Origin of the sequence: Blautia massiliensis (ex Liu et al. 2021), assembly GCF_052064225.1 — a bacterium.
GTDB classification, from domain to species: Bacteria; Bacillota; Clostridia; order Lachnospirales; family Lachnospiraceae; genus Blautia_A; species Blautia_A fusiformis.
In genome coordinates this window covers 1-57,671 of record NZ_JBQHWA010000016.1, presented here as the reverse complement: position 1 = coordinate 57,671, position 57,671 = coordinate 1, and the positions used below count along the sequence as shown (strand labels likewise).

At 43.6% G+C, this 57,671-nt stretch carries 47 protein-coding genes and 1 riboswitch; of the genes, 9 read left to right on the top strand and 38 right to left on the bottom strand.

Annotated features, from left to right (window positions below; all coding sequences use genetic code 11):
- Positions 1-343: 343 nt before the first annotated feature.
- The 6 genes from rsmI to ACTNDQ_RS08275 all read right to left on the bottom strand — a co-directional run bounded on the left by rsmI (position 344) and on the right by ACTNDQ_RS08275 (position 6,754).
- Positions 344-1,207, bottom strand: coding sequence for a 16S rRNA (cytidine(1402)-2'-O)-methyltransferase (rsmI, locus tag ACTNDQ_RS08300; RefSeq protein WP_441064382.1), 864 nt, complete (start codon positions 1,205-1,207; stop codon positions 344-346).
- A gap of 791 nt (positions 1,208-1,998) precedes the next feature.
- Positions 1,999-2,739: a tRNA1(Val) (adenine(37)-N6)-methyltransferase gene (locus ACTNDQ_RS08295; RefSeq protein WP_059086497.1), complete on the bottom strand. Its 741-nt coding sequence runs from the start codon at positions 2,737-2,739 to the stop codon at positions 1,999-2,001.
- Positions 2,729-3,622 carry a PSP1 domain-containing protein gene (locus ACTNDQ_RS08290; protein WP_021651243.1) on the bottom strand — a complete coding sequence of 298 codons (894 nt, stop codon included), beginning with the start codon at positions 3,620-3,622 and terminating at the stop codon, positions 2,729-2,731. Before ACTNDQ_RS08290 ends, ACTNDQ_RS08295 begins: the two co-directional genes overlap by 11 nt.
- Before the next feature lies 1 nt (position 3,623).
- Positions 3,624-4,613, bottom strand: coding sequence for a DNA polymerase III subunit delta' (gene holB / locus ACTNDQ_RS08285; RefSeq protein WP_015526578.1), 990 nt, complete (start codon positions 4,611-4,613; stop codon positions 3,624-3,626).
- A 101-nt stretch (positions 4,614-4,714) separates the two neighbouring features.
- Positions 4,715-5,302, bottom strand: a complete 588-nt coding sequence (locus tag ACTNDQ_RS08280; protein WP_021651241.1) for a hypothetical protein — start codon at positions 5,300-5,302, stop codon at positions 4,715-4,717.
- 12 nt (positions 5,303-5,314) lie between these two features.
- Complete coding sequence (locus ACTNDQ_RS08275) at positions 5,315-6,754, bottom strand: aminotransferase class I/II-fold pyridoxal phosphate-dependent enzyme (protein ID WP_441064381.1); 1,440 nt, start codon at positions 6,752-6,754, stop codon at positions 5,315-5,317.
- A gap of 224 nt (positions 6,755-6,978) precedes the next feature.
- On the opposite strand from ACTNDQ_RS08275, the gene ACTNDQ_RS08270 reads away from it, so the two are divergent.
- Positions 6,979-7,959 (top strand): Abi family protein, encoded by a 981-nt coding sequence (locus ACTNDQ_RS08270; RefSeq protein ID WP_441064380.1) that lies wholly within the window; start codon positions 6,979-6,981, stop codon positions 7,957-7,959.
- A gap of 190 nt (positions 7,960-8,149) precedes the next feature.
- Here ACTNDQ_RS08270 and ACTNDQ_RS08265 read toward each other — a convergent pair whose 3' ends face one another.
- The 9 genes from ACTNDQ_RS08265 to ACTNDQ_RS08225 all read right to left on the bottom strand — a co-directional run bounded on the left by ACTNDQ_RS08265 (position 8,150) and on the right by ACTNDQ_RS08225 (position 20,299).
- Positions 8,150-8,686 (bottom strand): Uma2 family endonuclease, encoded by a 537-nt coding sequence (locus ACTNDQ_RS08265; protein WP_129975837.1) that lies wholly within the window; start codon positions 8,684-8,686, stop codon positions 8,150-8,152.
- Between the two features lie 100 nt (positions 8,687-8,786).
- Entirely contained in the window at positions 8,787-9,476 is a 690-nt protein-coding gene (locus ACTNDQ_RS08260) for a response regulator transcription factor (RefSeq protein ID WP_015526575.1), read from the bottom strand.
- Positions 9,469-10,626: a sensor histidine kinase gene (locus tag ACTNDQ_RS08255; RefSeq protein ID WP_441064379.1), complete on the bottom strand. Its 1,158-nt coding sequence runs from the start codon at positions 10,624-10,626 to the stop codon at positions 9,469-9,471. Before ACTNDQ_RS08255 ends, ACTNDQ_RS08260 begins: the two co-directional genes overlap by 8 nt.
- A 163-nt stretch (positions 10,627-10,789) precedes the next feature.
- Positions 10,790-11,992: a methionine adenosyltransferase gene (metK, locus tag ACTNDQ_RS08250; RefSeq protein WP_441064378.1), complete on the bottom strand. Its 1,203-nt coding sequence runs from the start codon at positions 11,990-11,992 to the stop codon at positions 10,790-10,792.
- An 86-nt stretch (positions 11,993-12,078) separates the two neighbouring features.
- A riboswitch (SAM riboswitch) is annotated at positions 12,079-12,180 on the bottom strand.
- Positions 12,181-12,370: 190 nt separating this feature from the next.
- A complete protein-coding gene (locus ACTNDQ_RS08245) occupies positions 12,371-13,933 on the bottom strand; it encodes a pilin N-terminal domain-containing protein (RefSeq protein WP_441064377.1) in 1,563 nt (520 codons plus the stop codon).
- Positions 13,917-14,825, bottom strand: a complete 909-nt coding sequence (locus ACTNDQ_RS08240) for a class C sortase (protein ID WP_441064376.1) — start codon at positions 14,823-14,825, stop codon at positions 13,917-13,919. Before ACTNDQ_RS08240 ends, ACTNDQ_RS08245 begins: the two co-directional genes overlap by 17 nt.
- Before the next feature lie 3 nt (positions 14,826-14,828).
- Positions 14,829-15,689 carry a class C sortase gene (locus tag ACTNDQ_RS08235; protein WP_432364125.1) on the bottom strand — a complete coding sequence of 287 codons (861 nt, stop codon included), beginning with the start codon at positions 15,687-15,689 and terminating at the stop codon, positions 14,829-14,831.
- A gap of 103 nt (positions 15,690-15,792) precedes the next feature.
- Positions 15,793-17,391: an isopeptide-forming domain-containing fimbrial protein gene (locus tag ACTNDQ_RS08230; RefSeq protein ID WP_441064375.1), complete on the bottom strand. Its 1,599-nt coding sequence runs from the start codon at positions 17,389-17,391 to the stop codon at positions 15,793-15,795.
- A gap of 67 nt (positions 17,392-17,458) precedes the next feature.
- Positions 17,459-20,299, bottom strand: coding sequence for a SpaA isopeptide-forming pilin-related protein (locus tag ACTNDQ_RS08225; RefSeq protein WP_441064374.1), 2,841 nt, complete (start codon positions 20,297-20,299; stop codon positions 17,459-17,461).
- Between the two features lie 173 nt (positions 20,300-20,472).
- Between ACTNDQ_RS08225 and ACTNDQ_RS08220 the strand changes: the two genes are divergently transcribed.
- Entirely contained in the window at positions 20,473-21,066 is a 594-nt protein-coding gene (locus ACTNDQ_RS08220) for a hypothetical protein (RefSeq protein WP_441064373.1), read from the top strand.
- Positions 21,067-21,275: 209 nt separating this feature from the next.
- Here ACTNDQ_RS08220 and ACTNDQ_RS08215 read toward each other — a convergent pair whose 3' ends face one another.
- The 23 genes from ACTNDQ_RS08215 to dnaA form a co-directional block, all read right to left on the bottom strand.
- Positions 21,276-22,013 carry an Rpn family recombination-promoting nuclease/putative transposase gene (locus tag ACTNDQ_RS08215; protein WP_441064390.1) on the bottom strand — a complete coding sequence of 246 codons (738 nt, stop codon included), beginning with the start codon at positions 22,011-22,013 and terminating at the stop codon, positions 21,276-21,278.
- A 36-nt stretch (positions 22,014-22,049) separates the two neighbouring features.
- The gene (locus ACTNDQ_RS08210) at positions 22,050-22,298 is read right to left on the bottom strand and encodes a hypothetical protein (RefSeq protein ID WP_441064372.1); all 249 of its coding nucleotides are present in this window, start codon (positions 22,296-22,298) and stop codon (positions 22,050-22,052) included.
- Between the two features lie 433 nt (positions 22,299-22,731).
- On the bottom strand, positions 22,732-23,556 hold the full coding sequence (locus ACTNDQ_RS08205) for a class C sortase (protein ID WP_441064371.1): 825 nt from the start codon (positions 23,554-23,556) through the stop codon (positions 22,732-22,734).
- A gap of 273 nt (positions 23,557-23,829) precedes the next feature.
- Positions 23,830-24,420, bottom strand: coding sequence for a SpaA isopeptide-forming pilin-related protein (locus ACTNDQ_RS08200; RefSeq protein WP_441064370.1), 591 nt, complete (start codon positions 24,418-24,420; stop codon positions 23,830-23,832).
- 256 nt (positions 24,421-24,676) lie between these two features.
- Positions 24,677-26,050: a SpaA isopeptide-forming pilin-related protein gene (locus ACTNDQ_RS08195; protein ID WP_441064369.1), complete on the bottom strand. Its 1,374-nt coding sequence runs from the start codon at positions 26,048-26,050 to the stop codon at positions 24,677-24,679.
- A 235-nt stretch (positions 26,051-26,285) separates the two neighbouring features.
- Positions 26,286-31,964, bottom strand: a complete 5,679-nt coding sequence (locus ACTNDQ_RS08190) for a VWA domain-containing protein (protein WP_441064368.1) — start codon at positions 31,962-31,964, stop codon at positions 26,286-26,288.
- A gap of 26 nt (positions 31,965-31,990) precedes the next feature.
- The gene (lepB, locus tag ACTNDQ_RS08185; protein WP_441064367.1) at positions 31,991-32,575 is read right to left on the bottom strand and encodes a signal peptidase I; all 585 of its coding nucleotides are present in this window, start codon (positions 32,573-32,575) and stop codon (positions 31,991-31,993) included.
- Positions 32,572-32,841 (bottom strand): DNA repair protein, encoded by a 270-nt coding sequence (locus ACTNDQ_RS08180; protein WP_441064366.1) that lies wholly within the window; start codon positions 32,839-32,841, stop codon positions 32,572-32,574. The genes lepB and ACTNDQ_RS08180 overlap by 4 nt, the downstream gene beginning before the upstream one ends.
- On the bottom strand, positions 32,834-34,276 hold the full coding sequence (locus tag ACTNDQ_RS08175) for a hypothetical protein (protein WP_441064365.1): 1,443 nt from the start codon (positions 34,274-34,276) through the stop codon (positions 32,834-32,836). The genes ACTNDQ_RS08180 and ACTNDQ_RS08175 overlap by 8 nt, the downstream gene beginning before the upstream one ends.
- A 61-nt stretch (positions 34,277-34,337) precedes the next feature.
- Positions 34,338-34,688, bottom strand: a complete 351-nt coding sequence (locus ACTNDQ_RS08170; RefSeq protein ID WP_441064364.1) for a hypothetical protein — start codon at positions 34,686-34,688, stop codon at positions 34,338-34,340.
- 308 nt (positions 34,689-34,996) lie between these two features.
- Complete coding sequence (locus ACTNDQ_RS08165) at positions 34,997-35,998, bottom strand: response regulator transcription factor (RefSeq protein ID WP_441064363.1); 1,002 nt, start codon at positions 35,996-35,998, stop codon at positions 34,997-34,999.
- 769 nt (positions 35,999-36,767) lie between these two features.
- Positions 36,768-38,060: a UDP-N-acetylglucosamine 1-carboxyvinyltransferase gene (locus ACTNDQ_RS08160; RefSeq protein ID WP_441064362.1), complete on the bottom strand. Its 1,293-nt coding sequence runs from the start codon at positions 38,058-38,060 to the stop codon at positions 36,768-36,770.
- A gap of 129 nt (positions 38,061-38,189) precedes the next feature.
- The gene (locus ACTNDQ_RS08155; protein ID WP_148445726.1) at positions 38,190-38,696 is read right to left on the bottom strand and encodes a shikimate kinase; all 507 of its coding nucleotides are present in this window, start codon (positions 38,694-38,696) and stop codon (positions 38,190-38,192) included.
- Between the two features lie 67 nt (positions 38,697-38,763).
- Positions 38,764-39,345, bottom strand: a complete 582-nt coding sequence (locus tag ACTNDQ_RS08150) for a flavin reductase family protein (RefSeq protein ID WP_215707832.1) — start codon at positions 39,343-39,345, stop codon at positions 38,764-38,766.
- Positions 39,346-39,358: 13 nt separating this feature from the next.
- Complete coding sequence (locus ACTNDQ_RS08145; protein WP_441064361.1) at positions 39,359-41,029, bottom strand: putative manganese-dependent inorganic diphosphatase; 1,671 nt, start codon at positions 41,027-41,029, stop codon at positions 39,359-39,361.
- A gap of 35 nt (positions 41,030-41,064) precedes the next feature.
- On the bottom strand, positions 41,065-41,970 hold the full coding sequence (locus tag ACTNDQ_RS08140; protein ID WP_021975982.1) for a 30S ribosomal protein S1: 906 nt from the start codon (positions 41,968-41,970) through the stop codon (positions 41,065-41,067).
- Between the two features lie 534 nt (positions 41,971-42,504).
- Positions 42,505-42,972 (bottom strand): DUF1002 domain-containing protein, encoded by a 468-nt coding sequence (locus tag ACTNDQ_RS08135; protein WP_441064360.1) that lies wholly within the window; start codon positions 42,970-42,972, stop codon positions 42,505-42,507.
- Between the two features lie 401 nt (positions 42,973-43,373).
- Positions 43,374-44,255, bottom strand: a complete 882-nt coding sequence (rsmA, locus tag ACTNDQ_RS08130) for a 16S rRNA (adenine(1518)-N(6)/adenine(1519)-N(6))-dimethyltransferase RsmA (protein WP_148445722.1) — start codon at positions 44,253-44,255, stop codon at positions 43,374-43,376.
- A 29-nt stretch (positions 44,256-44,284) separates the two neighbouring features.
- On the bottom strand, positions 44,285-47,152 hold the full coding sequence (locus ACTNDQ_RS08125) for a tetratricopeptide repeat protein (RefSeq protein WP_441064359.1): 2,868 nt from the start codon (positions 47,150-47,152) through the stop codon (positions 44,285-44,287).
- A 55-nt stretch (positions 47,153-47,207) separates the two neighbouring features.
- Positions 47,208-48,299, bottom strand: a complete 1,092-nt coding sequence (recF, locus tag ACTNDQ_RS08120; RefSeq protein WP_173754312.1) for a DNA replication/repair protein RecF — start codon at positions 48,297-48,299, stop codon at positions 47,208-47,210.
- A 4-nt stretch (positions 48,300-48,303) separates the two neighbouring features.
- Positions 48,304-48,510, bottom strand: a complete 207-nt coding sequence (locus ACTNDQ_RS08115) for an RNA-binding S4 domain-containing protein (RefSeq protein ID WP_021650164.1) — start codon at positions 48,508-48,510, stop codon at positions 48,304-48,306.
- Positions 48,511-48,720: 210 nt separating this feature from the next.
- On the bottom strand, positions 48,721-49,836 hold the full coding sequence (dnaN, locus tag ACTNDQ_RS08110; protein WP_015526556.1) for a DNA polymerase III subunit beta: 1,116 nt from the start codon (positions 49,834-49,836) through the stop codon (positions 48,721-48,723).
- 278 nt (positions 49,837-50,114) lie between these two features.
- A complete protein-coding gene (gene dnaA / locus ACTNDQ_RS08105; protein WP_015526555.1) occupies positions 50,115-51,482 on the bottom strand; it encodes a chromosomal replication initiator protein DnaA in 1,368 nt (455 codons plus the stop codon).
- Positions 51,483-51,603: 121 nt separating this feature from the next.
- Between dnaA and ACTNDQ_RS08100 the strand changes: the two genes are divergently transcribed.
- The 7 genes from ACTNDQ_RS08100 (at position 51,604) to mnmE (ending at position 57,078) form a co-directional block, all read left to right on the top strand.
- Positions 51,604-51,849, top strand: a complete 246-nt coding sequence (locus tag ACTNDQ_RS08100; protein ID WP_129975748.1) for a hypothetical protein — start codon at positions 51,604-51,606, stop codon at positions 51,847-51,849.
- A gap of 205 nt (positions 51,850-52,054) precedes the next feature.
- Entirely contained in the window at positions 52,055-52,189 is a 135-nt protein-coding gene (rpmH, locus tag ACTNDQ_RS08095) for a 50S ribosomal protein L34 (RefSeq protein ID WP_005423866.1), read from the top strand.
- An 82-nt stretch (positions 52,190-52,271) separates the two neighbouring features.
- A complete protein-coding gene (rnpA, locus tag ACTNDQ_RS08090) occupies positions 52,272-52,634 on the top strand; it encodes a ribonuclease P protein component (RefSeq protein ID WP_021650160.1) in 363 nt (120 codons plus the stop codon).
- Positions 52,612-52,824 carry a membrane protein insertion efficiency factor YidD gene (gene yidD / locus ACTNDQ_RS08085; RefSeq protein WP_092072376.1) on the top strand — a complete coding sequence of 71 codons (213 nt, stop codon included), beginning with the start codon at positions 52,612-52,614 and terminating at the stop codon, positions 52,822-52,824. Before rnpA ends, yidD begins: the two co-directional genes overlap by 23 nt.
- A 134-nt stretch (positions 52,825-52,958) precedes the next feature.
- Positions 52,959-54,281 carry a membrane protein insertase YidC gene (gene yidC, locus ACTNDQ_RS08080; RefSeq protein ID WP_279201360.1) on the top strand — a complete coding sequence of 441 codons (1,323 nt, stop codon included), beginning with the start codon at positions 52,959-52,961 and terminating at the stop codon, positions 54,279-54,281.
- A gap of 21 nt (positions 54,282-54,302) precedes the next feature.
- Entirely contained in the window at positions 54,303-55,310 is a 1,008-nt protein-coding gene (gene jag / locus ACTNDQ_RS08075) for an RNA-binding cell elongation regulator Jag/EloR (protein WP_279201358.1), read from the top strand.
- Positions 55,311-55,701: 391 nt separating this feature from the next.
- On the top strand, positions 55,702-57,078 hold the full coding sequence (gene mnmE, locus ACTNDQ_RS08070; RefSeq protein WP_441064358.1) for a tRNA uridine-5-carboxymethylaminomethyl(34) synthesis GTPase MnmE: 1,377 nt from the start codon (positions 55,702-55,704) through the stop codon (positions 57,076-57,078).
- Positions 57,079-57,671: the final 593 nt, after the last annotated feature.

Genomic DNA, 57,671 nt, shown 5'->3' with positions numbered 1-57,671 from the left:
GAAAGCAATTCTCAAACCCGCTCCGGAAGTGTCATTTATACCTGTAAAATAAATATTTTTTACATACGAATACAGAGTTTATTATAGCACAAAAAAGCCTGTATTTCCACGCAAAATCATAGGAAATACAGGCAAAAAAGTATCTTATTAAATGCAATCCCAAAACACAGCACAATATGGTCTATACTGCAAGCAAATCATTTCGACAAAATCCGCACAGTACTTTTTATTACCACAATAAAAAAAGCCACATACGCTCCCAAAAATCCCTGGTCACAGTATGCAGCTTATTCAATCATCCACGATCACGTTACCTACGATCCGTACCACAATTTACACCTGATCATTCAGCAGAATCTTCTCCATCCAGAAGCGCCTTATAAATATCCCGCTTGGAAACACCACGATCCCTGGCAGCAAGCTTCATGGCATCCTTCCTGGGATTCCCCTGCTGCTCATACATCGCCACATGCTCCGCAATGGAAATCTCCTCCCAGGAAGCACGCTTCTCCGCCTCCATCTCACTGCGGCTCCTACCCTCGATCACAAGAACACACTCACCCAGCGGCTTCTCATCTTTATAAAAATCCATCAGATCATCGATCGTAGTCCGGAATGCCGTCTCATGCTTCTTGGTCAGCTCTCTGCAAAGAGTCATCCGGCGGTTGCCAAGCGCCTCTCTGAGCTCACCAAGAGTCCGTACAAGCCTGTGAGGTGCCTCATACAGGATAATAGTCCTGGTTTCACAGGAAAGCTCCTCCAGGATCGTTTTTCGTTCTTTCTTATCCGCCGGAAGAAAAGCCTCGAAAGCAAAACGCCTGGTATGCAGGCCTGACAAAGTCAGAGCAGTGATACAGGCAGCAGGACCCGGAAGTGAAGTCACTTCAATTCCGGCTTCATAACACATGGCGGCAAGCTCCTCCCCGGGGTCTGAGATACCCGGAGTACCTGCATCTGTGATCAACGCAATGTTTGTACCTGCCAGCAGTTTTTCCACGAGGACATGGCCCTTATCGATCTTATTGTATTCGTGGTAGCTGGTCATGGGGGTTTTTATATCAAAATGATTCAGAAGTTTTATGCTGTTGCGGGTATCCTCCGCAGCGATTAAGTCCACTTCCCGAAGGGTTCTTAGTACTCGAAGGGTGATGTCTTCGAGGTTTCCTATGGGGGTGGCGCATAAGTATAGTTTTCCGTTTTGTTTCATATTTTCCTCTTTTCTCGCTTGACCGCGGGGAGTTTTTTCCACTTGGCCGTGGGGGAGTTGTTTTGCTTGACCGCGGGGGATATTCCGCTTGACCGCGGGGGTTTGTTTAAGTTTGGGAACTTTGAAAACCGCAAAGGGGCCGCAAAGCCGCGCCCCCTCTGCACACCCCTTGGGCTTTTTTTAAGTAGTGCAAGGGATTCGCTGTTCTTATTTGTTGACTTGTGTCTGTATGCTTCGGTATTCAGCGCGCTACTCTGTGCCGATGTTGTTTTATTTCTTCACTTTCTCTGTGGTTCACTTCTGGCAAAGTGCCTGTATTCTTCAATACTCAGCGCGCCATGCTGTGCCGATATTATTTCATTTCTTCACTTTCTCAGTGATTCACTTCTGGCAAGGTGTCTGTATTCTTCGATACTCAATGCGCTACGCGTTGCGATCTCTCGCTTTGAATCTCAGGCGAGGGGAGACAGGCTGCTGGTGGTGACGTTAGCGGAGTCCCCGTCAGCGAGGTGAGGATAGCTGCTGCCACCGAGCGCACTGTTTGAGCGAAGCGAGTTTGCGCGAATGGCAGCAAACCGGCGCCGCAGCCGAGCAGAGGGCGCAGCGTGTCACCACCAGCAGCCTGCCTCCCCTCGCCGTCCCTTCACCAACCGAAGTACCACAGCCACCACTACCTCCCAGCCATCCAGCGCAGCGCCGATGGCCCAAAACCTCCCGAGCAGCCACCCAATCTCTCACAACCAACCAAACAACCAACCAGGCAGCCACCCTAAGCCACAACATCACAACATTCACACCATCCGATACAACTCCAAAACATCCTCCGTATAAACCCCAGGCCGCTCATAAACCACCAGCGGCCGCTCAACCCGGATTCTGGAATTCCCGCCCTTACAAGCCTCGATCAACACCATATTCGGCTCCTTATCAATAAAAGGATACACCAGCTGCATCCTCTTAGGCTCCAGCTTATACTTCGTCAAAGTCGCCATCAGCTCCACCAGCCGAAACGGCCTGTGCACCAGAAAAAACCGCCCCCGGTCCTTCAGGACCCGTGCAGCCTGACAAGCCACATCATCAAACGAACACAAAATCTCATGCCTCGCGATCGCCTTCGGAAGATGCGGATTCGTCAACCCATGCTGCCCGATCATATACGGCGGATTACACGTCACCACATCAAAAGAAGCCGCCCCAAAAATCCCGGCAGCCTCCCTGATATCACCCTCAACGATCCGAACCCTGTCCTCAAGACCATTATACCTCACACTACGGTCAGCCATCTCCGCACACTCATGCTGGATCTCCAGCCCCGTGAAATGCTCCCCATCCGTACGATCAGAAAGCAAGATCGGAATGATCCCCGTACCGGTCCCCATATCCAGCGCAACCTCACCCCTCTTCACCCGGGCAAAACCAGACAACAGAACCGCATCCATCCCAAAGCAAAACTTCTTCGGATCCTGGATCACAAACAACCCATTCTGAAGATCATCCACACGCTCACCGCAATAAACCAGATCACTTCTCATTCGGCTTCGAATCTCCCTTTTTAACCTCTTTCTCCTCGTGGTCAGCAGAACCACCCTTACCTTTTTTTCTCTTAGGGCGGAACCTCAGATCACGGACCGGAAACTCCTGGATCTCCTTCTCATCATTCACCTCAACCACGATCTTAACCATCTGCCGGAGAACATTCACACTCTGGACCGTACCCGAAACACCCTGCGGCGTCGTTACCATATCACCGATACCCGGAAGATTCCGGTTCAGCTCCTCATAAGTCTCCTGCTCATTCTTCAGACAGCACATCAGACGACCACAGACACCGGAAATCTTCGTCTGGTTCAGAGAAAGATTCTGCTCCTTCGCCATCTTGATGGAAACCGGCGCAAACTCCGAAAGATACGTATGACAGCAAAGCGTCCTTCCACAGATACCAATACCGCCAAGGATCTTCGTCTCATCACGGACACCGATCTGACGAAGCTCGATCCTGGTCTTAAACACAGACGCCAGATCCTTAACCAGCTGCCGGAAATCAATACGGCCATCCGCTGTAAAATAAAACAGCACCTTGTTATTATCAAAGGTATACTCCGCATCAATCAGCTTCATATCAAGCCCATGCTCACGGATCTTCTTCTTGCAGATCTTAAAAGCCTCTTTCTCCTTCTGGCGGTTCTCAGCCTCATGATCCTCGTCCTCCTTCGTTGCAACACGGAGAACCTCCTTCAGCGGATGGACCACCTCGTCCTCCTTCACGCTGCGCGGCTCCAGGACAACACGGCCATACTCCACACCACGGGCAGTCTCCACGATCACATGATCGCCGACCTTCACCTTATAATTCTTAGGATTAAAATAATAAATCTTACCAACGTTACGAAATCTGACTCCAACTACCTTTTCCATTCTATTTCTCCCTAATTGTCAGGAACAGGAGCTCCAGGGCAAGTTCGAGATTAACATTGGCACGGAGACGCACCTTCGTCTTCTCCAGTGCCTCAAGGATTTTTTCGATATTCTCATAAGAACGCTCGCTGGCCTGCTCTCTGATAAAATTAATCTCCTGTTTAAAAACCAGGTTGTCAATTTCCCTTGTTGCCTTAAACATCAGAACATCGCGGAACCAGAACTGGAAAATATCCAGATAATCATTGATATTATTCTTATCAGCAGTCAAAGTCTTGATCGCCTCTGTCAGCTCATAAACCTCCATGGAATTGGCATATTTCAAAATCTTCAGGGCATTGGCAGTCATATCCGCAAACTCCTGAGAAGTCGCAGCCTCCTTCGCCTTGCCGATACTGCCCTGCGCATAAGACGCATCGATCTCAGCCTGATAATCCGGCACCTGAAGATGCTCCATCAGATATTCCTTCACAAGACTGTCATCCACCACCTTCAGATCCAGACGCACACATCTGGAACGGATCGTAGGAAGAAGACTGTCGATATTGCTTGTCAGCAGCATGATCACCGCATATTCCGGCGGTTCCTCGATAGTTTTCAAAATGGCATTCTGCGCCTGCACCGTCATCATCTCCGCATCCGGAATGATATAGATTTTATACGGACTGCAGTACGGCTTGATATCCACATCACGCACAACCTGGTCACGCACCTCGTCAATGCTGATGCTTCCAGGTTTCTCATGAGTTACTGTAATGATATCCGGATGATTCTTGCCGATCACCTTCTTACAGGAATCACAAGTCATACACGGTTCAGACTCTCCCGATTCACACTGCAGCGCTGCCGCAAAAGTCCCCGCAAGAAGCTTCTTGCCGGATCCCGGTTCCCCTGTAAAAATATAAGAGTGGGATACCTTCCCTGTCTCTATCGCATTCTTCAAATGCCTGATTATATCGTCATGCCCGATGATGTCATGAAATCCTGCCATAAGAATCACCTCTTTCTGCCTTTTGTGCCCTCCGTTATACCCGGCGGACATCTTTCAACTAATTATAACATAATCTTCTGTATAAAAAAAACTATTTTTCCTTATTGTACAGATTTTATATAATTTACGATCTCCTTCACACATTCATCCAGATTATGATTCTCAAAACGCTTCCATATACCTGCTTTAAGAATATTTTCCTCGGAAAAATCATTCTGGTCTGCAAGAAAACGCCTGCACATCTCCTCGTACTTCGGCACCTCCTGGGTCTTCTCCCTGGCAAGCGCACGCTCCAGACGCTCTCCGTCTTCCACCTCTATATAAATAGGCCACATCACTTCATTGCCGTAATACTCCCGGAGCCTCACAAAAGACTCCAGTGTACCGATCCCCAGATAACTGTCATTACCCACAGACACCTGCCCGTCATCCGCAGTAAAATATGTCCACGGCCCGTAAACCGTCTGATAAGTACGCGCCTCGATCAGCTTCCCGTTTCTTCGGAACTCCTTCAGTTTATTCTCATCTGCAAAAAAATATTCTCTTCCGTTCTCCTCTCCATCCCGGATCGGACGGGTAGTATAGATCACAAGCCGCTTAAGCCCCAGCTCCTGATTCCCCTCCAGCTGTCTGTAAATACTGTCCTTACCGGAAGAGCTTTTTCCCATAATGTAAAAAATCTTTCCCATATGTCTCCTCTGTTACATCTCATTTCTCACAACACACACCGTCTCACTGGTCTGGTCGCTCAGGCCCTGGACCTCAAAGCCCTGTTCCAGGTATCTTCTCACATTTTTTACGAAATGTCCAGAAATCTGTTCCCCCGGAACGATCAGCGGGATCCCCGGCGGATAAAGATACGCAAACTCCCCGGACGTACGTCCGATACACTCGTCCAGCGGACACCGCTCACTCTCCGCATCCATAGCCTGGGAGATCCGCATGATCTGCTTCATTTTTCCGTTTTTCAAAGGCTCCTTCTCCACAGCCTCTTCTCTGTATTTTAACGATTCACGGCGGTCGATCTCTTCAATAGCATCACAAAGCCGCTCAAAACCCTCCGCCGTATCACCCACAGCCGCCAGCGCCAGCACATAATTCTCCGCCTCCATCTCCATTTCCAGATGAAACTCCCTCCGGAGGATCTGATGCAGCTCCCGGCCGTTCAGCGAACTGTTCACAGTAGAAAGCAATATCTTGGATCTGTCAAAATCAAAAACCCTCTGGCACTCACATGCCTGCGGCGTTACCAGCCGGATATACTTACACTCGGAAAGACGCCTGCGTGCTTTTTCCAGATTCTCCGTAAACACACGGAACATCTCATCCCCCTCACGCTCCAGCTTATCCATGCACGCATCAATGCTGCTCATAAGAATATAAGAAGGACTGCTGCTCTGATAGATTCCCAGAAAGCGCTTCAGTTTTTCCCGGCTTACACGATCACTGCACAGGTGGATCACCCCCGTCTGGGTCAGACAGGGCAGCGTCTTATGCACACTGTTGATCACCACATCCGCGCCAAGCTGCGCCGCAGACACCGGAAAATAATCCGAAAACCGAAAATGCGCCCCGTGAGCCTCATCCACGATCAGCGGCACACCATAGCGATGCGCGATCTCCGCGATCCTAGCCACATCCGACACGATGCCGTCATAAGTCGGTGAAGTGATCAGCACCACCTGGATCTCCGGATTTTCCGCCAGATACATTTCCACACGGCCGGGTGAAATCCCTCCGTTTATCCCCAATTTCGGATCCTCATGTGGATAAATATACGTGGCACTCAGCTCCCGCAGATAAATCGCATGGTAAACCGCCTTATGGCAGTTCCTTGCCACCAGGATCTGTCCCCCCTTATCCACAGCCGCAGACACCGCCGCCAGGATCGCCCCGGAGCTTCCATTAATACTGTAAAAACTCTCCGGCACACCATAAAGCCGTGCGACATCCTCCTGGGCCCTTTTCAAAATATCCTCAGCATGATGCAGGTTATCAAACCCGTCAATCTCCGTAATATCCCTCTCCACCGGAAAATCCTCCTCCACAGCCAGCGGATTCCTCTTATGCCCCGGCATATGAAACGGATAAAAATCACTCTTACCGTACGCTTCCAGTTTCTTGTATAATCTGTCTTCCATAGTTCGTCCTTTCAAAAAATCCACCTCTGTTACTTTCCTCATATCAATATCACAGTTAGTTTCATTATACCTGAAACGAATTTTTCTGTCACTGACGATTATCCATATTTCAGATTTTTGCATCTAAGTCAGATGTATACCGTGGTAAATCTTAAATATTCATGTTATAATCCACATTAATACTTTCACTCTATGAATTCCAGATCAGCAGAAAGAAGATTTTTATGAATAACAAAAATATAAAACCAAAGCAAACTGCACATCAATTAATCCAAAAAATGAATTCTGAAAAAGGAATCAGTTTTAAATATACTTCCAAATCCCAGGCTGAAACTTATCTTACAGATGTTAATAACTACCTTAGAACCGCTGCATATCGTAAAAATTACCAAAAACATACGAAGGGCATTAATACTGGAAAATATATTAATTTGGATTTCGCATATTTACAAGAATTATCAACTATAGATATGCATTTCCGTTTTATTATTTCCAAAATGTGTCTGGATATAGAACATGCTCTAAAAGTCCAAATACTTAAAGATATAGAAAATAATCCTAATACTGATGGTTATGATATAGTAACAGATTTTTTATCGCAAAACACTTATATCATTGGAAAGCTTGAAGCTAACAGTGCTTCACCTTTTACATATGATTTAATCCATAAATATTTTTCTATTCAAAAAACTTATAATCCAGTAAAAAAGAAAAAAGAAAACAAAATTACTCAATATAATGATTGCCCTGTATGGGTCTTACTAGAAATGCTTACTTTTGGTGATTTTATATCATTTTATAAATTCTATTATTCATCTGAGAATTTCTCTAAATTGTCAGTTTCTGTTATAAATCTAGTCAAAAGTCTCAGAAATGGTGCCGCACATAACAATTGTATTTTAGCTGACTTGGCACACGGAACTTCATATGCCCCAAAGGAAATAAGCCAGGCAGTTTCTTTGATTACTTCCATAAATTCCAATCAAAGAAGAAAAAAACTTTCATGTCGTCCTATGCTTGAATTTACAGCTTTACTTTATGCATACAAATCAGTTGTTTCTGATAAAGTTAAATATCATAGAATAAAAGAACTCAAGGATTTATTTTTTAATCGTATGCTTGTTAAAAAAGGTTTCTTCAAGAATAATGACTTAATAAAAAGTAATTATGACTTTGCCTGCAAAATTATAATGGCATTTTTCTAATACTCATTACATAATTTGTCGACAAATTTTCGCAGTAAACAGGTTGACAAAATATCATCTCGCACATATAATAATTTCAGAATCAAAAAACACTTTGTGTTTTTGTAAGGACGGCGTTGCGACGGCGTTCTATTTTTTTGCCAAAAAACAAGGAGGGGCTATCACCAGACGATATTCCCCTCCATTTTTATCACATCTCAGCAAAATCGATCCTCAGATCCTCATAGATCCCCACTTTGATCGAATCCTGAAATGTATACTGCTCCGTATCCTCATTTTCAAAATCATACACCATTACCAGCTTCTTCACAGGATCCACGATCCAGTACTCTCTCACACCGGCAGTCCTGTATTTGAACAGCTTGGTATAATAATCCATACGCCTGCTCGCCGGAGAAACGATCTCGATGATCCAGTCCGGAGCCCCCTTACATCCCCTGTCATCCAGCTTATCCGGATCACAGATAACAGAAACATCCGGTTCCACATAAGTATTCGTCTTCTCATCCAGATACACCGCAAACGGTGCGGCAAACACCTCACATTTCCCCTTGTTAGAATCTATATAGTTACCTATCTTTCTGGACAAGATACTTGAGATCCTCTGATGCATCGTATTCGGCGGCGCCATATAATAAATATGTCCATCGATCAGTTCCGCTCTTTCACCCTCCGGCAAAGCATAAATATCCTCTATCGTATAAATTCTTTCCCTCAACAGCGGCATATCTCCACTCCTCTCAAAAGCACCCGACAGATCATACACCATCATTCCGATCTGCACTCATACCCCTGCAGCAGCTCCATCCGAAGCCTTCCCCGCAGGCTCACACCTTAAACCGGTACCCCACACCCCAGATCGTCTCAATATACTGAGGCTTGGCCGTATTAAACTCGATCTTTTCACGGATCTTCTTGATATGCACCGTAACCGTAGCGATATCACCCACAGACTCCATATCCCAGATCTCCCGGAAAAGCTCCTCCTTTGTAAAAACCCTGTTCGGATTCTCAGCCAGAAAAGTCAGAAGATCAAACTCCTTGGTAGTAAACGTCGTCTCCTCACCATTGACCCACACACGCCTGGCCGTCTTATCGATCTTAATACCACGGATCTCGATCACATCATTCTTATGCACATTGGAACCAACCAGCCGGTTATAACGCTCCATATGCGCCTTCACACGTGCAACCAGCTCACTTGGGCTGAACGGCTTGGTCATATAATCATCCGCGCCAAGACCCAGTCCGCGGATCTTATCGATATCATCCTTCTTGGCCGAAACCATAATGATCGGCGTATTCTTCTCCTCACGGACCTGCCGGCAGATATCAAAGCCATCCACCTCCGGAAGCATCAGATCCAGGATGATCAGATCAAACTCCTCCTTCATGGCACGTACAAGCCCCGTATCACCACGGTTCTCGATCTCCACCTCAAAACCCGAAAGCTCCAGATAATCCTTCTCCAGATCCGCGATCGCTTCCTCATCCTCTATGATCAAAATCCTACTCATTCATCGGTACCTCCTGATATTTTCTGAGAACAAAATACATGATCGTTCCGATCCCCAGCCGGCTTGTAGCCCAGACCTTTCCACCATGATCCTCCATGATCTTCTTTACGATGGAAAGTCCGATACCGCTTCCTCCCTTGGAAGAATTTCTGGAAACATCGGTACGGTAAAAACGGTCAAAAATATACGGCAGATCCTTGGCGGCAATCCCCTTGCCGTTATCCTCGATCTCCACCTGGATAAAATCACCCACATCCTTCACCCGAAGCTGGATGATTCCCCTTGGCTTCTCCATATACTTAATGGCATTACTCACGATATTATGGATCACACGGCGGATCTGCTCACCATCCGCAATAACCTGCACACCCTTCTCCACATAATTGGCATACACAAGCTCGATCCCCCTGGTCTCCATCTCAAGCCCAAGCTCCTCCGCACAATCCGAAAAATAATCCTCCACATTCAGCTTGCTGAACGTATACGGAATACGGTTGGTATCGATCTTGGAATAAAAGGTCAGCTCATTGATCAGATGATCCATCTCATTGGTCTTATTATAAATGGTACGCACATACCGGTCCATCTTCTCCGGCGTATCCGCCACACCATCCATGATTCCCTCCACATAACCCTTCACCGCAGTGATCGGCGTCTTCAGATCATGGGAAATATTGCTGATCAGCTCCTTATTCTCCTTATCCATCAGGATCTTCTCTTCCGTGGACTCCTTCAGACGCTTACGCATCTCCTCAAAATCCTGGCAAAGCTGGGAAAATTCATCATTCCCCTCAACCTCCAGCACAAAATCCAGATTCCCCTCCTTGATGTTCTTGGTAGCCTTCTTAAGCTTCACCAGCGGAACCGCAATACTCCGATAGATCCACAGCCCTACGGACAACGCGGTAAAAACAAGGATGATCGTTGCGGTCAGGATCATATCCTTGGCCATCAGCCTCACCTGGCTGCTGGAAGACTGCGCCAGCGAAATATCATAGACCATCTGGCTGGAATCCGAAGCCTGGCTGCTGCTCTCCTGCACATGCTTCGCCTGCGTCTGGCTGAACCCGTACAGACTTGCGGAAAAAAGAAGCAGCGGCAGCAGGATGATCACAACGAAGCCCACAATAATACGTGTTTTTAACTTCATCTGTATCTCCGTCCTTTATAAATTCACACATTCACATACACGTATTATAACATAAACTATATTCCCTATCTCTAAATTTTCTATAAAAAACCCCATCTCACCATGCAAGAAGCCCCCGGTACTGGCACTACCGGGGGCTTCACTCTTTATTCTTCTGAAACGATTATTCGTAGCTGTTGCAAAGATACTTCTTCAGAGTCTCAACCTTGTCCAGATGCTCCCATGGAAGATCAACATCTGTACGGCCGAAATGACCATAAGCAGCAGTCTGCTTGTAGATCGGACGACGAAGGTCAAGCATCTTGATGATACCAGCCGGACGAAGATCAAAATTCTCATGAACGATCTCAACAAGCTTGGTCTCAGAAAGCTTACCGGTTCCGAAAGTATTCACACTGACAGATGTCGGATGAGCAACACCGATCGCATAGGAAAGCTGGATCTCGCACTTGTCAGCAAGACCTGCTGCAACGATATTCTTTGCAACATAACGGGCAGCATAAGCAGCAGAACGGTCAACCTTTGTGCAGTCCTTACCGGAGAAAGCACCGCCGCCATGACGGCCTGTTCCACCGTAGGTATCAACGATGATCTTACGTCCTGTCAGACCACTGTCACCGTGAGGTCCGCCGATTACGAAACGGCCTGTCGGGTTGATGAAATATTTGGTATCAGCGTCAACCATATCAGCCGGAATGATGGCATCAAAAACATATTTCTTAATGTCCTCATGGATCTGCTCCTGAGTAACATCCGGGTCATGCTGTGTAGAGCATACAACAGCATCGATTCTCTTCGGTTTGCCAGCCTCATCATACTCAACGGTAACCTGAGTTTTTCCATCTGGTCTTAAATATTTCAGAGTACCATCTTTACGAACCTTTGTCAGCTGCTGAGCCAGCTTATGTGCCATGTTGATGGCATATGGCATATACTCCTCAGTCTCATTGGTAGCATAACCGAACTGAAGACCCTGGTCACCGGCACCGATGGAATCCAGCTCGTCCTCGTTCATATCATCTTCTTTCTGCTCAAGAGCTTTGTCAACACCCATAGCGATATCTGTGGACTGTTTGTCAAGAGCTGTGATAACTGCACAGGTATCTGCATCAAAACCATAATCAGCATTGTCATATCCGATCTCACGGATCGTATCACGAACAATCTTCTGGATATCAACATTAGCCTTGGTTGTAATCTCACCCATAACAAGTACAAGACCTGTTGTAGTAGCAGTCTCGCATGCAACACGGCTCATCGGATCCTGCTCCATCATAGCGTCAAGGATGGCATCAGAAATAGAGTCGCAGACTTTGTCAGGATGTCCTTCAGTTACAGATTCAGATGTAAATAAAATTTTTTCCATGTTCTTCTCCTTTTGTAATAAAACAACGGTTATAGACATAAAAAACAGCCCGTACAATCCGGACTGTTTAAGTTCTGTAAACAATCCTCTTATTGTTCGATTGCTCGCTCAGGTTGGCACCTTCCAGATCATTCCGGGGTTGCCGTGGCTTCACAGATCCTTTGTATCTCCACCACTCTGAATAAAAGGCTATCTTTTATAAAATTACTGCAACACATACAATATACTTCTCATCCCTAAATGTCAAGAAATTTTTTCTGCAAAATTCTCTTTTGATAAAAAAAAGACAATATCATGAAAACCTGTTGTTTATTCCACAAAGAAAGACCAGACATTTCTGCCTGGCCTTTCCTCATGAGCATCCTCTATGAGGAGCTCTTATTTTTTCTTTTTTCTCTTTACCGCAATTCCTGCTGCACCACCAATTACCACTGCTGCTGCAAGAATTCCAACCCATACGCCAATCGGTGTATCATCTCCGGTCTTTACAGAAGTACGTCCTGTCGTTCCTCCGTTATCAGATGTACCACCGCCTGGTGTATTGTTATCCTGAGAAGGTGTCACAGAAGGCTGTGTTCCCGGTGTCGGTGTCGGAGTCGCTGTCGGATCAGGTTCTGTCTCCTGGCTGTTTGTAATCTCAATGCTGTTGATATAGCTTTCGCTCTTATTCAGAACTACATCGCCTTCACCACTTACGTCAAACAGGAATGTGTCCTTATCAATCGGATTTCCTTCTTCATCTGTCTCCATTACTGTATAAGTAACAGAATCCGGTTCCTCATTTGCCTCGAAAGAAACCTCGGCCCTTACTGAACCATTCTGTTCAAGTTCTACATTATTGATCAGTGTAAGTGTTCCATCAGACTCTTCTCTGAAAATACCGGCATAGAAAGTATCCGCTACTGTATCTTCGTTTCCGTCGACAAGGACTTTCTTGGTAATATCAATATATCCTCTTAAGGAGAATCCATCCGGAATAAAGTAATAGTAGTTATTTACATAGGACACGGATTCCGCGGTACCACTCCTGCTGACTGTAGCTTCATTGGACTCATTCTCATCAGGATCTGTAACATTGTAATAAAATGTATTTCCGTCCTCCACTTCGATCACATCATTGATCGTCATCGGATCTCCGTTTTCATCCAGCTCAAATATATAATAGGTTCCATCCGGCACATTGGACCAGGTCGCTGTTCCACTGTGTGCATTGACAAGATGAATATCCTTCATATAATCACTGCGAAATGGAATGGTTCCATCTTTATCCAGAAACAGGCCAACCTTATAAACCGCATCATCTGCTTCCATGTCAAGAACATCAAAATTCTTGTCAATATAAAACAGCTGCTTGGTAACCTGAATTTTCGTTTCTTTTCCACTGTCATTTGTTACAGCTTTCGGATATGCCTGAACATCATAGGTCCATCCGGTTCCCTCTTCTGCAAAAGGAACCGAAAGAAGCATTGGGGAAACAGACACCTTACCATCTCGGTTATCCTGTACAATCAGATACATGCCTTCCTGCTGATTGCTGTACACGATTTTTCCCTGTGCGTCTGACTGTTTTTCAATTCCGGTAAGCCCGATTTTTTTTACTGCGGCAGAAAGAGTCTCTGCGGCAGAATACCAGTCTTCCGCTGTTTTCAGATTTTCAAAATCGACTCCCGTAAACTGAAGCGCACTGTCTGCCACAAAATGCACATTTCCATCATAGGATACACTTCCTACTTTATAGAGTGTCAGCTTTACATTTGGAATCGGTTTCTGGGTTCCGTCATCTCCGGTTTCCTGAACGGTCAGGCTGATATTTCCTGTTTTTCCAGCTTCATAATTGCCGGCCAGAACAATCTGTGACAGACTGCCGATCAGCATTATGCCCATCACCAGAAATGCCAGAAAACTGCTAAAAAAATTTTTCCGCTTAGTTCTCTTTTCCACTTTTTTCTGCCTCCTCTTTTTCTCCCGATACCCGCCTCTTTTCACCGCGACGGACAATCAGATAAACCAGCAGTATCAGGATAACAAGCACTGCACTTCCCGCAGCCAGAACCTTCCTTGGATCTGTCTTTGCAAGCATCTGCGGAATTGTCTCATTACTTTCCTCTTCTTCCACATATTCTGTACGGATTCCCCGCACCAGAAGTCTGTGTGTATTTACACCATATGGGGTACAGGTGACAAGGGTTACAAGATCTTTTCCTTCTACAATATCCAGTTCACTGGTTTCGTCCGGAAGAACTGTCTTGATCTGGTCTACTTTATAAGCCAGGTTTTTTCCAAGAATATGCAGAATAAAAATATCTCCCACTTCCATCTGATCCAGGTCTGTAAAAAGTTTCGCATTGGGAAGCCCTCTGTGCGCCGCAAGTACCGCATGTCTGCTGGCACCTCCAATTGGAAGGCTGGTTCCTTCTACATGACCTACACCTTTTTCCAGGACATTTTTGCTGAGGCCATGATAGATTGCAAGTTTTGCCTGAATTTTGGGGATTTCGATACTTCCCATCAGACCGTCCCCGTTTGGATCAAGAGCCTCATCATAAGGATGTGTCGGTTCATAATCCTCTTCCTCATCAAAAGCATCCACAATGGAATTCACCGGATGTTCCGCATTATATTCTTCTGCCTCTTTCCAGAGCTTTTCATAATTCTCTTCCGAAAGATTGGAAGTCGACTGTTCATATTTGCTGATCAGTTTTGCATTTCTGTACTGATTCCACATATCACTGACTGTAGGATAAAGAAAAATTCCTGCCCCTGCCAGAAAGACTATGGCTATAAAAATATTCAGGACAACATTTCCTTTTTTCTTTTTTTTCTTTTTAGTCATATATTATTTCCTGCGTCGTTTTTTGTTCTGAACAGAATTGAACACTGTTACGAGAACAACTGCAATTACAATTCCGATCACAACACAGAGAATAAGCATTGGAAGTGACGGATTGGTAACCCCGCTGACTTTCTTCTCTGATTTCTGAGCTTCTTTTGCAGCTTCTACTGTTGTTCTGTGTCCCCTCACAAGAAGTCTGTGTGTATTTACCGCATACGGAGTACAGGTAACAAGAGTCACATAATCTTTTCCTTCTTCAATTGCCAGGGACTCTGTCTGATCCGGCAGAACCGTCTGAATCTGATCTACTTCATAGGCAAGTGTCTGATTCAGAATATGCAGATAAAAAATATCTCCTTCTTCCACAAGGTTCAGATCTGTAAAAAGCTTTGCACTGGGAAGTCCACGATGTGCGGAAAGAATTGCATGGGTGCTTTCTCCGCCAACCGGAAGACTGCTGCCAAACAGATGTCCGGCACCTTTCTCCAGCGATTCATCGGTTGTGTAATGATAAATCGGGACTTTTACATTAATTACCGGAATCTCCACATATCCCATCATACCATCACCATTCAGGTTGAGAAGAGATTCGTATGTACTGTCTTTCTCTCCATCTCTTACAGAAAAAGCATCCGGTACACTTTCCTGTTTAATCTGTTCATTATATTTCTCTGCTGCCTTCCACATGCTGTCAATCTTCTCCGAATTCTCGTCCGAAGAAACACTGCTGCTATATTTGCTGATCAGTATATTGTCCCTGTGTTTGTTCCAGGCATTGCTGATCATCGGATACAGCAGTATGGACAATCCTATCAGAAACAGCAACCCAAGTCCAATATAATTTTTCTTTTTATTCTTTCTCATAGGTTTCTCCATACTGTTGTATTACCGTTTCCGGCCTCCGAAGAGGCCGGGCGGTAACTGATTTACTTTAAATATTTCTGATTTTGAAAATGATCCGTAAGGATTACTCCTCAGATCCTCTTCTGCGGCTGATGAAGAAAGCACCAGCTGCAACAGCCATAACTACAACACCGATAATAGTGAAGAGGTATGTTCCCATTCCACCTGTGGATGGAAGAGTACCCATCTTGGTATTCTTGATCTTTGTTACGTGGCTTTCGCCAATAATTTCTTCGATAACACCATTATCATATGTTGCTTCATAAGTAGATGTTGTCTTTCCATCAATTGTAATGGAGTAAGAAGCCAGAGTACCATCAGCATTATATTTTGGGGTAATCACTACTGTATGTTCCTGTGTATCAAGAGTAAATCCTTCCGGAGCTACAGTCTCGACAAGTTTGTAAGTACCTGCATCAAGACCTTTGAATGTCATATAACCATTCTCGTCAGTTGTAGCTGTATAAACCTTGTTGGGATCAGTTGTGCTTGTAAGAGTAAAGGTTGCACCTGCTCCTACATGTATTTCTTTGGAAGAATCAATCTGAGATTCACTCTTTGTGGAAATAACTTTTTCATTCTCATCAACTTTTACAAGCTCTGTTGTTGTTCTGTTCGCTGTTTCGCTGCTTCCGTTGATATTTCCATCGATTGCAAATGTGTAGTGGTATGTTTTCTTCTCATCTGTTCTTGCAGTTGTATCGCTTGACGGACTATTTGTATACTCTACATATACAGTATTGGTATGTGCGTCAAAGTTTACTTTTTCTTCCTCTGTTAATGTAGCTGCATAAGTTACTTCTACATCTTTACCACCGTTATTAAGAATAAATGCCTTTTTAAACTCCACTCTCAGAGTCTGATCCTGAGCAGTTAATGTAAATGTATCATTGCTAGCTGTTACTGTCTGATCCCCTACTTTTACAACAACGGAATCTGCATTTACGGAAAGTCCGTCTAATGTATCGTGAATTGTATATTTTACCTGAGAAGTATCAGTATTATATTCAGCACTGTACTCCGGAATTTTTGAAGTAATTTTGTAGTTTACAGTATCACCGATTGCTACATCATCACCTTTATTGTTTCCAGAACCTGGATTTACAATTACTTTATCTACAGTTACATCATTGGATTTTGCATAAGGATTATCTCCCTCTAATGACCAACGATCAGCTGCATTTACCGGATTAGATGTCATAGTGTTATCTGTTCCGTTTTTGCTGTAGTAAACACCAGCAAGCATCGGGTTGTAAACTTTTGCCGGTGTTTTTGTGCCAGCAGTTACAAGAATAATCCAGTATCCTGCGTTAAGCTGTCCGGTATAAGTAGTTCCATTACCACTAAGTTTCACTCCATCCGCACGGCCTGCAACAACCTTTGCCAGAGCTGCAACCTCATCAGCTGTCGGAGCTAAAACATCCCCAATATCATAACTGGAATCTACTTTCTCATATCCCAGAAAACCTTTTCCAGCCTGATATCTTGCTTTTGTAATCTGGTATGCAGTTACTGTTAAACCTGCTTCTACGTTATTAACAGTAACTTCTGCAGTGTCTGTTGCTTTAGGCTCCTGGCCAGCAGCAAAGACTGCAGTGCACATAGACAGAACCATAATGGCTGTCATTAATAATGCACCAATTTTTTTGAATAAATTCTTCATAATAGTTCTCCTTTCTTTATATGCCTTTCTTTTTCATTCTCCTCATATGTCATTTACAATTAATGAGTTACGACCTCTTTGCTTCTTCCTCCCTTCGTTTACTATTTATAAACAACAAGAGTGCAGTTGCAAGAATCGCCACACCACTGATTGTAAATCCATAGATTCCGGGGCCACCGGCACTCGGTAAGTTATAAATTTTGTTGTTTTTGATTGTCAGTACGTTACTTCCATCAGAAGAACTTAAGGACCACATGGCATTTTCAGTCTGAAGTGCATTGCCATCTTCGTCTGTAAGAATGATCGTTCCGTTTTCCTGTCTGAAGTAAATCTGATCTGCCAGTAAAGTGCATCCATCCGGTGCCTTTATCTCTTCCAGGTAATACTGCCCTGAAGAAAGATTTCTCAGAGCTTCTTCCTGCTGATCGTTATCAATCACAATTGGCTCTGTATTGACCTTACTGTATGCGGTTCCATTTTCGTCTTTCTTATACAGATCAAATTCCGCACCATTCAGTATTGTTACCTTACCGTCTGTACTGTTTAAAATCTTAACCAGGTCAAGATCCGCAGTATTTTCTGTGTAGGTGTTTTCAATTGCAACTTCTGCATTGCGGCCATCTGTAATTTCATAGGTTCCTGTTGCAAACATTGCCCACTGTTCCGGATAGTCAAAATGCAGGATGTTCTGGCAGTCATATTTGATTTTTGCACCTCTGAAAATCAAAGTGCCCTCAATGCCTTCTCCACTGTAGAAATAACAGTTATCCAATGTCGCGTTATTATCAAATTCGTTAATGGATTTAATAATATTTATAATCGCCAGTCTTTCATCAATACTTGCAGGATTTCGGGTCCATACAAAGGTTCCCTGACCCTTGGTCAGTTTTGCCACAATTAAATTCTGTACACCAATTTTGTAATTATGTTGATTACAACTTGTGACTCTGTCTTTTGCTGTATACTTATAAGTCGAAGCCTCTGTGATAACATCCACACCATTCTGTTCCGGATTCTGAACAGTGGTTCCATTGATCTTTACTTCCGAAGTATATCCGTTTTTGTTGTAATTGCTCTCTGTAACGTGATACGTACCTGTTCCACATCCCTCAATTTTCCAGGTATAAGTCCAGGTGGTACCGCTTCCTGTTACGAACGCATCCCTCCTTAAGTAAAGATCCTGTGTGAAACCAACATAAGTATTGGTTTCTGTATCCAGTTTCTTTCCGGTTACTGTGATCTTATATGGAGGATCTGCTTTTGCAAGTTCTCCAATCTCAGCATCCGTAAGACCTTCAAATGTTTTTGATATTCTGATAAATGTCTGATCCTGTTCCTGGCCCTGATTCTTAGGAGTATTGGTAACAACCACATTTGCATCCCGACCAAGTTTAATGCTTCCATCTGCTGTATTACCCTTAGCGTCTGTAACCACAGATGTATCAGCATTATTCACTGCTTTGTCAGGAGTATCATACTTCTCGGAATCCAGATTTACCTCTTCAACCCGGAAACTTGTCCCGGAAAGAATACTTGTTACTGCAACTGTGTATCCGGCAGGTACGCCGGTTACAATTCCATCGTCTGTTGTCTTACGGCCACAGACGATGGCATCACTTCCATTGAATGCCAGTGCACCGGAAGCATTGTAATACCAGTAGTTGTTATCTTCATCCAGCAGATAATAATCACCATTTGCATATGGGACTAAAACATTATTCTGATTGGAAAGCTGAATGCGGAAACTGAAGGTATCCTCTACAAAAATATCATCTTTGATCTTCTTGGTAATCCGAAGTTCTCGACTGTTGGCTGCCGAACAGTTATTGGTATAAACCACAACCGGTCTCATACTTACTTCTTTTTTATCAGTTTCAACGCTCTTGATTACTCCCTTTCCAGACTCCTGATTATTTTCATCATACTCTGTATAACCTGTATCATTAATCGTGATCTGGCTGTATTCATCAGACTTTACTCCAATTTCTTTTACATAATATTTCCTGTTCGCCTGCAGCTCTGTAAAAATTGCAGATTCATCTGGTTTCAGATAAAATACATTTTGATACTTCTTTCCGTTGATGATCTCACCAGTACCATCTTCACCATTACAAAAAGTAATCGCTTTATCTTTTACCGGCTTGCCGGCATTTCCATAATATGCAGAACTGTTTAAAAGCTCATATTCTGTATCTGAATATGTTTCATTTCCATTTGCACCTGTACTTAATGCTTTCTGTGCATATAACTGGAATGCAAATTTTACATTACTGTATTTTTCCTTGTCAGTATTGCTGAGCTCTTTTCTTACTTCAACCTGGCCGCTTGGAATAACCTGAATATTGAACTTCACATGAAGGTTTGAAGCACCTGCACCTCGTTCCATGTAAAACATCTTAAATGTATGGGTCGTATAATCCTTAAATGTATTTCCTGTGAAATAATTTCCAACCTTGCTCTCATCCCAACCTGTTCCATCCGGAAATACTCCTGCTGTCTGGAATATTGCTTTCAGTGTAGTGCTGGATTCCACCGGGTCATTATCTGTCTGGCAATCCTTCCAGCTTACAACGCCTGTATTGAAGTTGATCTTACCGGAATGTGCATCATGTACACCTCCAATATCAAGAACCAGCACACCATCAATATAGATCCACATGTCATCGTCGCCGTTGAATTCATAGATCATATCCTGCTTGGTTGAACCATCGGGAAGTGTTGCTTTTCCATTCTTTGGCTGCAGGAAATTAGCTCCCATATACATGCTGAAATAATAATCGTTTGTTCCCTGAGTCAGATAAAGTTCTCTGCCTTTTTCCGGATCAGTATCAGCTAACTTCTTTCCATCTTCGTCATATAGATTCGCATTTGTTGAAAATTTTCCATTTGCGATTTCATTATATGGCATGAAATTTCCACGTTTATAAAAATATCTGTCTTCGTTTTTCGGCGTTCCGATCACATCATAAACTGTAAACTTTGAATTATTATTTTTACTCTATAGTCAATTAGCGTATCATTTTAATTTTGTAAATATTGGTTAATAAATCCTCTGTGCAGCCTTTCATTTTCAGCATAATAATGATAGTTCATCTATTCCTTACACTTCTGCACCGTTCCCCAAGGGTGGTGAGGCGGAGCATAAACGGAGGAAATCCGCAAGGAACCCCTGCCGATATTTTCCACGTTGTGCCAGATCCCTGCAGGTACAAAAGCCATATCACCCGTTCTGAGATTTCTGCAAAAATCAAAACGATCCCTACACTCCCCCATCCGGACAATGGCACAGCCTTCCTCAATCCGAATTATCTGGTCTGTATCCGGATGATTTTCCAGCCCAATCTCGCCACAAGGCGGGATACACATCAACGTCATCTGCAGATGGCATCCTGTCCAAACAGCCATCCTGAAATTTTGATTTTGCTGCGCTGCATCTTCTGCATGAAAAACATAAGGTTCCTGCCCAAAATCTGTGTTCCTCCCATGATCATAATACATAAAAAAGCCCCCTTACCTTCATCTGTAACATCATATGCACAAACGAAGAAAGAGGCCCTTATAAATTTGAAATATTATCCACAAATCAGTAAATGGAATATTGCAAAGCTTTCTGACTCATCCGTTTTGGAACAACATTCCCCAGCTTTTATCATAAAAGAAAAACACGGTGTGTAAAGAATGGTGAAAATTACATGTCAACTGGAAGTAAGAATAATTCTCCATGTCGAATTTTCCGAAAGTTACATGTCAGATAAAAGTAGCAGTCATTTCACATACATAATTTATCCAAGACTACATGTCGGATCGAAGTAACAGTCATTGTACATGTAATGTATGCCTTATTCTACGTGTCAGATAGAGGCAATAAAGATTTTCTTAGTAAATTACTTCCTCAATCTCGCCAACTCTTCTTTCAACCTCTTTAATTCCTGCTCTGCAGCTTCAGCCCGCTGCCGTTCCCTCTCTGCGTTTTGCCGTTCCCTCTCTGTATTTTTCCGTTCCATTTCCTGTCCTTGAATAATTCCTTGGCTGATTCCTTGGCTGATTCCTTGGCTAATCCCTTGCTTTACCAGCATCTCTTCCCGCTCAAATATCTTCATATATTCCAATGACACCTCCCCGTCTTCTTTGACTTTGCGTACCATTTTGTCTATACTTTGGAGCACATCATTCTTAGCATTCTCCGCACTGGTATGCTCCATGTAGTGGAGCAGCTGCTTAAGGGCTTCCGGTGGGTTCCCCTTTGTCCCTTTCGTATAAAGGTACAAGGTGCGTGCCCCGTCATCATAGGGCATTTCCGGTATTTCCAGACATGTGTTTTGTATTGTATATACCATGTGGTCCAAGCCGAATGGGTCGTAAGGGGTGATCATAATTACAATGACATTCTTCAAAGAATGGTAGCTCTCCCCTGCCTTCAAGCTGCTGGCGTCTATCTTTGCACGGTAAAACCTTGTGCGCTTGGGCAAAGCCGCGATGCTTTGCTTATCTGAGTTGTTGTCCGGCTCCATATCGTATACGGTCGCGCGCCCCGGCCCGTCACCAGAAGATTCTTCCAGATATACGTCCAGCCGCGCCCCGTGCTTATCCGTATCGCTTCCATAATAGGCCTTTTGGGGCACTACGGTCAACGGGCCAAACTCCTTCTGGAAAATAATCTACAAAAGCTCCCTGACAAAGGCTTCCCCAATCCCCGGGTACGTCACCATGGTACCAAATAAAAAGTCATCCAGTAAGTTCAAGTTTTCAAGTTTTCTTCTTTGCATATTTTCTTCTCCTTTCGCGCTGCTGCGGAAAGGGGGAATCAAATATGTACCACGGAACACTTTCCCCGGCTTGACTTTGATCCTGTCTTTGATCCTGTTTGCGATCCTACTTGCGATCCTATTTGCGATCCTTTCCGCCATATTCACTTGTTTCCATATGGGGGAATGAACCGCCGACTGGCTTGAAATGCTCCCAGATATGTAATATTATTTTAACAATTGGAGTCTTTTATGTCAACTTAAAAACTAAAACTTAAAAAACTGTTAAAACCAAAACCAAATGCAATTTCCTTTTCACAGTCAATTCTATATACTGTAATAATCAACCGCGGGATCTTAATCGAAATTTCATCTGAAATTGCATGACTTACCTCCTACAGTCCAGTCAAAAAAGTTCAGTACTCAACTTTTTTGACTCATAGTGACAAGTCTATTATCCCAGATTTAATTATTTTGGAAATCTACTCGCTATTTTGCGATTACTGTATTCCTCTCATAACCATAATGCATAAAAAAGCCCCTTACCTTCATCTGTAACATCATATGTACAAATAAAGGAAAGGGAACTCATAAACTATCGTTTTTTCTTTCCAATAAATACCCAAATTAACATTAACAGCAAAATCGGCATTGCAACAAATGGTGCCACTTGAACCGGATCCACCTGTGTAGCATCCGCGCTGACACGAATTTCTTCAGCCTCTTCCTCGTTCTCAATCCGATGACCGCGTACTAACAATCGATGGGTGTTGATTCCATACGGTGTACATGTTACCAGTGTGCAAAGATCCTTGCCCTCTTCAATCTGGAGGTCTGAAAGATCTGTCGGTTCCACAATCCGAATCTGATCAACCTCGTAAGTCAACGTGGCATCCAGCGTATGGATAAGAAAAATATCACCCTCCACCAGCTTATCCAAATCTGTAAAAATTCTGGCTGATGGAAGACCTCTATGACCTGATACTACACAATGGCTGCCTTCGCCGCCAACAGGAAGAGAAGAACCCTCAATATGCCCGATTGCTATTTGAAGCACGGACTCATCTGTACCATGGTAAATGGGAAGTGAACAATCAATCACCGGAATATCAATATAAGCCATGATACCGGAATCGTCTACCTTCAGGTACTCATTATATTCTTCTTTTTCCTCATCCGTCAGTGTCCATTGAATACCGTTTTCAGCAAGCTTCTCATTATAAGCAACTGCATTATTCCACAGCTTTTCATACTGTTCATCATCAATGTTCGTTACGTTCTCAACGTAACTTACCACTGCTTTACTTTGATGGAACGAATTCCAATAATCACTGACTGTGGGATATAAGAGCAGTCCTACACCCGCCAACAGGATTGTGACCAGAAGGATCGTCATCAAATTCTTTTTTAACCAGCCCATAAAATCATGCCCCTGTCAAATAAACTCCTGCTCTGTGCGAACATCTCTATCCGTTAACTTCAAAAACCGGTTAATGGATACAAATCATCGTACCGTTTCAGGATATAAGAAAATCCATCGGGAGGGCGGCATATTTGCCGCTCCTCCTCCGGATCTTTCTTTCATCATTTGCATGATCTGTTTTCCTATATAAAATTACATCCTATTTTTACTGATCAAGCAAACTCTGTTTTTGTTTCAAAAATTCAATTATTGATCTAACCTAAAATCCTATTATTTAGAAGACATTCTTCTGCGAGTAACAAGAAGGATACCAGCGCCGATTACACGGATAGCACCGATTACGTAGAAGATTGTAGTACCGATACCACCGGTAGACGGAAGTTCTGCACCTCTCTGGTTTACAACTTCTACTCCACCAGATACATATTTATTATTTTCAACAGTAGCAGGGCGATCTGCACTCTCCATTTGTACCGCAACACGGCTTGTTAGAATATTATATCCTGCCGGAGCTTTTATCTCTTCAAGATAATATGTTTTTGTACCATCAAGTCCCTGAATCCTTGCTGTTCCAGCTTCAATAGCTACCCCCGTCTCTCCTGTTACAGCAACACGATAAACGCCATCACTAACCTTTACAACGGAAATTTCGTTTCCTTCAGTTGCTGCATCGTAAAGTTTGAATTCTGCTCCTTCAAGTACCTCATCTTTATCATTATCTTTTACAAGATCAAAATAATATGTTTCAGTACGTGTTGAACCACCATCTAATTCTTTGCTATTATACTTCACTTTTGCTGCATTGGAGGCACTATCTGTTGCTTCTTTTGTAACCGTTGCAGAGTAAGTTGTCGGAACCAAGTCCGGATCGGGTGTATCACCCGGTTCTTTTTCGTTCCGGTGATGCTAAGGCATCATGTAAGTAGTTGTAACCCCCGGGAGCCCGGCCTGTCGGTCAGGCTCCCTTTTTGATGGGTTAATGTTTTGTTTTGGTGAGGTGCCCTACCGGAAAAGTGGCAGGTGGCCTCAATAGTATTGCTTAGTTCCCCTATCATTCTTCACTCTGATTTCAAAGCTCAAATGCCGAGGTGCCATGTGCGTTGATCAGGTGTTCCAATTACTTGTTAGCATTCATGCGACGGCGGGTTACCAGAACAACGCCAGCGCCGACTACAAGGATTGCACCGATGATGTAGAAGATTGTGGTACCGATGCCACCAGTGGAAGGAAGGGTGGAACCAGCCATATCGATTACATCAGCAGTCTTCTCAAGAGTCAGGGATTCGCCAGTCACATCACTCAGAGCAACTGTAATAGTCTGATCATCTGCTTTGTTATAGCCTGCAGGAACAGTACTCTCAACTAATGTATAGGTGCCAACTCCAAGACCAGTAAATACTGCAACATTCTTATCATTACCAGTGTTAGCCATCACTTCTGTTGCCTCTGCTTCAGCGCCCCAAGAAATTGATCCATCTGCAGCTTTAATGTAATACTGACCTTCCGCATTCTTCAGTTTAAATCCTGCGCCTTCAAGTGCAGTATCATCTGTTGTTGCTTCAGTATTCTTACCATCATACTTTGTTACAGTCAGTTTTGCGTTGAATACATCTACTTCAGAGGTATTCTGATTTCCATCACCTGTTTTTACTGAAGCTGTGTTGTTTGCAGCATCAACAGTCAGAGCTTCATCAGTAACCTTGCCTGTATATGTAAGGACAATTGTGCTTTCTCCTGTAGTGTTGCGAGCATTAATATAAGCATCAGTAAATTTTACAGTAAATCCATTTGTTGTTGATTCAACAGTTGCTACAGTGTTTGTAACAGCAGCACCATCAATCTGAAGAGAAGAAGCATTAAATGTCATACCAGTCATGGTATCTGTGAAAACTACATCATGCGCACCTTTACCAACAGTAATGGTTGCTGTGAAGGGAAGATCTGTACCAACAGATGCAATTGCCTTCTTGGATTCTTGATCAAAATTGGAACCCGCAACCTTATCAACAACAGTGATTGTGTTCTTATCGTTGATGGATACTGTATCAGTAGATGTATTGATCATTACAGCAGAACCAGTTGTTGTAGTTACATAGTAATAACCTTCACCAAGATTATTTAAGGATGCAGCTGTCGTATCTGTTGTTGTAATAGTTCCTACAATGTCATCACCAGTAACAAAGCCCTTAATAGCTTCAATCTGCGCAGACGTAAGTTCTTCTCCAGCATTTGCTAATGTTACATAACCATTTGCTTCAGAGAATCCTGCTGCTTTCATTGCATTATTCAGTGTATCTGAACCTACAAGTTTGTATGCTACAGCACTTCCATTTCTAGTAACATCGAATACTTTATAAACTGTGTAAGTATTTGTACCTTTTGCATTTTCAGGAGGTGTAACAGTGATGCTAGCTGCGAATACACTTGTGCTCATTCCAAGTACCATAACCATGGCAATCAGCAGAGCGAAGATCTTTTTCATTTTCTTCATAATCGTTTCATCCTTTCTTTTTCGTCCCTTCAAGGACTTATATTTTTTTGTCAGCCCATGAAGGGCATTTGCCTAACTGTTTAAACCACAGCTGGTCTTCACGCTTACCCTGGTGAAGCAGGTATATCGACAGCCTCTTTTGTCTCTCGACTGAAACAATCGAGGCAGTCATATTCAGTTGTAATATCACGGTTTCAGATTTCGGCGTCAGTTTATTCGTCGAGATCAGAGGCTGCTATCTTAACCTCCTTTCTCTTCTACACCTCAATGCAAAAACATACAGCAAAACGATTGAAATAAACAGTAATCCACTTAATGTATAAAGTAAAGTGCCAGAACCACCAGTATTCGGAAGTGCAATACCTGTAGAATTAGTGATACTTACTGTATAAAGGCTACCATTATTACTTATATCATATTGTGTATTTGTTCCATTAAGGGTTGCTGTAATCTTATCACGAACATTAATCATTACGAGGTTTTCAAGCATATTGTAACCGTCTGGTGCTGACACTTCCTCAAGCCAATATGTTCCTGTTATTAAATCAATAGAAGAAGCATCTTCTTGATTACTATTTTTATAAGTCATATAGCCATCGGTATTAGAAGTTAATGTCATAAGTATCTTACTCTTATCAACATTGCCATTTTTATCAGAACCATAAAGATTGAATACAGCGCCTTTTAGAGGACTATTATCTGTACTACTGATCTTTTTGAATTTAACCGACAGTATTTCTGTGTCAACAGTAACCTCTGAACTACTTTTGTCAACAAAAGCGGTATTTTTAATGCTCTTTCCTATATCATCTGCCTGAACAATATACTGGAGAACAAATACAAACGTTTTTCCTACCCCAAGTCCTTTGACATTACCACCGTCACTTGTTTTATATGACGTTTGTATTATTGCTTTACGTATTCCATTGCTTTCCTCATAAGTAACTCCATCCTGAGGTATCAGTGTAAATGCACCTGAAAATGCTTCATCTCCACTGGTATACACAGCATTGTCAGTAATTTCAATGTTTTCATAAGGAGCTGTACCAATATTCTTTACAGTGAAAGTAAATTTGATTGTATCTCCCACATGAAAGCCTTTTTGACCTTTGGGATATTCACTGGCAGTCTTAATAACAGTTGCACCTTTTGTATCCGCAGTAACATCATTCGATGCAATACCATTTACATATGCTGTGTTCTTGACTTTCTTTCCTATATCTCCTTCAGCAACTGTATAGAAATAGTCAATGGTAAATGTTTCACCCGGCTTTAATTCCTTAATACTAAATGTTCCATCTTCATTCATCTTTATATTATCATTTGGAACCAATTGGATTGTACCCTTTCCAGCCTCTTCTTTACCTGTAACATCATTTGGTGTGATAATATTATCGATGATTCGTACATTCATCATTGATTCTGGTGCATTACTTGTTACATGAACCTGAAAATGAATTTTCTCACCAGCCTTATATCCATCTGACTTTTGATCAATAATCTCTTTGCTCACTGTATATGGAGCATATAACTTGAAGATTACAACGGGCGCTTCTGTATCATCAAATTGTACTGTTACAGATTTTGATTGCTCTTCCCCACTCCAAAGGACATAACCATCAGGGATCTTACCGTATATTGCTTTCCCTTCCATATCTACATAAGCTGGAACATTATCTTCTGTATCCGGATATACAGTAAACGTAAGGTTTGATGTCTCTAGGTTGATGCCAAAAGTTTCTGATTTCAATCGTGCATTATCAGGATTACTTTGCCAGTTCTGTCCGTATTCATCTAAGAAATTTCCTTCCGCATCAACTCGGTAATACTCAATCTTTACTGTATTGGTATTGCGGCCTAAAACTGGAGTGCCAATTTTGTCACCTGTATTGTCCAGTTTTGCTTTTTCACCCTGATAATTGATATAATCTAACCAAATATCACTGTTGGTCTTTTGTAAGGATTGATTAACTTCATCATACTTTCCATCAGTCACCTTAATATAGAATTCATAGCTCTTTCGATTGCCAGGTGTAGTATTTTTCGTTACATTTCCAACACCAATCTTTACTGTCTGTCCGTCCTCGCTGACTGATACTCCTTCAGAATTTGTATAATTTGTATTGTTATCCTCATTATAAGAAGTTAATTCACTCTCTGTCATTGCATCGAAATATTCCGACATCGTGTCTGTAAAGATTGCATCAGTAGCAGCAGAAGCTATATTATTGGTTATGTCCGCTAATACACCTTTAATCTGTGAAGCATCTGTGAGAAGCAGTGCATGATCTGCATCTGTAGCAAGTGGTTTCAAGAAGTTATTATTAACATTTTTATCTATCTCCACACCAATGGTGTATATTGTCACGCCATCTGCTTTTATTTTTTTTGCTTCATCAGTTCCATTGTTTCCTCCCGTCGGTACTCCGTCGGAAATAAAGATGATATAACGAGGACGGGTAGGCCATCGTGAAATATCTGATTCATTTTCTTTAGCTTGATCTAAAATCTTCTTCGCACTATTTAAGCCAATTTTATAATTAGTATTACCACCACCACAAAGCATTCCTTTAACGGCTGTAAAAAGATAATCCTTACCCGATGATGTCTGTAATGGAACTGTTGGACCTTGAAATCCATAGAACGATGTGACTGCTACACGATTATTATCTTTCGGATCATTCAATAATGTTTCGATTGTCTTCATCGAGGCTTCTTTTGCGTAAGCTTCTTTTTCAGTAAATGCCTGTGCATAACGATTACTCATACTACCAGAAACATCTATTACTAAGACTACGTCCGCGCCTTTTCGAATGGGAACACCACCAACATCAACCGTAATTTTTCCAATACCTCCATCCTGGTCAATCCACTCAGCCTTTTTACTTGCCACAACTGCACCGGCCGGATTACCATCTTCATCTGGGGCATACTCCAATACACCTTCGTTATTCACTGTTGGATACTCAGGGATCGAGTAATTTACTTTATCATTAATACTGTTTACACTATATACAGCAGGGACCAACGGTTTATATTTACAATCACCATTATCATTGGCATAAATTTCTATTATCGAGTTTTCATCCAGTTTTTGAAAGGTTTCGCTATCGGTAATATTACTTTCCCAATTTGAGCTAGGTGTTTTAGCTCGCCATTTAATGAATTTGATATAAGTATTATCCGTTTCGGTTGCAACAGCCAATGTTGGTGTATTAGGAAAATTATTCTTATCGGCAATTTTATAAGAATAATTTGCCCTCAATCCCGTAGTCTGACCAATCATATATTTTACATAGAACTCGCCTGTTCCGCTGTGATTTGCATTATCAGACCACTTACCATAAAAATCTGCTCTGGTCGCTTTTGACATGTCCGTTAAATTTGGATCAAATTTAACCAACTTACAACGCGGGATTACACATAGAACAGCCAATTGTGAATCTTTCCAATCAGCAGATGACGGACTAGTCACATATTGAAGCGTTCCATTGCTTAACTGATATGCATTAACGACAGTGGAATCCTGGTACTTCTTCGTGTAATATTGCATTGTAGCATTATTCATCCGAAACTTTGACGAATCACGAGCGGCCTCACGAAGTCCTACAACCCAGTAATCATCACTGATATTCGCATTAATTTTATCAATAGTAACACGATTATCAAAGTCTCCCATATTGATATCGACCATCTCTGGAATAATTGTCTCACCTTCGATGTCGGTATACATTGTATCATCCAGCAGATTAAAAATCCGGAATGTGACAGTATCATTCACTGCAACTGCAAAGTCTGAGAACAAATCTGTCTTGAAGATAACTGCTTTATTACCACTGACCTTCGTACTAAACTTCGTCGAATCTGAAAAGCTATAAATAGTTACCGGCTCCTCATCATAGAATTTATCAGATTCTATTGTAATAACAACATTACTTTCCTCTTTAGGCTGAAACAAATTATTATCTACATACAAGCCAATATTAAGTACAGGCAATTTAAAGCGGCTTTTCTCTCCTAAGGCACTCTGCACTGAAGAAAGATAAGTATCTATATCAGTAACCACGCTTACCCTAAGTTCTGCATTTTCCGGAATCCCTGTTGCTGTCTCATCGTAAGAAACTTTTACAGAATATCCATCCCCTTTATAACTTTTTTCAGTTTGTGTGCTGATTGTCTCTGTCCCCACAATTCCATACACGGAAAAGCTCTCTGCATCAAACGTCACCTCGTCCATTGCTCCATTTTTCTCATTTGTCTGGACGTTCAGCACTTCTGCTTCATCACCAAAGTGAACAGATTTTACTTCTCCAGCTTCTGGTACTTCCACTGCATCAGCGTAAGTAATCTTCACTGCTACCGGTGCTGACGGTTCAATTTCTTCTCCTTCATATACAAAGGATATATCAAAGAACCTTGCGAAGGAAATGGAAGTAGTATCGCCTTCCTGTACAGCAGCCATAGCCTGCTGGTAGTAGCTTTCATATTCTGCTGTTCCCTGTGCGATCTCACGTACCTGAAGTTCTGCACCTTCTGGGATTCCGGCTTCTGCCGTGTAAGTTACTTCTACAGTATAGTCGCTTCCCTCTGTTGTGAGGATATGTGGTGTTGCCGGATCTTCTTCTGTCATTTCTTCCGTATCCGGTTCCTCTGTGGATTCTTCCGTAACTGCTTCTGTAACTTCTTCCATTACGGCTTCTGTAGCCTCTTCTGTTGCGGCTTCTGTAACTTCTTCCGTTACGGCTTCTGTAGCCTCTTCCGTTGCGGCTTCTGTAACTTCTTCCGTTACGGCTTCTGTAGCTGCTTCTGTCTCGGTTTCTTCTGCCTCTGCTTCCAGCATCATCACTTCAGAAGTTTCTGTCTCCGTAACTGCAGTTTCTGCTACAGGTACGGCAATCTCAGCTGTTGCATATACGGTAAGCTTCTTTGCCTTAAATGTAATCTGATTCCAGCTTCCGTTTGCTTTATTTGTGTTTGTCGCCAGCACATCTGCATCGTCTCCGAGGCGGACTGCTCTTACTTCGCTGCCTTCCGGTGACTGGATCGGCTTTGTAAAGGTAATCTTTACATTTATAGCAGCTTCCGGCTGTATTTCTTTTCCATCCGCAGAAATTGAAAGATCAAAGAACCTTACTGTTTCAATCTTCTTTGCTGTCTTCATCAATACAACAGACGCGGCTTTCTCATATGTACTGTTATAATCCCTATCATTCTTTTTGATCTCGCGGATACTCAGCACAGCATTTTTCGGAATTTTCGCATCTGCCGGGCAATCTACCTGAATCGTGTATTCCCCATTCTTTACCGTGAGTGTACGAGCTTCCGGCTTTTCAGCTTCTGTCGCTTTTTCTGTTTCCGCCTTTTCCGTAGCCGTTTCTGTTTTTGCAGCCTCCGTAACAGTCTTTGTCTGCGCTTGTGTTGCTGCTTCTGTTTCCTTCGGATAGCATGCTTCTGTATGTGTGTGCTCCTGCTTACCGCAGATCAAAGCATCTTCATAACATGCATCTGTATGTGTATGGCCCTCTACACCTTCTGTACGGATAATCTGATAACAACTGTCATCATGGTTGTGTGCTTCCGCGGTACATACCAACTGGCCTTCTGCATCGTAACATCCTTCGCCGTGTTCGTGAACAGCTTTCGGACAATTCAATACTTTTTCTTCTGTAGCCGGTACTGCACTTTGCTCTGTCTTTCCGCAAACCAGACGGTGCTCATAGCATTCCTTTGTATGTGTATGTTCTTCCTGCCCGCAAATGGCAATACGCTCCATCGTGATCGCCGGGTGGATCAGCAGACAACTGGTTACCATTGCTACCACCAGAGATAAGGAAATCATCGTTCTCTGCCAACGCTTTCTTTTGCGCTTTGCCTGCAGAAGACTTGTCGTTTTCTTAAGAAACGCTTTTCCCATTTGGATTACCTCCTTTTCCTAAACTTCTACTTAACCGGGCCGAAGTCTTGATACGGCCAAACCCGGAACAATAACTTTCCTACGATCTGTTCATCTGAGACACATCCCACGCTGGTGCTTCGGCTGTCTACCGAAACGCTTCGATGGTCTCCCATAACAAACACCCTTCCTTCCGGAACTTGATAAGGGAGTGTGATGTTGCATTCTCCTAATGCGTGTTCTTTCACATAAGGCTCATCCAGCTTTTCTCCATTGACGTATACATAACCATCTTCATCAATGTCTACCCATTCTCCTGCTCTTGCTATCACTCTTTTTACCAGAATCTTATTATTATAGTAGAAAGCAATACAGTCACCTACGTCATAACTGGAGTTTTTCAAGCAAACTACGATGTCGCCGTCAGTCAAACTCGGTGTCATGGACGAACCATGGATACGAAGTACCGGAAATACCAAAACCGAAGTTAGAATCGCTATTGCAGCCACAATGATCAATGTGTACACTGTACTGCAGAGCACGCTCCTGTATCTCTTTTTATATTTTATCCGCTGCAGCTCCGCTTCCAGATCTTCTAGCGGAGGGATTGGTGGTGTCTGTCTCTTTTTCATTGTTCTTCCCTTTCAGCCGGTACCCCGAGATTCTCGAGATATTGGTTTGCTGCCGCTTGTGCTGCTTCAAATATTCCATTGATCTTTAATGCCGCCTCTGCAATGGATCCTGATGTCTCAATTTGAATCTTCCGATTCTCCAACTTTGCCTTCGTTTCTGCTAATTCTTTTTCCAGCTGATCAACACGCTTTTCTTCTTCAATTAACATCTCAAGCAAATCTTGGCGGCTTAGCTTTTTCAGCATCGCCTTTTCTTTTTTATCCATGTTTCTTCCGTCCCTTCAGGTATCTGGCACTGATCAGAACCACAAGTACTGCGAGTGCAGCTGCAAAGAGTACGAGGTAACGTGCAATTGGTGTTTCATCACCTGTTCTGACGCTTGCCGTTGTAGCTTTCTCTGTCGAGTTCTCAGATTCCTCTGTCAAAGATGTTTTCTTCGTATTTGTAATGGTTACGGATACATCCAGATTTCCCTGACGGATATCTGCCTTTCCTTCACCACTTACCGTGTAACCAAAACTATCTTTGTTAAGAAGCTTTCCATTCTTATCTGTTTCATATACATAATAGGTAACGGGATCTTCGCCTGTTGCTCCACCAAGTGGAACATCCACTGTTACTTTTCCGTTTTGTACAAGTTCTACTATCTGGTATAAATCTTTTCCTGCTTTGTCACGGAAGATTCCTGCGTAGAAGGTATCTGAAACAGTTACCTGATTTCCACTGTGTACTACCTTCTTTTCTACCGTCACAGTTCCGTTGTAGTAGTAACCGCTGGGAAGGTCATAATATAAATTGTAGAAACCTGTTTTCCCTGCCGGCGTTTCCGCTTTCCCATCCAACGTGATCTCTTGGCTGCTGCCATCCTCTAACTGACAAACCCACGTATACGGATCACCATCTTGTACTTCATCTACTTTATATGCATTACCTTTGCTATCTGTTTCAAATATGTAATATGTTCCTTGTGGAAGTTTATCAAATACTGCTGTTCCTGTGCTGACTCCTTGCATCCGGATCTCTTTTAAATAATCTGTTCCATATGGAATCTTTCCCTGTTTATCTTGGAAAATTCCCACATAGTAAACGGCGTCTGCCGGAATCAGGTCGATCACTTCAAGAAGTTGAGGATCCATATATCCAGTTCTTTTTGTAACTTCGATTCGTCCATTTTCTTCTTTTTCTAGAGCTTTTGCTTTCGGATGTACGGTCAAGTCACTGTAACGGCCTCCATCCTGCACATAAGGAATAGCTGCCAAGAACGGTGATACTGTTCCATATTCGCTTTCCCCATTTTGCTCTACGAGATACATTCCCCATCTTAATCCTGACAATGTCATGGTACCGGATGAATCTGTCTGTCCTGAAGCAGAATCAAGTGTTTGAAAATTTCCTGCCTGTACTAATTTCAACGCTGCTGCATCCCATTCATCGGCATATGTCAAGTTGTCAAATGATACTCCCGTGCTTTCCAAGCTTTCTTCCAACACCCATTTTCCTTCACCGCTCCATTTGCCTACTCGGTATGCGGTAAATTTTACATTATCCATAGGTGTTCCAAGATCATCTAATCGAACAGTGATGCTCCCCTGCTCTGCTTCTGCCCCCAAGACATCTTTTTGTATCGTCCAGGGAAGCACCAGAGTCATCAGCATCAGGAAAACCCATGTCATAGTCCGTAAATATTTAATACGTTTCATTGACTCTCTACCCTTCCTTTCCCAATTCTTTTCAGTTCTCTATATCTTCTTTCTATCGATCCTACTGGTTTACTGCTGCCTGTTGTTTTTTTACTTCCTTTGTCAATAATCTCAAAAGTTCAAGTTCGCTCTCGAACTGGTCGATCATCCTGCCATCCGGCTGGCACACGATGCCTTGCCATCCTGCTTTTCTTCTGGACTGTACGATGACGTCCACCGTGCAGCAAGCTCCTTGTTTTTCCAAAATCGCTTCATCTGATATAACTGACTTTGGAGCCTGATACCGGCTGGTTATCTCTGCTTTTTTCTGAAAGCTTCTTGCTTCCATGAACCGCTGTGGATATCCACACCGGTCGAAGAGCCTATCTGCTTTCAGCAGCATCTGGTTGCTGCTCTCGAATCTGATCTCCATTTCCATCATCTTACTGTAAAATCTTCCTGCCAGCGTCTCTCCCTCTCGGTCGATACAGACGCGGATTCCGTTGATCGGATATATTTTATCTTTCTTCCATTAAAGAGTCAATACCGATGTCATTATTAACATCTCTTTTGACATTTTCAGAATATGTATAAGATTGTTTGTTAAACCTCCTTCTGTTTCTGTTTTCCTTTCATTTCAGTTAATATTCTTGTAATATCTGATTATTCATGTAATTTATTATACCTTACAGACACTTATTTGATAAGGCCCATTTGCCTTCGAAAAAGTGCCTCAGGCCCCTATTTCAGCATATATTTCTTCAGTTCATCCCGTTTCTTAACATTCAGCTTACAAAAGATATCCGTAAGATAATGTTTCACCGTATTCACCGAGATTCCAATATGCTCCGCGATCTCCTTATTCGTCCAGCCACCACTGGCCAGCATGGCAATGGAAAACTCCATCGTAGACAGCTCATTGGTCACCTTCCACTCCGTTTCCGGATTATGAATCGTCATCCATCCACGGCTGAAAGACAAAACTCCCTCCGTGATCCGCCTGTAGGCATCCGGATCACTCTTACGGATACAAGCCTCGATCAACCCCCGCAAAAGTCCATGATGCTCAATAAAAGGCTCCAGGAAATTATCCATCTTAGCCAGCTCCCAGGCCTGCTGCAATTCCACCTGCGCCTCCGCCTTATGCTTCCGGTTCATCATGCACATCGCCATCATACAACGCATATACGTCATACTGATAGGATAAACCTTAGAAGCCATAAGCAACGCCGCACGCCCCATCCCGTAAGCACTCCAGATCTCACCATTCAGATAAGACTGATGCGCCATCACATAAATAGCAAACAGCCGAAGCCCCTCCGGCAGCAACCCGCTAAACTCCCACAAAGAAGGAATCCTCTCCGTAGGCAAATGAAGCAAAACCGCCCCAACATACCCCGCAAACACACAGGAAGCCATCACCTCTTTAGGCGCCTTCTCCCTCAAAGCCCTGCGCAAACACTCCTGAATCTCCTCCAGCGCCCGCCTCGCAACCCGCGCATTTCCAAGACTAAGATTCGCATACCCATAAAGCATAAAAGCTGAAAGCCGAAGCTCAAGCCTCTCATCCGTCAGATAAGATTCCACACTCTCACTACACTCCCGGGCACCCCCTGTAAAATAAAAAAGCTCCGCCCGCGCAATACACCTGAAATCAACATCCTCGATCCTCTCAACCGCCTCCAACGCCTTTCCAGGCTCAAAAGCAGAATTTAAAAGCGGTAATACTGTGTGCTCACTCATACCTTATCATCTCCCGTGATCATGTCAGAAAAAAATTTCAGGCCCGGCTTCAGCGCACCCGGAATTCAAACAATCTTCATCTATATAGATAAATTATAATCCAAACTTCCCATAAAATAAATTCAAATATTTTCCAAAAAATTGCCAAAAAAAATGTTATTTCCCCAGCCAAATGGATAAACTGTGTGCTTCCGAAAACTTTTCGGAATTCCAGGCCGACAGCGCAGCGTTTCGGCTCACAGCCTTCCGTCAGACAAACACAAATTCAGCCTTTCCACCTCCAAGCATCCAGCGCAGCGCTGATGCTCACAACCTCCCGTCAGACAGGCACAAACTCAGCCATTCCAGCCATCCAGCGCAGCGCTGATGGCCCACCCCCTTCCGTCAGACCACCCTACAACACCCCCACACAACCACAACTACACACCCAGCTCCTTTTCTTTTCCGGCATGAACGCACAGGCGGGGGCGGCTGGATGTACGGGCAGGATGCGTCGGAGTAAGCCGCAAGTCATACTTAGCGCCTGGGCTGTCTGACGAGAAGGTGCTCTGCGGCCACCAGCCGCAGAGCAAGCCCCATCTGTCTGAGCCAGGTACGCATCAGCGTACATGGCGAGTTATGGGGCGCCCTTATCGGCAGGCAGACCAGACGCTTAGTATGACTCGGCGAAACGACCGCATCCCGCCCGTACATCCAGCCGCCCCCGCCGTCCGCGCCATCCGAAAAAAAAGAGCCCCCAGGCTACAACCCAGGAACTCTCTATAAAGTCTCACCCAACCCGAAGCCGAAACTTCTGAATCTCCTTCTCACTGGAAACCCTCTCGATCTCCGCTCCAAGACTCCTCAGCTTCTCTTCAAAGTTCTCATATCCACGCTGAATATAAACAATGTCATCGACAACCGTAACACCCTCAGCAGCCAGTCCTGCAATAACAAGCGCTGCACCTGCACGAAGATCCGGAGCACTGACACGTGCACCTGTAAGCTTCTTCACGCCATCAATAATTGCGGAGTTCCCCTCCACCTTGATGTTCGCTCCCATTCTGGAAAGCTCATCTGCATACTTGAAACGATTCTCAAAAATACTCTCAGTAACAATACTCGTACCCTCAGCCAAAGCCAAAGTAACCGCAATCTGCGGCTGCATATCCGTAGGATAACCAGGATAAGGCAACGTCTTCACATGAGTACGATGAAGTTTATGCGGTGCACGAACACGAACCGCATCATCAAATTCCTCAACCTCACATCCAATCTCCTCAAGTTTGGCTGTTGTAGCTTCCAGATGCTTCGGAATAACATTGTGTACGGTAACATCACCACCTGTGGCAGCTGCCGCAAACATAAAAGTACCCGCTTCGATCTGATCCGGAATAATGGAATACTCTGTGCGGTGAAGCTTCTCAACACCACGGATACGGATTACATCTGTACCGGCACCCTTAATATTGGCGCCCATACTGTTCAGGAAATTGGCCACATCAACAACATGAGGCTCTCTTGCAGCATTCTCAATAATAGTACGTCCAGCCGCCATAGAAGCAGCCATCATAATATTAATTGTTGCACCAACAGAAACCACATCAAGGAAAATGTGGCTGCCATGAAGATTCTCAGCCCTGGCAACAATTGCGCCATGGCGGATATCAACTTCTGCACCAAGAGCACGGAACCCTTTCAGATGCTGATCGATCGGTCTGCTGCCGATATTGCATCCACCTGGAAGCGGAACTTCCGCATGCTTGTACTTACCAAGTAACGCACCAAGAAGATAATAAGAAGCACGGATCTTCTTAATAAATTCGTAGTCAACACTGAGATTGCCGATGGTAGAACCATTGATCTTTACAGTAGATTTATCGACACGATCAACCTGAGCACCAATCTCTGCAATAGCCTCAAGCAGAACATTGATGTCCCTTACATCTGGCAGATTCTCGATTAATATAGTTTCATCAGTCATAATGGCTGCTGATAATATTGCAAGAGCAGCATTCTTCGCGCCTGCAATATCCACTTCTCCAACCAGAGGATTGCCGCCTTTAATCACATACTGTTCCATAACACACCTCTATTATTTTACTCCTCTATGAGCAAGAAACTTTCTCTGAATTTACGACGGAAACATACGTTCCGCAACACCGTTTTTTAGGTCAGTTGTATATTATAACACATATTTCGGATTTGTAAACTATTTCTCTCCCCGTTTCAGTGCATCCAGCACGATCTGAAGGCTTCCCTCCAGATCTTTATCTTCCTCGTCTACAACAATATCCGCATATTTCTCATACAATACAGTACGTTCCTCATAAAGACTCTCCAGTGTCTGGCCCTCTTTCAGAACAACTCCACGGTCTTTCAGATTGCCAAGACGTTTGGACAGCAGCTTCAGAGAAATCTTCAGATATACCACAACTCCTTCTGATTTCAGATGCTGCATTGCCTCATCACAATACACGACACTGCCACCTGTGGCAATGACCGTATTCTCAACCTGGATAGACGCATTCACACGATTCTCCACCGCCTTGAACCCGTCAATTCCATCCTGCTCAATAATCTCACTTAAAGTTCTCTTTTCTTCCTTCTGGATCAGCAGGTCTGAGTCAATAAACTGGTAACCAAGCACTTTCGCAAGTACAACACCGATGCTGCTTTTTCCCGCACCAGGCATCCCTATCAGTGTAATATTATTCATACTGTGTCCTTTCATTTTAACATAGCTGTAACAAAATCTCAACAATCGTTCCTGTGACGTATTATTCTCAGCGTTTCTTCTTACCGTTTTTCTTCTTCACGCTGTAGCCAAAAGTTCCCACCTTCCGGTCACCAGCCAGATATTCCCCGTGGGAATAAACCAGAAGTCCTGCATCATTGAGATGGAACTTGTTGTTTTTGTCCATATATGCTTCATCCGCATGGACCGCAAGTACATCTGCAAGAAACATATCATGCGATCCCAGTTCCTTCACCTCACGTACTCTGCACTCGATAGAAACCGGCGCTTCCCCGATCATCGGAGCAGAAACATACTGCGCTTTCTCTTTCGTAAGATTCAGTTTTTCGAATTTGTCAACATCCCGGCCGGAACGGACTCCGCAGAAATCCGTCGCAAAAGCCAGTTTTTCTGTTGTAAGGTTAATAACAAACTCTCCCGTTTTTTTCAGCATTCCATAGGAATAACGGGATGGTCGGACTGAAATATAAGCCATCGCCGGATTCGTACAGACCGTTCCTGTCCACGCAACGGTAATAATGTTGTCATTGCCCTCGCCGTCTGTGACACTGACCATCACTGCCGGCAGCGGATAGATCATATTTCCCGGTTTCCAAATCTGTTTTGCCATTGATCCGGCCTCCTTATGCGTAATCGCTGTTCATCAGCTGAGCAGCCTCCATCATAGCCGGAATCAGCTGTTTCTTTCTGGAAACCACACCCGGCAGGTAGAACGCATCCCCGTCCGGTTTCTTCTCAAAAGCGATCTCTGCCATCTGCTGGCTTCCCTCACCATAAAACAGAAGCTCTGTAGATTCCTCCAGAATATTCGTCAACATAAAGTAAACTCTCGTGATATCGTGACGTCCACACTCGCTGACCATAAACGGCATCAGCTTCTCCTTGATCTCTTTCAGCTCCTCGCTGTCCATGGAACTGATCTGGCCCACACCAAAGGAAACATTGCCCTCGCCGATAAACTTCTTGTAATCCTGGTAAAAAATCTCCTCCGGGGATTTATCTTTCAGATTACTTCCCGCTGAGAACATCTCTCTGGCAAAATCCTCTATCTTAATTCCCGCGATCAGGGCAAGGGCGCTGGCAGCGATCTTATCCGTCTGTGTACAGGTCGGTGAACGGAACATCAGCGTATCTGAAATAATGGCCGCACAGAGAAGTCCCGCAATTTTTTCCGGAATCTCCAGACGCTGCTCTCCGTAAATCTCATAAAGGATTGTACCCGTACATCCCACAGGCTCATTACGGAACGCTACCGGTGTCATGGTCTGCAATGTTCCAAGCTTATGATGGTCAATAATCTCAAGAATCTCCGCCTTCTCAATATTATCAACAGCCTGATCCACCTCATTGTGATCTACAAGAACAACTTTTTTCTTGTGCATGTCCAGGAAATTACGTCTGGAAATTGTTCCGATACATTTTCCATGAGGATTGATTACCGGGAATGCTCTGTGGCGGTTTTTGACCATAACATCCTGGATATCATCTGTGAAATCTTCGGTATTGAAAGTAACCATGTTATCCCGTTTCATAACATAGCTGACCGGAATACTCTGATTGATCAGACGGGCGATATTAAAGGTATCATACGGTGACCGAATAATTACGATATTTTTTTCATGGGCAAGCTTCACAACCTTCTCGGAAACCACGATGTTCAGCCCTACGATAATACAGCTTACATTCTGGCTGATGGCCTGAAGATGATCCTCCTCACGGTCTCCCATGATGATCATGTCGTTCTCTTCAATAAAGCCTTCCATCATCTTCGGGTTGGCTGTTCCAACGAGAACACGTCCCTTGACAAAATATCCGTGGCCATTACCTTCCACCACTTCTCCACCAACTGTCTCCGCAATCCTCTGGTACTGCGTCCGCGCATTGGAAAGCAGATAACTGTCTGTAGTATCCATATAAGTCTTGGCAATATCTCCGATGGTCACAAGACCTTCCAGGCATCCCTCCTTATCACGGATCGGAAGGGATACGATTCCGTTCTCCTGCATCAGATCCCAGGTATTTTTCAGTGACATGTTTTTGTCTGCCTGGGGACTGAGACGGATATCCATATCCTTGACCTGTGTTCCGATATTTCCCAGATAAGCCGGCGGCTGTACACCAAAACGGTTCAGCACATATCTGGTCTCCTCATTGATCTGACCAGCTCTCTTCGGAATATATCTCTTACTCTGTGTAGTCCTGTTTTTAATATCCGCATAAGCGATCGCCGAACAGATGGAATCCGTATCCGGATTCTTATGTCCGATTACAAATATTCTCTCCTGTTTCTTCATTCACATCCATCCTTTTTCATCCAAAAATATAACAATTAATCAAGTTTGATGTTCGCAAAAAGTGAACCAAGAGATGTGGTTGCCTCTTCTCCTGACTCCGGCAGTTCAAAAGTCTCTTCCTCAACTTCCTTCGCCATCAGATCCGATGCCTCTTTGATACTCAGGCTCAGCTTGCCATCCTTGATCGCAATTACTTTCACCTTAACCTTGTCTCCCACACTTATCGCCTCTGATGGCTTCTTAATTCTTTTTTCGCAGATCTGGGAAATATGAACCAGACCGGAAATTCCGTTTCCAAGATCAACAAACGCACCATAAGGCTGCAGGCTCTCAACCGTTCCCTCTGTCACGAAACCAACCTCAATATTGGAAATCTTGTTTCTGCGCTCCTTCTCTGCTTTCTCACGGAGAAGTTCCTTTGCAGAAAGTACCAGTCTCTTTTTCTCTTTATCTACATCAATTACCTGAACCTGAAGCGGCTTGTTCAGGTACTCTTCTGTATCCTCTACATAATTCAGCGCAAGTTTGGATGCCGGGATAAAACCTCGAACACCTTCCACATAAGCAATGGCTCCGCCGTTTACGATTCCCTTTACAACAACATCCAGTGCTTCCCCGGATTCCTGAAGCTCTTTCAGTTTATCCCATGCAAGTACATCTGCTGCCTCTGCTCTGGAAAGAAGAATATTTCCCTGTCCGTCATCTTTCCTAAGAACGGTTGCCTGGATCTCTTCTCCCGGCTGAACTGCCTCTTTAATATTAAATCCCGGCTCTCTGGAAAATTCCTCTGCCGGAATAAATCCCTCAGCATAATATTTAAGATCAAGAACAACTCCTGTCTCATCCACACTGACCACTGTCCCGGCGATGATATCACCTTCCTCAATTTTCTTAAAAGAAGCCTCCAGCTCCTGCTCAAAATCTTTCATAGACTCCGCCATTTCCTGACCTCCGTTCACGCTTCATCTTTTCATCATTTACTTCCGGCCTTTTTCTTATTCTTTCTGCCGGATTTTCATTTTAATCTTAATTATTATAGCATGGGCAAACCACCGACGCTATTATTTTTTTGAATGCAAAACAGCCTCTTTATACAAAAAAACTCCGCACATTGGCAGAGGCTACATTTTCTGATATTTTTCCCCATAAAACGAGGAGTGCCCCGGTAGTGGCTTACCGGGGCGATTATTATGAAAAAAATTGTATGTGTAATGATACAGATACACACCATTACAGCGTCTTTCGTAGTGTTCTTTCGAACTGTTATTATAGTATCAGATAAATATGAACAAATTATGAACAGCTTGTGAACTTTTAGCGTATTTGCACAATTTCTTTTCTGTTTTTCCTCTTTTTTTATAAAAACGCCACATTTGCTTTATTGACAAGCGTTCTAAATATTGTACATTTTGTACATTTCCAGTAAACTTAAGAATAATAATCCCAATAAAAGTGCCATTCTGAACACCTTCCTCCTACTGACGGGAAAGCATACCCTTAATAAACTCGATCGCTTTCTCAAAAATATTCTTTACATCAGACTTTGTAACACCCATATCTTTCAGGGTACTGTATGCATCGCTTACATAACCTTTAATCTGATCATCACTGATGTCGATTCCTTTGAATTTGCTGATAATGTTCATGAGAGAATTCTTATCATCCTCAGAAAGTGTCACACCATAATGATCCGCTGCCTCATCAATTCCCTGTGAAATCTCATCATCAGAAATCTGATTGGAATCAAAAAGCCCTTTTACATAAACGATAATATCTCCAACTTTATCCGGGTCAGACGCAAGAGATTCGATCTCGTTATCCTTAAGAATCTCCTCTGCCTGGCTCATAACAGAGCTGGAATCAGACGCCATGACCATCATTGGTGAAGTACATGAGATAACGCCTGCAACAACCAGTGCTGTGATCCTGTTCATTTTTTTCATAATATTCATCCTCCAGAAGGGCACTGCCCTCTATCCATAATCTGTAACTGTTTCCAGTTCCATAATTTTCAGTTCCTTTTTGACGCCACTCAGTATAACACAATACCCCACCCTTCTGTAAACTGGAATTTTCCTGTTTTTCGCTCTGTCAGGTCTGACTTTATGTATAAGTTCAAAAATATATTCACAATATTTTCATATTTTCAACAAACTTTCCTAACATCTCCTTTATAGAATAAATATTGTAAATTTTTCATTACTTACTTATGTCTGACACCTCAGACATAACCTCCTTTCTATGACAAGTTATATATGTCCGGATTGGATATCTCTCCAATTATCCCGTCCGGAAACGCAAAAAGAACCCGGAACAGCTGCCCGGGTTCTTTTTGCGTAATGTTTTATTTATTATTTTTTTCTTCGTAGATACAGTTGGCAAGCATGGCGAACTGCTCCAGTGTCAGCGCTTCGCCTCGAATATTCAGTGGAAGCCCACACTTCTCAAATATCTTCTCAATCTCTTCTTTTCCAAGGGAAAAATCTCCGGAGTTTTTGATTCCGTTTACAAGAGTCTTTCTTCTCTGGTTAAATGACGCACGGATCAGTCTGAACATGAGGCGTTCATCGTGAACCTCAACCGGCGGTTTCTCATAACGTGTCAGCTTGATCACCGCACTTCCGACCTTGGGCCGTGGCATGAAACAGTTTGGTGGTACATTTGCAACGATCTCCGGCTTCGCGTAATACTGAACAGCCAGAGAAAGCGCACCGTAATCCTTGGTTCCAGGTCCTACCTGCATACGGTCTGCAACCTCTTTCTGCACCATAACCGTGATAGAATCCACAGGAACATTCTTCTCAAAAAGTCCCATGATGATCGGTGTCGTAATATAATACGGCAGGTTTGCGACTACCTTTACAGGTTTTCCGCCATTTTTTTCATCGGCAATCTTTTTGATATCTGTTTTCAGGATATCGTTGTTGATCACCGTTACATTGTCCCATTCTTTCAGAGTATCCTTAAGAATCGGGATCAGAGAACTGTCGATCTCCACAGCAGCCACTTCTCTGGCCGCTTCCGCAAGATACTGTGTCATGGTTCCGATTCCGGGACCGATCTCCAGTATGAAATCATCCTTCGTTATTCCGGAAGAATCAATGATCTTTTCCAGAACATGTTCATCGATCAGAAAATTCTGACCAAACCTTTTCTGGAAAACAAAATGATACTTTTGAAGGACTTCAATGGTATATTTCGGGTTACCAAGATAAGGTCTGGCCATATTTTTTACCTCTGCTTTTCTGTTTATTTTCAGCTGAAATCCTTTTCAAGAAGTACGGTGAATCCGTCACGGTCCACACGCTTCTTGGAGCGTTTAAATAATCCGCCCTGTGCTTTTGCCATGGCATTATCCAGCATGGTCTTCACAGTTCCGATACACATCGGCTGATCTTCCTTCTGGTTGATCCCGATCAGATTGTACAATGCAAGCATGCCCATCTGATCAATGCGGAATCCATTTTCCATGGTGTAAACCTTGGCAAAATTAACAAGTTCATCATTTGTAAATACAGGAATATTGATCATGGATGTAAATTTCTTCGCAAGTTTCGGATATCTTGCGATCAGCTTACGCATGCCGATCTTTTCATCCTCGAGGATCACGATCATACCCTTTGTATTTCCATTCATTACTTCATCAAGCTCATCTGCTGTTTCCTGGGAAAGCTGGTTTGCGTTCTCAATAACAAGGAAACCGCCTGCAAGCTTGGATGCAATCTCTGCAATATTTTTTCCGTTAAGGTCTTCCGCAAATATGTAGGCAACCTTGGATGCCTCAATATTCAGCTCCTTGCAGATTGCCGGGATCAGACTTGAAATCAGTCTTGTTTTTCCAGTTTCTCTGCCACCCATAACGATTACATTTCCTGTCTGGGATGTATGATCCGCAGCGCCCGTCTGCACATCACAAAGCACATCCAGCAGCTGTTCTTTCATTCCCGGAACTGCTACAAAATAAGTGAAAAGCTGTTTCTCTTCATCTGTGAGCTGTCTTTTTCTGGAGATAATGGTATTCGGATCAATTTCCGGCTGAATATCCTCGATGAACCGCTCAAGCTGCTCTTCCTCCGTGAGTTCTTCTTCACTGTCGTCCTCTTCCATATCTTCTGTAAGGCTTGAGATAAAATCATCCTCTTCGTCATCTTCTGCCTCACTCTGAACGGAAACATCATCTGTACTGTATTCTTCTTCCTCATCGAGAGGTGTCTCTTCTTCTACAACAGTAGCAACATCATCCAGTTTCTCCGCTGTCTTTTCAGCAGTGTCATCTTCCGAAGCAGCCTCATCCAGGGATAATTCCTCCGGCATATCTGTGAGTGCTTCTTCATTCAGTTCTTCAATATCTTCAAAAGCGTCCTCTTCCACTGGCTTGGAAACACCGGCCGGGCCATTGAGAAATTCTGCTTCTGCAGCCTGCATATCTTCTTCTGTAACCGGCTCTTCATCTTCGTCCAGAATCAGATCCGGAACTCTTGTGCGCTCACGCTCAGACTGCTTCGCATCTTCTGCCTGCTGTGCGGAAATCTGCGCCATAATATCTTCAATATCTGCAGCATCCGGCTCTTCCGGAACAAATTCATCCGCTACGATATCCAGATCGTCTTCGTCATCTGTCTCCTCAGTTACATCTGACATCTGTACATCCGGTGATTTTTCTTCTTCCGGAATATCAATTCCCTGCTCTGTTGCGGCAGCAAGAATTGTATCCTCCAGATTGAACTCCTGCTCTTCTTCTGTTTCTGCCTTTGTTTCTTTATCCTTGGCCACCTCAGCCGCAATTTCATCAATACTTCCGAAAATTTCGGATGCGTCCGGAATTTTGGCTGCAGCGCTTGCATTTTCCGGGTCTACATTGATCATTGATTTCGGAATCTTAAGCTGTGGCATACGGATTGTCGCTGAGAAATCAGGTTTTCCTTCCTCGTTAAGCGGAACGCCGGATGGCTCTTCTGATTCCTTTTCCTGAGACGCCTTCATGATCTCTGCAACACTCTGGGATAATTCCTGTTCTGTAGTCTGTATAGGCTCTGCTGCTTCTTTCTGGATCTCTGCTTTTAATTCTGCAGTTCCTCCGGACAGATTTTCGATACCGGATGACAGCAGTTCTTCTCCATCTTCAGATTCCGGAATTTCTTCCTCTGTGTCCTCAGAATCCGTTTCCTCAGATTCTGCTGATTCTTCTGTGGCAGCAGTTTCTTCTTCCGGTGTTTCTTCACCTTCCTGAACATCCTCTGCCTCTTCCTCAGTGAAATCTTCTGATTCATCCTGTACGTCTTCTTCCATATCCTCTGGTTCTTCCGCTGCCTTCTTATGACCGCCGAAGATATCCCGGATACCTTTGGAAATCTTCTCCTGGAAAGTCTCAGCACTGTTCAGATCTCGTTCATCATCTACCTGAATCGTATCTGTAACCGGTCTGGATTCCTCATACTCGGACTCCCCTGCCGTTTCTGTTTCCTTACTTTCCCTGATCTCCTTCGCCTTTTCCGGCGGAATCAGTTTTGGAATAAAACGCTGTTCGTATTTCTCTTTTTCTTCTCCTGTGAGAACTCCCATACGCTGTTTCAGGTCAAGGGCCTTCATCACATAATTTCCATCATTAAACCAGAGAATCATCTCATTGCAGAGATCCAGGCACTTCTGCTTGTCTCCTGCCTTGTAATAGAGTTTGGCCAGTTCATAGGACCAGCGCTCTGTAAACTCTTTCTCCTTATATTCCTCAAGAATACGGATCTGTTCATTCAGAGATGCATTCTTTGCTCTGGCAATCTTGTATCGCAGTATATACTGACTGTTATCGTTACCTGCCACTTCTCTGTACTCATCAAAGAACTCTGTGGCTTCACTGATCTGTCCCATTTTCAGGGAAACCTCGATCAGACGGTAAAGTATGTTCTTGCCGATCGGCGCTCTGTGGTAGGCAAGAAGAAAAATTTCCTTGCTCTCTTCATAGCGCTTGTTGGCCGCGTAGATCTCGCCCACTACACAAAGGGTACGGACGTTTTTCACACGACGCCAGTCAATGCTGTCCACAATCTGCATGGCGCCTTTGTAATCCTGGGTCTCGACCAGCTTATTGATCTGTCCCAGCTTAACGCGAAACTCCTCTTTATCCAAAATATTCACCAACTTTCCATAATCAGAATCAGTTTACCATATGCATACGGGCTTGTCAAAACCCTTTAGGCATATAAACATGCCCCTTTACCACCTGAAAAACCCTGTTGATCTTGAACTGATGGCTGACAAAATCATCCAGTCCTGTACAGGTGATCAGAGTCTGTATATCGTGGATGCTTTCTAGCAGATATGTCTGCCTGCTGCTATCCAGCTCCGAAAGAACATCATCCAGCAGAAGCACCGGTGTATCCCGGATTTTTTTCTTCACCAGATAGATCTCCGAAAGCTTCAGGGAAAGGGCCGCAGTCCTCTGCTGCCCCTGGGAACCATACCTCCGGATGTCGATCCCGTTGACCTTTACGCAGAAATCATCTCTGTGCGGTCCCACGGAGGTCAGCTTCATCCGAAGATCCCGCTCCCGGTTCCTGGAAAGCTTATCCTCAAACTCCGCCGCCGTCACACTTGGCTCGTACAGAATCTCCAGCTCCTCGATCCCGCCGGTAAGGCCTTTATGAAGCCCCCTTGCGATCTCGTTAAGCTCCTCCACAAAGGCTTCCCGCTTCCCGATGATCTTCTTTCCGTAATCGACCATCTGCATATCCCAGACATCCAGGGTACCTTTCAGCCCGGGGTTCATACAACAGTCTTTGAGAAGACGGTTTCTCTGGTTCACGATGTGATTGTAGCCGGCCAGCTCCGTGATATAAACACCATCCAGCTGACAAAGCTCCGAATCCAGAAAACGTCTTCTCTCTCCCGGTCCATTCTTGATAATATTAAGATCCTCCGGAGAAAAAAACACCAGATTCACCACCCCCAGCAGCTCCCTTGCCTTGCGGATCGGCAGCCCGTTGATGGCAACTCCCTTTGCTTTGTTTTTCCGGAGGTGCATGTCTATTTTGTATGAAAGATCGCCCTTCTTCACCATCATTCGGATATGGGATTCCTCATTCTCAAAGCGGATCATCTCCCGGTCCTTGCTTCCCTTGTGGGATTTGCTGGTACCTGCCAGATAAACCGCCTCCAGGATATTGGTCTTTCCCTGGGCATTGTCACCGTAGAGAATATTGGTGCCCTGATCAAAATTCATCTCCAGCGACTCATAATTCCTGAAATTATTCAGTCTGATGGATTCAATGTACATTCCTTCACCCGATCACATAAATATCTTTTCCATCGTAGGAAATGGTATCTCCAGGATGGATCTTGCGGCCACGGCGGTTCTCCACCTCACCGTTTACCAGTACCAGACCATCATTGATGGCATATTTCGCCTCAACGCCGTCCTCCACAACACCGGCCAGCTTCAGCGCCTGGCCAAGCTTGATAAATTCGTCTTTAATTCTGATCTCCAATTTTTTCTCCTCTTATCTCCGGGGTATTTTCTCCGTCAGATCGGTCTTTTCTGATCTTCTGGCGGTATTTAAAATCCCCCAAAATACAAATTTCACCGGAAGGTGGTAATTTAAATACCCCCTTCCAGCAGTTTACGCATAAAACAATTTTCAGAACACGATCGCATTCCCATGCACAATCGGTCAAAAACGGTCACATTACCCCAGGTCTTATCTGGCCTGATTCTGGTTGATATTTACAGGAAGGATCAGGTAAGTATAGTTCTCCTCATCGTCACGGATAAAGCACGGGGCCTTCGGATTTACAAGATAGATCGTCACGGTTTCATCATCAATAACACGAAGCGCATCGATCAGGAATTTCGGGTTGAAGCCGATCATGATATCCTTACCCTCTTTTTCAATATCGATCTCTTCATTCATGGAACCCATTGCAGAATCAATGCGCAGCTCCATATCATCGTCCGTGATGTTGATGATGATCGGTTTTTTATCAACCTCACGTACCAGAAGTGTGGCACGGTCGATACAATCCAGGAACTCTTTTTTGTTGATCTTCAGTTTTGTCTCATAATCACTGGAAAGCATCTGGTCAATTCTGAAATATTCTCCCTCGATCAGTCTGGAAACTACCATAGTCTGATCAAATTCAAATAAAATATGGTTTTTTGTAAAGTAAATGCTGACCTGATCATCCACTTCTCCGGAAAGGATCTTGCTGACCTCGCTTAAAGTTTTGCCCGGAACTACCACCTTACGGTCAGAATAATCTTTCTTAAGAGACATTTTGCGGATAGAGATACGATGTCCGTCCAGAGAAACTACCTTCAGACAGTTATTTTTGATCTCAAAAAGTTCACCGGTCATAAGCTTATTGTTTTCATTTACAGCAATCGAAAAAATAGTCTGGCGGATCATTTCTTTCAGTGTGTACTGAGAGATCGTCAGCGGTTCATCCTTCTCGATCATCGGTAAATAAGCAAAATCTTCTCCTGATTTTCCAGGGATATTGAATTTTGCTTTTTCACAGGTAATGGTTGCTGCATATTTATCATCGGTCTTAATGGTAACATCATTATCCGGAAGTCGTCTGATGATTTCATAGAAGATTTTTGCATCAAGAGCAACTTTACCTTTTTCTTCAATAGTACCCTCAACGATCGTTTCAATTCCCAGCTCCATATCGTTGGTGGTAAATTTGATCTGGTTGGTGGTTGCATCCATGAGAATACATTCCAGAATCGGCATCGTGGTTTTTGATGGAACTGCTTTGAGTGCGATACTTACACTTTTTAACAGACTTGATTTGGAGCAGATGATTTTCATAGTGTGTATAACTCCCTTTCTGAATAATTTGTGGTTTTTATAAATATATTTATAGAAAAAATCCGCAGTAACCGCCGTAGGGGGCCAGATTTTGTGAAAAACTCCCGCAGGCCTGATGTTTTCAGGGGTTTTCCGTTGGGATAACTTTGTGTAAAAGTGGTAGTTTCGCATGTGAATAACCCGGGGATAAAATTACCGCCGCATTTTGGCAAAAAAAGTTGTACACATCTCTCCACATATAATCAACACGTTATACACCAGTAATGTGGAAAACTTCCCTAACCTTGTGGATTAATCTTCTTTTTCAATATATCAATGGTATTTTTTAAGTTATCGTCGTTCTGCAATTCGTTTTCGATCTTTTCGATACCGTGCATAACGGTGGTATGGTCACGGTTTCCGAGCGCTTTTCCGATATTTTTCAAAGGTGTGGATATGATCTCACGGCAGAGATACATGGAAACCTGGCGGGGCATGACGATCTTGGAGTTTCGTTTGTTTCCGCTTAAGTCCGCAGGTGTGACTCCGTAATGCTCTGCAACAACGGAGATGATGTATTCCGGTGTGATCACTTTTTTCTCATCCGGAGAAATAATATCCTTCAGTGCCTGCTCTGCCAGCTCCAGAGTTACTTCCTTTTTCTCAAGCTTGGCTCCGGCCATGACCTTGTTAAAGGCACCTTCCAGCTCACGGATATTGGATTTGATATTGGTAGCGATATATTTGATAACATCTTCACTGATGTTGTAGCCGTTCATTTCTTCATTTTTATGAAGGATCGCCATTCGGGTTTCGTAATCAGGCAGCGTGATATCTGCGATCAGACCCCACTCGAACCGGGAACGGAAGCGCTCTTCCAGGATCTCCATATCCTTCGGTGGTTTATCAGAGGATATGATGATCTGCTTTTTGGCACTGTGAAGACTGTTAAATGTATGGAAAAATTCCTCCTGTGTGGATTCTTTTCCTATAATAAACTGAATATCATCGACAAGAAGAACGTCGATATTTCTGTATTTTTCACGGAATTTGCTCATTGCCGTGTTATTTCCGTTTCGGATGGTTTCGATCAGCTCGTTGGTAAATTCCTCACTGGTTACATACAAAACACGGCTGTTTTCGTCGTGTTCCAGAATGAAATGGGCGATGGAATGCATAAGATGCGTCTTACCAAGACCGGCTCCGCCATAGATAAACAGTGGATTGTAGGTATCTCCCGGTGATTCAGCAACTGCAAGAGCTGCGGCCTGGGCGAATTTGTTATTACTTCCTACAACGAAGGTGTCGAAGGTGTATTTTGGATTTAAATGCGCTTCTTCGTAACGTGTATCCTGAACCTGTTTATCATAAGAAGTGTTTTTTTCTGTTTTTTTGGGGAGATCTTTTTCCAGAACGAAGCGAACCTCGCATTCTTCCATGCCTGTCAGTACACAGATAGTAACCTGGAGGGGTATTTTGTAACGTTTACTGATGTAATTGACTCCGATCGCTGCCTGTTCAGAGGGAACAACCACTGTTATCAGCTTTCCGTCAACCTCATAAACTTTCAGCGGCTTGAGCCAGGTATTAAAAGGGACATCAGTCACCTCATATTCAGATTTGACAGTTTGCAGGATCTCCTCCCATTTTTCAATAACAGCGTCCATTTTTTCCTCCCATGAGTATTATAATAACCCCAGTCTGCGACTGGAGATAGATATCCTTTTATATATTACAATGAAAATGGGGTTTTCGCAATGGAAAATCCTTGAGATTTTGGGGAAAAGAATGTGGATAATGTGGGGAAATTACTGTGGATTAGGGTGGATTATTGTGGATAAAAGTCCTGGAGGTTTCCATAAGTCGAGAATTGGTGGAAAATGTGGAAGAATTATGTGTATAAAAAAATCCACCTTAAAAATACCGCAAATAAAGGGTTTTTTTGAAAACGATGTGAACAAACCCTCTGAAAAAGTGGATAGATTTCCGGTCAATCCACAAGTTATCCACAAGTTATCCACAAAATGTGGATAATGTTACGTAAACCATAAGCGCTTTCCACATAAGAGAAAAAAATAAATACCGTAAGGTGGGGGTATTTTATAGGACCCTTGATTTTATCGGGTTTTTTGCAATTTTTACTTGACGAAAAGGAGGTTTATTTATATAATTGAAACGATGTTCTGAATGATAAGTTATTTCATAACAATTAAAAATAGATAAAGGAGGTGCTTTACCTATGAAGATGACATTTCAGCCAAAAAAGAGATCCAGAGCTAAAGTTCACGGCTTCAGAGCTCGCATGAGCACAAAGGGCGGACGTAAAGTATTAGCTGCAAGAAGATTAAAAGGAAGAAAACAGTTATCAGCATAAGCTGCAAGACCGCATTTATGTGGTCTTTTCTTCTATTCGGAGAAATATCCGCGCAGGCGGAATCTAATTAAGGAGGATTCGTTTGATCAGATCAGAGTCCTTAAAGAAAAATCAAGATTTTAAAGTTGTATATCAGAACGGAACATCGTACGCAAATCGGCTTCTGGTGATGTACGTGCTGAAGAATCAGCACATGAAGAATCGTCTGGGAATATCAGTAAGCAAAAAAGTAGGGAACAGTGTGGTTCGCCACAGACTCACCAGACTGATCAGAGAAAGCTATCGTCTCAACGAAACAGATTTTGACAGTAACCTTGATATTGTAGTAGTAGCGAGAGCCGCAGCCAAGGGCAAGAGCTTTCACGAGATCGAGAGTGCTTTTCTGCATCTTGCAAGAAAGCATCATATAACAGGGAATGAACATGATAAAGAAATTTCTGATTAAGATGATAAGGCTCTATCAAAAATATATATCGCCGATGAAGAGAACGAAATGTCCTTATATTCCCACATGTTCTCAATATGGTTTGGAAGCAATCGAAAAATATGGCGCATTTAAGGGCAGTCTTCTTGCGGTATGGAGGATATTGCGATGCAATCCTTTTTCCCACGGAGGCTATGATCCTGTGCCATGAATTATTTTGTGACTGTTCAGCCTTTTCCCGGGCAGAGCAGTTATCGGAATTTGTAACTGTTCAGTACCTCCGCAGTTAGTGGACGAATGAATAGTTACCGGACTTTTACAATTGAATAAGAAGTCTAGGAGGAAATGAATTTGGAACTGTTTTTAGCAACAAAAACCGGAACTCCTATTATCGGACAGATCGCGTCTGTGATGGGATGGATCATGGATGGCATATATAAGATGCTTGACGGCCTGTTCGGAATCCAGAACATTGGTCTTTGTATCATTATCTTCAGTATTCTTATCTTTGCCTTTATGACACCGCTGCAGATCAAGCAGCAGAAATTCTCCAAGTTAAGCGCGATCATGCAGCCTGAGATCCAGAAGATCCAGAAGAAATATCAGGGTAAAAAGGATCAGGCCTCCATGATGAAAATGAACGAAGAAACCCAGGCTGTTTATCAGAAATATGGTGTTTCTCCAACCGGTAGCTGTGTACAGTTAGCCATTCAGATGCCTATTCTGTTTGCTCTGTATCAGGTTATCTACCGGATTCCTGCTTATGTTGGAAGTGTAAAGAACATTTTTACTGGTGTAGTTGACAACCTGGTAGCTGTAAACGGATACACAGATATCCTGCAGCAGTTTATCACAGACCATTCCATGACACGAGTACGTCTCGTTATGGACAGTGCCGGAAATGCTACAAGTAACTCTATTGTTGATTTTCTGTATGCACTTTCTCCTTCCCAGTGGAAAGAGCTGGCACAGATGGATCAGTTTTCAGGATTTTCTGATGCGATCACAAAAGCATCCGGCAATATTTCCAAGATGCAGGGCTTCTGTGGACTGAATATCGCAGACCAGCCGCTGTACTATATCATGGAATTCTTCAAAAATCATGGTTCTCTGTTACTTGCGATCGTAGCACTTCTGATCCCGGTTCTTGCATGGGCAACTCAGATGCTGAACCTGAAGCTTATGCCACAGGCTGCAACACAGCCGGCAGACGGAAATGATCAGGCCAGCGCAATGGCAAACTCCATGAAAACCATGAACATGGTCATGCCTCTGATGTCTGCATTCTTCTGTTTCACATTCCCGGTTGGTCTTGGTATCTACTGGATCGCCAGTGCTGTCGTTCGAAGTGCCCAGCAGTTTGCGATCAATCGTCATCTTGATAAGATGAACATTGATGATCTGGTTAATGAGAATATGAAGAAGATCGAAGCGAAGCGTGCGAAGGAAGGACTTCCGCCGCAGAAGATCACCAATCAGGCTCATCAGTCCGCCAAGAATATCAATAAACCTGTGATCAATAAGGGCAACAGCGGAAACAACGGTGCTTCAGACAGAGCACAGAAGGTTGATACTGCTTATGAGAAGGCAAGAAGTGCAAAACCGGGCAGCATCACAGCCAAAGCAAATCTCGTAAGAGACTTTGATGAGAGAAATAAGAAGAAATAATCAGGAACGGAGGGGTTCGTAATGGAGGATTACATTCAGTTTTCAGCAAAAACAAAGAATGAAGCTATCACAAAAGCGTGTCTTGAGCTTGGAACTTCCAGTGACCAGCTTGATATTCAGGTTATCAGTGAAGGCAGCTCCGGATTCTTCGGAATCGGCAGCAAACCTGCCGTGATCAAAGTTCGCAGAATCGAGCCAGTTTCTGATATGCAGGAAATCGATGAACTGGTAGAGTCCGTGAAACTGGACGCTATCAAAGAAGAGAAGAAATTAGAAAAGCCTTTTACTCCGGATGTAAAGAAAGAATCTGCACCGAAAGCAGCTCCTGCAGAGGAGAAGAAGCCGGTGAAGAAAGAAGCTGTACAGGTGGAGAAGGCATCTGAAGAAGCACCTGCAAAGGCAGCAGCGCCAAAGGAAAGACCTGCAAGGGATTTCCAGGGCAAAGCAAAGCCTGCACGTGAGAAACAGCCAAGAGCTCCAAAGGAGCGTCAGCCGAAGGAAACACGTGAGAGAGCACCGAAGCAGGGCAGACCGATAGAGATCCTCAGCGATCCGGAGAAGATCAGAGAGGTTGAGGAGAGAGCAGTCGTATTTCTTCGTGACGTATTCGGCTCCATGGATCTTGGAGAATTGGAGATCACATCGAAATACAACACTGCAGACGGTTCTCTGGATGTGGATTTTGAAGGTGAGGATATGGGTATCCTCATCGGAAAAAGAGGCCAGACACTGGATTCTCTTCAGTATCTGACAAGCCTTGTGGTAAACAAAGGCGAGTCTACCTACATTCGTGTAAAACTCGATACCGAGGACTACAGACGCCGTCGTAGGGAAACTCTGGAGAACCTTGCAAGAGGAATCGCCTTCAAGGTAAAGAAAACCAGAAAACCGGTAGTTCTGGAACCGATGAATCCGTACGAAAGAAGGATCATCCATGCATCTCTGCAGGGCAACCGCTATGTAGAGACAGTCAGTGAGGGAGAAGAACCTTACAGACATGTAGTAGTAAAACTGAAACGCAATAATTGATGATCCACCGGTAAAGCTATAAGCCGTATCCCGGAGCGTAAGCTCCGTGGGTACGGCTTTTTTGTATGGAACTGAAAATTAAAAATTATCATTGCAATCTCCGCAACAATTCTTTATAATCATTGAAGAGCAAATAACAAAAGATATTTCTGCAGCGGACATCCGGAATGCAGAGATCAGCATTATAAATATGGAAACTGACAGAAGATGTTATTCTAGGTGAAAGCGTGAATAACACGTGTTTTTTGCGTGTAAAAAGCTTTTCCGGAGTAACATTTTTGCGTTTAACCGGATGCTTTTATCCGCTGGACCAGGATAAACGGCATGGTAGCGATCAGCTGCAGTGTGATATAGCGGATGCTTTTATCCGTTTGACAAAGGAGAGTGAAAAATGGAAGAGACAACGATTGCTGCGATTTCCACAGCTATGAGCGCATCGGGAATCGGGATCGTCAGGATCAGTGGCCCGGAGGCTTTTGAGATCGCATCCGGAGTATACCGTTCCAAGGGTGGAAAAAAATCTCTGAAAAACGTCCCAAGCCACACCATCCATTATGGATATATTTATGATAACGAAGAAATGGTAGACGAAGTGCTGGTCATGGCCATGCGCGGACCACGGACATACACAGGAGAAGATACCATAGAAATCGACTGCCACGGCGGCGTTTTAGCCATGAAAAAGGTACTGGAAACTGTGCTGAAAAACGGAGCCATTATTGCCGAGCCGGGAGAATTTACCAAGCGTGCATTCCTCAATGGAAGGATCGATCTTTCCCAGGCGGAGGCCGTTATGGACGTGATACAGTCCAAAAATGAGTACTCATTAAAGAATTCTGTAGGACAATTAAAAGGTTCAGTCCGAAAAACTGTACAGCAGATCAGAGAAAAACTACTGTACCATATAGCGTACATTGAATCGGCATTAGACGATCCTGAGTACTATGATCTGACAGGATATTCGGAAGAATTAGAACAGATCGTAGCAGAAGAAAAAGAAAAAATACAGAACCTGTTAAAAACAGCCGGAGACGGAAAGATCATACAGGAAGGTATCCGGACCGTGATCCTGGGCAAGCCGAACGCAGGGAAATCTTCTCTGCTGAACCTGCTTCTGGGAGAGGACAGAGCCATCGTGACCGATATCGCAGGAACCACCAGAGACGTACTGGAAGAGTATATCAACCTGCATGGGATCACATTAAAGATCGCTGACACAGCCGGAATCCGCCAGACAGAAGACATCGTAGAGAAAATCGGCGTATCCAAAGCCAAGGAAATGGCAGCAGACGCAGACCTGATCCTCTATGTCGTAGATTCCTCCGTACCGTTAGATGAAAACGACGAAGAAATCATAAAAATTTTGCAAGAGAAAAAGACAATTGTCCTCTACAGCAAGACAGACCTTGAATCTGCTATAGATATAGAGGATTTAAAGAGCAGAATAAACCAGCCGGTGATCCCGATCTCCGCAAAAGAAGAAACCGGGATCACAGACCTGGAAGAAAAAATCCGGGAAATGTTCTTCAGTGGGGAGATTGACTTCAATGATGAAGTCTACATCACCAATGAACGCCACAGACAGGAACTTTTAAAAGCACAGGAAAGTCTTTCTCTGGTAGAAAATAGCATAGAAAGCGGAATGCCGGAGGATTTTTATTCCATAGACCTGACAGATGCATACGAAAGTCTGGGACGGATTCTGGGAGAATCACTTGGGGAAGACCTTGTTAATGAGATATTTTCTAAATTTTGTATGGGGAAATAATAACCGCATGGGCTGCGGAGACCCCGGCCGAATGGCCGCATGGATTGCGGAATCCCGGCCGTATATGCCGCATGGATTGCGGAACTCCGGTCGTATAACCGCATAGGCTGCGGCCTCCGGCTGTATGGCACATAGGCTGCGGCCCCCCGCAGAGGGTAGATCACATTGGAATGTGAGAAAACCGCAAAGGGGCACAAGGCCGCGCCCCTCTGCACACCCCTGGGCCTTTTTTATATAGTGCAGCGATTGTGGAATGCTGAAAGAAACTAACTTGTGTCTGTATGCTTCTGTATCGGCAATTCGACACTGAGCCGAAATGTATCAAACGGAACTTTGTATATTTCTGTAGGATATATTGTTGCATAATATAGATCGCGGAGACCCGGCCGAATGGCCGCATAGATTGCGGAACTCCGGCTGTATATACCGCATGGATTGCGGAACATCGGCCGTATATGCCGCATAGGCTGTGGCCTCCGGCTGTATGGCACATAGGCTGCGGCCCCCGCAGAGGGTAGATCACATTGGAATGTGAGAAAACCGCAAAGGGGCACAAGGCCGCGCCCCTCTGCACACCCCTGGGCCTTTTTTAT

Excerpts from the sequence above, each read along its gene's own strand:
- ACTNDQ_RS08145 (WP_441064361.1), bottom strand. The coding sequence starts at position 41,029 with ATGAAGAAACAGGAGAGAATATTTGTAATCGGACATAAGAATCCGGAT.
- ACTNDQ_RS08195 (WP_441064369.1), bottom strand. The coding sequence starts at position 26,050 with ATGAAGAAAATGAAAAAGATCTTCGCTCTGCTGATTGCCATGGTTATG.
- ACTNDQ_RS08255 (WP_441064379.1), bottom strand. The coding sequence starts at position 10,626 with ATGAAGTTAAAAACACGTATTATTGTGGGCTTCGTTGTGATCATCCTG.
- ACTNDQ_RS08135 (WP_441064360.1), bottom strand. The coding sequence starts at position 42,972 with ATGAAAAAAATGAACAGGATCACAGCACTGGTTGTTGCAGGCGTTATC.
- ACTNDQ_RS08260 (WP_015526575.1), bottom strand. The coding sequence starts at position 9,476 with ATGAGTAGGATTTTGATCATAGAGGATGAGGAAGCGATCGCGGATCTG.
- ACTNDQ_RS08100 (WP_129975748.1), top strand. The coding sequence starts at position 51,604 with ATGTGGATAATGTGGGGAAATTACTGTGGATTAGGGTGGATTATTGTG.
- ACTNDQ_RS08240 (WP_441064376.1), bottom strand. The coding sequence starts at position 14,825 with ATGACTAAAAAGAAAAAAAAGAAAAAAGGAAATGTTGTCCTGAATATT.
- ACTNDQ_RS08220 (WP_441064373.1), top strand. The coding sequence starts at position 20,473 with ATGATAGTTCATCTATTCCTTACACTTCTGCACCGTTCCCCAAGGGTG.
- dnaN (WP_015526556.1), bottom strand. The coding sequence starts at position 49,836 with ATGAAAATCATCTGCTCCAAATCAAGTCTGTTAAAAAGTGTAAGTATC.
- ACTNDQ_RS08180 (WP_441064366.1), bottom strand. The coding sequence starts at position 32,841 with ATGGATAAAAAAGAAAAGGCGATGCTGAAAAAGCTAAGCCGCCAAGAT.
- ACTNDQ_RS08155 (WP_148445726.1), bottom strand. The coding sequence starts at position 38,696 with ATGAATAATATTACACTGATAGGGATGCCTGGTGCGGGAAAAAGCAGC.
- recF (WP_173754312.1), bottom strand. The coding sequence starts at position 48,299 with ATGTACATTGAATCCATCAGACTGAATAATTTCAGGAATTATGAGTCG.
- ACTNDQ_RS08235 (WP_432364125.1), bottom strand. The coding sequence starts at position 15,689 with ATGAGAAAGAATAAAAAGAAAAATTATATTGGACTTGGGTTGCTGTTT.
- ACTNDQ_RS08170 (WP_441064364.1), bottom strand. The coding sequence starts at position 34,688 with ATGGAGATCAGATTCGAGAGCAGCAACCAGATGCTGCTGAAAGCAGAT.
- ACTNDQ_RS08205 (WP_441064371.1), bottom strand. The coding sequence starts at position 23,556 with ATGGGCTGGTTAAAAAAGAATTTGATGACGATCCTTCTGGTCACAATC.
- ACTNDQ_RS08270 (WP_441064380.1), top strand. The coding sequence starts at position 6,979 with ATGAATAACAAAAATATAAAACCAAAGCAAACTGCACATCAATTAATC.
- ACTNDQ_RS08290 (WP_021651243.1), bottom strand. The coding sequence starts at position 3,622 with ATGGAAAAGGTAGTTGGAGTCAGATTTCGTAACGTTGGTAAGATTTAT.
- ACTNDQ_RS08150 (WP_215707832.1), bottom strand. The coding sequence starts at position 39,345 with ATGGCAAAACAGATTTGGAAACCGGGAAATATGATCTATCCGCTGCCG.
- rpmH (WP_005423866.1), top strand. The coding sequence starts at position 52,055 with ATGAAGATGACATTTCAGCCAAAAAAGAGATCCAGAGCTAAAGTTCAC.
- ACTNDQ_RS08160 (WP_441064362.1), bottom strand. The coding sequence starts at position 38,060 with ATGGAACAGTATGTGATTAAAGGCGGCAATCCTCTGGTTGGAGAAGTG.
- ACTNDQ_RS08165 (WP_441064363.1), bottom strand. The coding sequence starts at position 35,998 with ATGAGTGAGCACACAGTATTACCGCTTTTAAATTCTGCTTTTGAGCCT.
- mnmE (WP_441064358.1), top strand. The coding sequence starts at position 55,702 with ATGGAAGAGACAACGATTGCTGCGATTTCCACAGCTATGAGCGCATCG.
- yidC (WP_279201360.1), top strand. The coding sequence starts at position 52,959 with ATGAATTTGGAACTGTTTTTAGCAACAAAAACCGGAACTCCTATTATC.
- ACTNDQ_RS08190 (WP_441064368.1), bottom strand. The coding sequence starts at position 31,964 with ATGGGAAAAGCGTTTCTTAAGAAAACGACAAGTCTTCTGCAGGCAAAG.
- rsmA (WP_148445722.1), bottom strand. The coding sequence starts at position 44,255 with ATGGCCAGACCTTATCTTGGTAACCCGAAATATACCATTGAAGTCCTT.
- dnaA (WP_015526555.1), bottom strand. The coding sequence starts at position 51,482 with ATGGACGCTGTTATTGAAAAATGGGAGGAGATCCTGCAAACTGTCAAA.
- ACTNDQ_RS08210 (WP_441064372.1), bottom strand. The coding sequence starts at position 22,298 with ATGGCGGAAAGGATCGCAAATAGGATCGCAAGTAGGATCGCAAACAGG.
- ACTNDQ_RS08175 (WP_441064365.1), bottom strand. The coding sequence starts at position 34,276 with ATGAAACGTATTAAATATTTACGGACTATGACATGGGTTTTCCTGATG.
- ACTNDQ_RS08265 (WP_129975837.1), bottom strand. The coding sequence starts at position 8,686 with ATGCCGCTGTTGAGGGAAAGAATTTATACGATAGAGGATATTTATGCT.
- rsmI (WP_441064382.1), bottom strand. The coding sequence starts at position 1,207 with ATGAAACAAAACGGAAAACTATACTTATGCGCCACCCCCATAGGAAAC.
- ACTNDQ_RS08230 (WP_441064375.1), bottom strand. The coding sequence starts at position 17,391 with ATGAAGAATTTATTCAAAAAAATTGGTGCATTATTAATGACAGCCATT.
- ACTNDQ_RS08295 (WP_059086497.1), bottom strand. The coding sequence starts at position 2,739 with ATGAGAAGTGATCTGGTTTATTGCGGTGAGCGTGTGGATGATCTTCAG.
- yidD (WP_092072376.1), top strand. The coding sequence starts at position 52,612 with ATGATAAAGAAATTTCTGATTAAGATGATAAGGCTCTATCAAAAATAT.
- ACTNDQ_RS08225 (WP_441064374.1), bottom strand. The coding sequence starts at position 20,299 with ATGCCATATAATGAAATCGCAAATGGAAAATTTTCAACAAATGCGAAT.
- lepB (WP_441064367.1), bottom strand. The coding sequence starts at position 32,575 with ATGAAAAAGAGACAGACACCACCAATCCCTCCGCTAGAAGATCTGGAA.
- ACTNDQ_RS08140 (WP_021975982.1), bottom strand. The coding sequence starts at position 41,970 with ATGGCGGAGTCTATGAAAGATTTTGAGCAGGAGCTGGAGGCTTCTTTT.
- holB (WP_015526578.1), bottom strand. The coding sequence starts at position 4,613 with ATGGCAGGATTTCATGACATCATCGGGCATGACGATATAATCAGGCAT.
- metK (WP_441064378.1), bottom strand. The coding sequence starts at position 11,992 with ATGGAAAAAATTTTATTTACATCTGAATCTGTAACTGAAGGACATCCT.
- jag (WP_279201358.1), top strand. The coding sequence starts at position 54,303 with ATGGAGGATTACATTCAGTTTTCAGCAAAAACAAAGAATGAAGCTATC.
- ACTNDQ_RS08280 (WP_021651241.1), bottom strand. The coding sequence starts at position 5,302 with ATGGGAAAGATTTTTTACATTATGGGAAAAAGCTCTTCCGGTAAGGAC.
- ACTNDQ_RS08275 (WP_441064381.1), bottom strand. The coding sequence starts at position 6,754 with ATGGAAGACAGATTATACAAGAAACTGGAAGCGTACGGTAAGAGTGAT.